Origin of the sequence: Moraxella sp. 179-F 1C4 NHS, assembly GCF_045370505.1 — a bacterium.
Classification (GTDB): domain Bacteria; phylum Pseudomonadota; class Gammaproteobacteria; order Pseudomonadales; family Moraxellaceae; genus Faucicola; species Faucicola tetraodonis.
On the sequence record NZ_JBIQEC010000002.1, the window covers coordinates 57,672 to 115,342 of the forward strand.

Here is a 57,671-nt window from a genome sequence, read left to right on the forward strand (position 1 = left end):
TGTTATTGATTTTCAAGCAAGTTTACTTAATTATCAAATTGTGAACGTGGTGGTAAACAAAAAGAATAAATCTTTAAATAGTGATATTTTTAGCCTTGCTTGGCAAACGCTTATTCAGCGTATCGAAAATACACTTTATCATCACAATTTTATTGGTTCAAACAATGCAACTGATTCAGCTTTGTTATTTGTTGATAAAACTGATGAGATAAAATTAAGAAATTTAACCCGACGAATGAGAAGATATAATCCTGTCCCAAATAGCTTTAACTTGGGCTCAGGCTATCGTATGATGCCCACACAATGGGTAATAGAAGATGCAATTCATCGTGATTCTGCACATTCTTATTTTATTCAATTAGCCGATGTTAATGCTTATTTCTTGGGGCAGAAATTTTTTACTAATCAATATGTTAAAAAGAAAGGTGGTAGAAATTATCTTGATAGACTAATGCCAGTTTTATTAAAACAAGCAAGTAAAAGTCATCCGTTAGGCATAGTTATACGTTAAAAAGAAAAGGGTTCAGCTTTCGCCGAACCCGATGAGTCCTACTGTAGGGTCTAGCCCTAGGTCAGACTACCTATTAATAATAGCATTTTTATGATTGATTTCAATTTAATTTTACCAAAATATACATAATTCTCGGAATAGTAAAGATGAATGATACTAACAACTGGCAGAAACTTGCCGAATACCCGACCAACTTATTGGCAGAAACCCACGCCATCTATTTACAAAACAACGGCATCAACGTACAGACCCAACTCGTTGATTTGATGGGATTGAACACAGGCGGTGTGCTATGGGTTGCCCCTGAAGATGTTGAGCAAGCCAAAGCTTTGCTCGATAATATCGATGACACCTCGCAACTAGCGGATGACGACTTGTTAGCCAATAACGACTGAGCAAAATTGCAGTAGAAAGGAACCCTAATCACCATGTGCCAACTTCTGGGTATGAATTGCAACACACCCACCGATATTCATTTTAGCTTTGCGGGGTTTCGCAAGCGGGGCGGGCAGACCGATATCCATACCGATGGATTTGGTATTGTGTTTTTTGAAAAAAATCCCGACCCATCACAGGGTAATCGTAAAGCTGGAGTACGTCAATTTCACGATGACAAGCCAAGTTTCTGCTCACCGGTGGCAGATTTAGTCAATAGTTATCCGATTAAGGCGATGAATGTGATTAGCCATATTCGCAAAGCCACGCAAGGCACAAATTGCTTGGCTAATACCCACCCATTTGTCCGCGAGGTATGGGGCGAGGAATGGGCGTTTGCGCATAATGGCCAATTACAGATGGATTTTATTGACCAGCTCAGCCCTGTGCCCACCCACTATCAGCCCGTAGGTACAACCGATTCGGAGATGGCATTTTGTTATCTGCTCAATCGACTCAAATCACAGTTTAGTGAGCCGCCCAGTGACAGCGTATTATTCCAGTTTTTGACCACGATTTGTCGTGAGTTATCGGCGTTGGGCTTGTTTAATTGTCTCATTAGCAATGGCGATTGGCAGTTGGCGTATGCAGGGAGCTTGCTATTTTTTATCACCCGTAAAGCGCCATTTGGTGAGGCAAAACTCGCTGACAGTGAGCTGGCGATTGATTTTAGTGAAGTGACCTCGCAGACCGATAAAGTGACCTTGATTACCACCATTCCTTTGACGTACAACGAACACTGGCAACAGCTGTATGTGGATGAATGTTTGATGTTTCGGGATGGCGATATTTTATTTAAAGATACGCCTGATAATCCGACCCGCTTAACCATTGAAGAAGGCATTGCCATCGCCCGCAAAGTGGGGGCGAGCTTATAATATGATAAAAGTCGCTTATTCTGATATTTTTAAATATGACGTCCCCGAGCGTCACCGTTTCCCTATGCAAAAATATCCGATGATTGCGGAGCGGTTATTGGCGGAGGGTACATTGACCCAAGCCAATTTTTTTGCCCCGCAGCGATTGAGCGAAGACGAAATTCTTACCACACATACACAAAGGTACTGGCAGTATCTAAAACAGCAAACATTGCCCGCCAAAGACGCGCGCGCCATCGGCTTTGAGATGACACCAAGGCTCGTTGAGCGGGAACGGGTGATTGCCCACGGCACTTATGAATGTGCGTTATTCGCCAAACAATTCGGTGTCGCGCTCAATATCGCAGGCGGGACCCACCATGCGTTTGCCGATCATGGCGAAGGGTTCTGCGTGTTTAACGATGTGGCGGTGGCGAGTAATTTATTGTTGGCACGTGGACAGGCGAGCCAAATTCTGACCGTGGATTTGGACGTGCATCAAGGCAACGGTACAGCGCATTTGATGGCAAATGAACCTCGGGTATTTACCTTCAGTATGCATGGCGCAAAAAACTATCCGTTTCGCAAGCAAGCATCCGATTTGGATATTGATTTGCCAAACGAGACAGGCGATGAGGCGTATTTAGCAATATTAATGGAGACGCTGCCAGCACTTATCACAAAAGTGAAACCCGATATGCTGTTTTACCAGTCCGCTGTGGATGTGCTCGCCACCGATAAGCTCGGTAAACTTGCGCTCACCCGTGACGGCTGTGCCAAGCGTGATGCGTTTGTATTTAGCCAAGCGAAAGCCCATGGAATTCCAGTGGCGGTGGTGATGGGTGGTGGCTACTCAGAAAACATCGACGATGTGGTGGAAGCCCATTGCAATACCTTTCGCATAGCAAAAAGGCTGTATGAGTGAGTGTTAAGAGATAAAAAAAGCCCTGTTAGACAGAGCTTTTAAAATAAACCGTGGTTATGCTAATAAATGCACTAACACGTACGCTGATAATTAGGCTAATACTTTCTCAAGCGCTTGCTTAAAACGGCTGACTGTACCGTCGACATCTGTTAATTTATCTAACCCAAATAGCCCCAAACGGAATGTTTTAAAGCTGTCAGGTTCGCCAACTTTCAGTGGGACGCCGCCTGCAATTTGTAAGCCTTGGGCTGCAAATGCTGCACCTTTGTGCATATCATCACGCTCAGTATAGACCACAATCACACCGGGCGCTTGGTAGCCTGCTGCTGCGACGCTGATAATATTATGTTGATTGAGGACAGAGAGCACTTTTTGACCCAATTCAAATTGGGCACTTTTGAGTTTATCAAGTCCAATCGCTTCGGCTTCTTTGACGGTATCGCGGAATTTGGTCAGCCCATCGGTTGGCATTGTCGCATGATACGCATGACCGCCATTTTCATAAGCGCGCATGATAGTGAGCCACTGTTTGAGATCCAGCCCAAAACTGGTTGATTCGGTGGCTTCCACTTTGGCAACCGCTTGTTCATTCATCATCACTAGCCCCGCACATGGCGTGCTTGACCAGCCTTTTTGTGGCGCAGAGATGAGTACGTCAATGCCCAACGCTTTCATATCAAGCCATGCACAGCCTGACGCGATACAGTCAATGACCAGTAAACCACCGACACTATGCACCGCATCGGCAAGTTGTTTGATGTAGTCATCAGGCAGCATCAAGCCTGCCGCGGTTTCGACATGCGGGGCAAATACCACCGCGGGTTTTTTGGATTGAATCTCAGCGACAGCCGTTTCGATTGCCACTGGCTCAAACTGCTGTTGTTGCCCAATTGAATCGCTGTTGTCACCGATGTGTGCGGTCAGGACGGTCACGTCATCCGTGATACGACCTTTCTCAAGGATTTGCGTCCAGCGAAAACTAAAAAAGCCGTTGCGGATGATGAGCACTGTTTGGTCAGTGGCAAGCTGGCGCGCAACCGCTTCCATACCGTAACTCCCTGTACCGGGTACGATTGCCACCGCATCGGCGTTGTACACATTTTTTAAACTTGTAGACAAATCATTCATCACGGTTTGGAATTTTTTGGACATGTGATTGAGCGAGCGGTCGGTGTAGACCACGGAGTATTCTAATAAACCGTCTGGATCAATATCTTGGCGTAGGGCTGGCATGGGACTCTCCTTTAATATCGTTGTCTTTATCGCAAAATCGCAAATAAAATTAGTCTAGCAAAAAAGCCCTTTTAAAAAACAAAAAAATTGTAGAGCGGTTGTTAAAGTTTTTGTTATCAATGGCGCAGCGATTAATGCAAAAACTGTCCGCAGCAGCGTTTGTATTTCTCACCACTACCACAGGGGCAAGGCTGCTTTTGGGTAACTTGCATGGTGACTGTTGGGTCTAGAAAATACCAACGGTTTATGCGACCGCTGGGGATATTGACGAAGGTAGAAAGTTCATGATGCGCATCCTTGCCAGTGATTGAGTGAAAGAATGCGTTAAATTCCACTTGAGCGTGGCGTTTGCCAAGTTTTGCTAGATGGTTGATGACTTCAAGTCCTGCCCAATCAGTCTGCTGCGCCCAGTCGCTAATCGCTTGAGTGTCGAGCAGCGGCTGCTGAAAAGGCGCGGTGGTGGCAACGATATATTCGACATGTTGAAGCACAAATGCTGCGTACCGAGCGCGCATTAGCTGTGCTGCGGTATCGGCGAATTTTTGCCCCATATGCAGGGGCGCACAGCAATCAGCATAAGACAGTGTAGAGCCACACGGGCAAGGTGACGTATGTCTCATGTTAATGAATGTTCGGTAGGTTGATGGCGGTAGGCAAGATATTTTTCTTTAAAATAAGCCAACTAATCGGGTCTTGTAGCGTCTGCCAAAATAATTTAAATGGCGGGGCAAACACAATCAGGGCAGCCAACACGGCATATAAACCCAAATACCAGCCTACTTGATCGAATTTAAACACTTTAAACGCGGTACCAAAAGATTTTTTGACACTCAGCCCTAACAGGTTGACGCTAAACATCTCATCTAATAGCAAATGAACAATGGCGCCAAACATCAAAAACAGCCCCAAAAACCAACTGATAACAGCGCCTTGCTTAAACCCATAAAAGCTAGCGTACACGAGGGTCATCGCCATAATCCCCAGATAGGGAATCGAGTGCACGATACCGCGGTGAACCGTCAATTTGCTATATAAATTAAACACACCGTAGCGCATCAGCAAATAAGATGCTAACCACAATCCTGCCAATGCAACCAACGAAAACTGCCCGACACACAAGATAACAATAAAAAATGCGCTCAACAGCGATACGACATTAAATCCTACGGTCGCGGGTACCGAGTGGTCCAAATCAATATCGGGCAGCAAGCCACCAATGGTACCAGCCACCACACACATCAAATATTCAGGCGCGGTCAGCATCCCTGCTTTATAAATCACCAAGCCAGTGACGCCACTTGCGACAAAAGCCACGCTTATGTGGGTGTTAAAATTTGCCATAGTCTTCGCCCAGTTTCCCAATAGCTTAAAATCAGCGAGTCAAAACTCAAGTGGTAAAATCCCGAGTAGTAAAATTTAGTGGCTTAAATCAAGTAGCTAGAATCAAGTAGCTAAAAGCAGATAGCCAAAAAATTATTTATCCCATACGCAATTGCGCGCTCAATTATATGCTAATTTTGATGACAAAGCGTCAACTGAGCGCAAGGAAAATTGATTTTGTGGGGTGGAGCATGCGGCATGGAGAAAAGCAAAACATTGTAAGCTATGCAACCTATTTAACCTAGGATGTGGCAAGGCAACACTACATACCACAAAAGCCTACAACAAACAGACAGCAAAAAAAAGCCATCGTCCGTCAGACAATGGCTTTTTTAAAATAAGTGGCGTCCCCACGGGGATTCGAACCCCGGTTACCGCCGTGAAAGGGCGATGTCCTAGGCCTCTAGACGATGGGGACGCAATCGCACGAGGTGCTCTAAGCAGACTTAATAGTGGTGGAGCTAAGCGGAGTCGAACCGCTGACCCCTTGCATGCCATGCAAGTGCTCTACCAACTGAGCTATAGCCCCATTTTTGGGAATTATTTAGACTGCTTTGCCTAAGAGTGCGCGTATTTTATTGAAAACTGATTTTGCTGTCAAGATGATTTTTGCCTAAAAACACAAAATTTTTATCCATTCTTGCTATAATGATGCCTGCTTAATGTTGCCTTCATATAACGACTGTAGATTAGTTATATTTTGTTATTTTGTCTAAAATTATAAGGATAGCCCATGTGGTTGGTAAATTTTATTTTGCATATCGGTGATCATTTACAAGAGCTGGTCAACAACTATGGTAATTGGATTTATGCGATTTTGTTTGCCATTGTGTTTTGCGAGACGGGTCTGGTGGTGTTGCCATTTTTGCCCGGGGATTCGATGTTGTTTGCCGCAGGCACCATTGCCGCAGTGGGCGATATGAATATCTTTGTGCTGATTGGTTTATTGATTGTAGCGGCAGTATTGGGCGATTTTGTTAATTTTGAGATTGGCAAACACTTTGGGCAAAAGTTATTTTCCAATCCCAATTCCAAGATTTTTAAGCAAAGCTATTTGCAAAAAACCCACGATTATTATGAAAGATACGGCGGACGCACCATTATTATTGCCCGTTTTATTCCCATTGTACGCACTTTCGCGCCGTTTGTAGGCGGGATGGGTAACATGAATTATGCCCAGTTTGCTCGCTATAACATCGTTGGCGCGGTATTATGGGTCGTATCTTTTACCACGCTAGGCTATTTTTTTGGTCAATTACCCTTTGTCAAAGAACATTTTTCGTGGATTATGATTGCCATTATTGTGTTTTCGGTGGTACCAATGATTGTCGAAATCATTCGCCATCGCAAGGATAAATAATCGAATGAGTCTTCAAAAATAACGCTAACTGCCAAAGTCAATCTAGCATTTAGCGTTGCCTTCCAAATTTATATTTTATCAGCCACCTATCATCGCTAGGATTCAATTTATAAAACTTTGATAGTCGGCTATAATAGCCGCTAATTTGAAATTTTTGTAAAATTGAGAAATCCATGTCAAAAGTCCGCACCCGTATTGCCCCAAGCCCCACAGGCTTTCCCCACGTTGGCACCGCCTATATCGCCCTATTTAACCTTGCCTTTGCCAAAGCGCATGGCGGCGACTTTATCCTACGCATTGAAGACACCGACCAAACGCGCTCCACCGCGCAATCTGAAAAAATGATTTTGGACGCCCTGCGCTGGGTCGGTCTTGACTGGGCAGAAGGTCCAGACGTCGGCGGTCCACATGCACCGTATCGCCAAAGCGAACGCAAAGACATCTACAAACAATACGCCGAAGAACTGTTGGACAAAGGTCATGCGTTCCGCTGTTTTGCCACAGCCGAAGAGTTAGATCAAATGCGAGCCGAACAAATGGCGCGGGGTGAAACCCCAAAATATGACGGTCGCTATGCGAACCTTTCCCGTGAACAATCGGACAAGCTCGCCGCCGCAGGCAAACCATTTGTCATTCGCATGCGTGTGCCAGACGAGGGTGTATGTAAATTTGACGATATGCTACGTGGAGAAGTCGAGATTCCTTGGTCACAAGTGGATATGCAAGTGCTACTTAAAACCGACGGTCTACCAACCTACCATTTGGCAAACGTGGTCGATGACCATTTGATGCAGATTACCCACGTCATCCGTGGCGAAGAGTGGATTAACTCTGCCCCAAAACATCAACTGTTGTATAAATATTTTGGTTGGGATATGCCCGTACTCTGTCATATGCCACTGCTTAGAAACCCCGACAAATCCAAACTATCCAAACGCAAAAACCCAACGTCTATCACTTATTACCGTGATGCAGGTGTATTGCCAGAAGCCTTGCTTAATTATTTGGGACGGATGGGCTATTCGATGCCAAATGAAGCCGAAAAATTCACGTTGGATGACATGATTGCCAGTTTTGACATCAAACGGGTGTCGCTTGGCGGTCCGATTTTTGACGTGGAAAAACTCACTTGGCTCAATGGCGAATGGTTGCGCTCACTGTCACCCGAAGCCTTAAAAACCAAAATCCTCGATTGGGCAAATGACAGTGAAAAACTCACCGCGATTGCCAAAGCCATTCAGCCACGCATTAACTTGTTGTCGGATGCGGTGAATTGGTCGGGCTTTTATTTCCAAAACTTGCCAACGATTAGTGAGGTGGACTTTGAGCATAAAGTGTTATCCACTGAGCAAACCGTGGAGATTCTACAACTTGCGCAATGGCAGTTAGAAACCCTGCCTGTATGGACGGAGGAGAATATCCAAGCGGTATTGTCTGGTTTGGCAGGCGAGATGGGCATTAAGTTGCGTGATTTTATGTCGCCATTTTTTATTGCCATCGCAGGTAGCAAGTCAAGCACGCCTGTGATGAATTCAATGTATTTGATTGGGGCAGATATGACATTGCAGCGCCTGCGTCATGCCATTGAGGTGTTGGGCGGTGTCAGCAAGAAAAAAGCGAAAGAATTGGAAAAACGTCATAAAGCATTACCAAGCTTTTTGACCCAATAAGCTTAATTATTTTGTATAAAAGTCCGTCGCTGTGGCGGGTTTTTTATTTTAACAAGAGTAACCTAGGTTCATGCTAAATAACATGAATAAACCTAACAAAAATGGTATCATACCTAGCAAAATTCAGATTCTAATTTTTACAATTTAAAGGTAATCATCATGGCAAATCTTCAAAACGAACTCGCCCAAGTACAGCATATCAGCGGTGAACTACACACCAATGCCCACGCCAAAATCGGTATGGTGGTAGGACGTTTTAACAGCTTTGTGGTAGAAAGTTTGGTCAGCGGCGCGATTGATACCTTACTGCGTCATGGTATCGCAGGTAGCAATATTACTGTCGTGCGTGTACCGGGTGCTTGGGAAATTCCACTGGCGGTTGCCCGTATGGCACAAACTGATAAATTTGACGCTATCATCGGTTTAGGCGCGGTGATTCGTGGTAGCACGCCGCACTTTGATTTTGTCGCTGGTGAATCTGCCAAAGGCTTAGGCGCGATTGGGTTGGATTATGACGTGCCTGTCATTAATGCAATTTTGACCACAGACAGCATCGAACAAGCCATTGAGCGCTCTGGCACCAAAGCAGGTAACAAAGGCTCAGAAGCAGCCATGGTCGCGCTTGAGATGATTAACGTGTTGGGTCAAATTGACGCACAAATGGCTGGTGAATAAGGTAGCGATATGACTGATAATTCAACCCAAACCACACCACAGCAGGCGAGTCAAGACAACGCCGTCAATTATAAAACCAGCCTGACCGCGATTCGTAAAGCACGCCGTTTTGTGGTGCAAGGGTTATATGAATGGCTGTTGACAGGTAACCCATCGCACGAAATCGAAGCCCATACCCGCAGTGAGAATGCCATGCACACGGTGCATTTGGGCTATTATCACGAGCTACTGAGCAAAATCATTGAGCAAAGCGATGACTTAATCGCCTATATCGACAGCCTACTTGATCGCCCTTGGACACGTTTAGATAAAGTTGAGCAAGCGGTACTGCTTGTCGGTGCGTATGAGATGAAGCAGCACTTAGAAGTGCCTTACAAAGTAGTGATTGATGAAGCGATTCAGCTCAATACCCATTTTGGCTCATCAGATGGCTATAAAATGATTCATGTGGTGATGGATAAAATTGCCAAAGACGCGCGGATGCCTGAAGTAGAGGCAGATGCCAAAAAAGCCAAAACAGAGGATGCGCCGCAGCCGCCATTGCAAGCGACCACCGAAGAAGAAAAATAATACCGTAAAGGGCGTAGCCAATACGCCCTTTTATGCTCGATACGGATGGCTAAGATGTCCGAATTTTCTTTGATTTATCAACATTTTCAACACTGTACACGCAACAATCCTTTGACCCAAGTGGGTATTGGGGATGATTGCGCGATAAGCAGTATGCCAAGTGATTGCGAACTGGTGAGCTGTATTGACACACTGGTTGCAGGTCGACATTTTCCCCTATCAACATCCGCTTATGCCATCGGCTATAAATCGGTCGCGGTCAATTTATCCGATTTGGCAGCGATGGGGGCGACGCCCTATGCGATATTGCTGGGTATTAGCTTGCCCGCTAAGCTTGCACAGGATGACTGGCTCAAACCATTCGCCCAAGGTATCGCGGACATTTGCAACCGATTTGATGTCGAGCTTATCGGTGGCGATACCACCCAATCAAACACCTTAACCATCTCTGTCACTGCACTGGGGTTTGTGCCAACTGGGCAAGCTATTACCAGAGGGGGCGCAAAAGTCGGTGATATCATCTGTGTGAGCGGTGAAATTGGCTCAGCAAGTTTTGCCTTACAGCAGATTTTAAACGCTGAAAAATCTGAGCAGCACGATATCGCTTTACAACCAATCGCTTTACAGCCGACACTCGATTTACCTGTTCCGCAAGTTGAGCTCGGACAAAAATTACGTGGGTTCGCCCATAGCATGATTGATATTTCAGACGGGCTAGGGCAGGATTTGGGTCATATTCTAACCGCATCACAGGTGGGCGCGGTGGTTGATTTGGCCAATATTCCAACGCATCCACGATTACAAGCCTTACCAAATGCTGATAAGTGGCAACATCAGCTCAATGGTGGCGATGATTATCAGCTGTGCTTTACTATGAGTGAGCAAAATTTTGTCAAATTTAATCAACAGTTTTCGGATAAAATTTTTGCCATTGGCAAAATTGTCACAGAAAACGGCTTGAGGCTGACTTATAATAACCAACCAATTGAATTTTCAATCACTGGCTATCAGCATTTTTAGCCAAAGAACGCCCTATGACTCAACTGCATAAACCCGACGTCCGTAAAGCCAATGTTTGCCCGCCTTGTCCGCCAACCGCGAGCGTTTGGGAAAAACTGATTTATTGGCTCGGTATCGGCTTAGGCTCAGGATTGCCAAAGCGCGCTGCTGGGACGTGGGGCACAGTGGGCGGACTGGTGGTTGCCATTCCGATGTTATGGCTGGGGTTTTGGGGGTTTTTGGCGGTTACGGTAGTGGGCGCTCTAGTCGGTAGTTATATCTGCGGTAAAACGTCTGATTTGATGGGTGTACACGATGACCCACATATCGTATGGGATGAATGGGTCGGCATGTGGGTGTCACTCTTGCCAATTTTATGGCTGCATTTTTACGATGATGCTTTATTGCAAGGTCATCAGTTAAGTTTACTGCTACTATACTTTGCTGCATTTGTCGCGTTTCGTTTTTTTGATATTTTAAAACCCTTTCCGATTAAATGGGTGGATAAAAATGTGAGCGGCGGTTTTGGTATTTTGATTGATGACATTTTGGCGGGGCTGATGGCAGGGGTTGTGCTAATAGTCTTTGTGAGTGTGCTCGTTACTTATGTTTAACCTGTTGTATCATTAAAATTAGTTTAAAAAAGAATAAGGAATTCCCATGACCAACTTAACCACCATCATCATGGCAGCGGGCAAAGGCACTCGCATGAAATCGAGCAAGCCAAAAGTCCTACAACCGCTGGCAGGCAAGCCTTTGCTACATCACGTACTCGCCACTGCCAAACAATTGGGTAGCCAAAAGAATATCATTATCTATGGTTTTGAAGGTCAGCAAGTCAAAGATGCCTTTGCCGATGAACAAATTGACTGGGTCGAGCAAGCTGAGCAATTGGGCACGGGTCACGCGGTGCAAATGACTTTGCCGGTGTTGCCTATGGATGGGAAAAGCTTGATTTTATCAGGGGATGTGCCACTTATTGGCGTCGATACCTTAGAGAAATTGGCAAATACAGACAGCCGTTTTGCCATGCTGACCCTAAACTTAGCCAACCCGTTTGGTTTGGGTCGTATTGTGCGTGACAACAACCAAGTAATCGCCATTGTCGAAGAAAAAGATGCCAACGATGAGCAAAGAAAAATCACTGAAATCAATAGCGGTGTGTACTGTGTCGCCAATGATATTTTGCATCAATATCTCAATAACTTGACCAATAACAATGCCCAAGGCGAATATTACCTGACCGATATCGTCAAAATGGCGGTGGACGATGGCATCGAAATCGCCACCGTATCACCGACCCATCAGTTTGAAATCGAAGGCGTGAATGACCGTCTGCAGTTGGCAAATCTAGAGCGTACTTGGCAAACGCATCAAGCCCAAGCGCTGATGCAACAAGGGGTACATTTGATTGACCCAAGCCGTTTTGATTTACGCGGTTCGCTCAAAGTTGGTAGAGACGTGCAAATTGATATTAATGTCATCATTGAAGGTGACTGTGAGCTAGGTGATAACGTCAAAATCGGCGCAGGTTGTATCATCAAAAACAGCAAAATCGCCAGTGGCACTGTGGTGCAACCTTACAGTCTATTTGACAATGCGGTAGTAGGCGCAGACAACCAAATCGGTCCATTTGCCCGTCTGCGCCCCAATGCGGTCACTGACAAAGAGGTGCATATCGGTAACTTTGTGGAGCTTAAAAACACCCAAATGGCAAGCGGCGCTAAAGCCAATCATTTGGCGTATTTGGGCGACGCCACCATTGGACAAAAGACCAATATCGGCGCGGGCACCATCACTGCCAATTATGATGGCGTCAATAAGTTTAAAACCGAAATCGGTGACGAGGTCAGAATTGGCTCAAATGCGGTGCTAATTGCCCCTGTAACCATTGGTGACCGTGCCACCATTGGCGCTGGTAGTGCAATCAGTAAAGCCTGCCCTGCCGAAAAACTGTCTATCGCCCGTGGTAAACAAGTCACGATTGAAGGTTGGCAACGTCCTGAAAAAAAATCTTGATATTTGAATTTTTGCCTAAATTTAACAAATTCTTGCTTAATACCATAAACTTGCTTTATACGATAAAGCCGTTTGGTTAAGCAACAATAAAACAATCTAACGACTGTGTAAACGGGGGGATTGTTTTTCACAGCAGTCAAATTTGATTGCTCACACCAAAAACTGGATACTAAGGAACAGTTATGTGCGGTATCGTTGGCGCCATTCGTGCGCAAGACAATGTGGTAGATTTTTTAACCGATGGCTTAAAACGCCTAGAATATCGGGGTTATGATTCATCGGGTATTGCGGTGCAAACCAATGAAGGACTCAAACGCGTGCGCCGAGTGGGGCGTGTTGCCTTGATGGAAGCCGCTGCCAAAGAGCGTGGCGTCTACGGTCACACCGGCATCGGTCACACTCGCTGGGCGACCCACGGCGGCGTCACTGAGCCAAACGCGCATCCGCATATCTCGGGGGATTTGATTTCGGTAGTACATAACGGCATCATCGAAAATTTTGAAGCCGAGCGCGCTCGCCTTCAGCAAAATGGCTATCGTTTTGAGTCACAAACCGACACTGAGGTCATCGCCCATGCAGTGCACCAGCACTACGTACAAAACGGCGGTGATTTATTCAATGCAGTAAAAGCGGCGACCCAGCAATTTCATGGTGCGTATGCGATTGCGGTGATTGCCAACGATATGCCACAAAACATGGTGGTGGCGCGTATGGGCTGTCCATTACTCATCGGCTTAGGTGAGCATGAAACCTTTATCGCATCGGATGTCTCAGCAGTTGTCGCCTTTACCCGTCAAATCATGTATCTGGAAGATGGTGATATTGCCCAGTTAACCGCAGATGGCGTGGCACAAATGATTGACAAACAAGGCAATCCAGCGACCCGCAAAGCCACCACGTCGCAAGTGTCCTTAGCGTCTCTTGAACTAGGGGCTTATAGCCACTTTATGCAAAAAGAAATCTATGAGCAGCCAAAAGCAGTGTCAGATACTGCCGAAATATTTTTGGATGCCGGGTTTATCGCCGAAAATTTTGGTGAAAATGCTGAAGCCGTTTTCAATGATATCGACAGTATTAAGATTCTTGCCTGTGGCACGTCGTATTATGCTGCCTCGACCGCCAAATATTGGTTGGAAAGTATTGCCAAAATTGCCACCGATGTCGAAATCGCTAGCGAATACCGTTATCGTGAGGTAATTGCCAATCCAAAACAATTGATTATCACCATCTCGCAATCAGGGGAAACGCTAGATACCATGGAGGCGCTAAAATACGCACAATCCATCGGTCATAAACATAGTCTATCCATCTGTAACGTGATGGAATCCGCCTTGCCTCGCGCCAGTGAGCTAGTAGTCTACACCCGAGCCGGTGCGGAGATTGGGGTCGCCTCAACCAAAGCCTTTACTACCCAGTTAGTGGCTTTATTTGGTTTGGCGGTGACACTCGGTCGTGTGCGTGGCTATGTGGATGAGACTAAACTGGTCGAATACACCAATGCGCTGCGCAGCTTGCCCAATGATATTCAATATGCGCTCAATCTTGAGCCACAGATTAGCAGCTGGTCAAGCAAATTTGCTGATAAGCCAAGCGCGCTGTTTTTGGGACGTGGTATTCATTACCCGATTGCATTAGAAGGCGCATTAAAGCTCAAAGAAATCACCTATATCCATGCAGAAGCCTATCCCGCTGGCGAGTTGAAACACGGTCCACTGGCATTGGTTGATGAAAACATGCCTGTGGTGGTGATAGCGCCAAATGACACCCTACTTGATAAAGTCAAAGCCAATATGCAAGAAGTATCGGCGCGTGGCGGTGAGTTATTTGTATTTACCGATCTTGACAGTGATTTTTCCGATAGTGAAGGCGTACACGTGATTCGTACCCCACGTCATATTGGCGTGTTATCGCCCATTGTACACACCATTCCCGTACAGTTGTTGTCTTACCATGTTGCGCTTGCCAAAGGTACAGATGTTGATAAACCCCGTAATTTGGCCAAGAGCGTCACGGTCGAATAAGCTAAGCTGACACAAAAAAACCGCTAATCATTAGCGGTTTTTTTGTGGACAAAGTATTAAGAAGGGTCATCATCGTAGGTATAATAGCTATTTGCGGTTTCATCGAAGCTGTCGATACGCTCAGGGTAATTGCCTTCATTAAAGCGCTTTTCGTTGTGGTCATGGGTGTGACGCACATCGTGATTGTAAGCAATTAACGCCTCGTTATTTGCCAAAAAGCTATCAGGATTTGCCATGACCCACATTTGGTTAAAAACATCTGAGCGCGCCGACAGATTCAGTAAAACGCCAGGTTCCGTAAAATAATAAAACTTGGATAATAGCTTAATCTGCCCATTTTCCAGGCGTCTGGCAATATGATACGCTTGTAAATCTTTTGGGTGGTGTAAACCCACTGCACCGACAATCGCTGCCAATGATTTAAGCGTATTTTTATGAAAATTATAGACCCGCTGTGCCTTGTCAGGAATATGTAATGCCCGCTGACGATAGGGGTCTTGGGTGGCAACCCCAGTTGGGCATTTGTTGGTGTGGCAGGCACGTGATTGGATACAGCCCACCGCAAACATAAAGCCACGCGCGGAGTTACACCAATCTGCACCCAGCGCTAGCATGCGAGCGATATCAAAGGCAGAGATGATTTTACCACTGACACCGATTTTGATTTTGTCACGCACCCCCGCACCCACCAGCGTATTGTGCACAAGCAAAAAACCATCGAGTAGCGGCATGCCAACATTATCCATAAACTCAACAGGCGCAGCCCCCGTGCCACCTTCTGCACCATCAACCACGATAAAATCAGGGTAATTATCTGTTTCAATCATGGCTTTGACAATCGCCATAAACTGCCAAGGCTGCCCGACACACAGCTTAAAACCAACCGGCTTGCCCCCTGATAATTCACGCAGTTGTTGCCAGAACTGCACCATCTCACGCGGGGTAGTAAAGGCTGAGTGGCTCGCTGGGGAAACGCAGTCTGCATCCATCGGCACATCACGGGTTTCGGCAATTTCGGGGGTGATTTTTTCCTTGGGCAATACTCCGCCTTTACCAGGTTTCGCCCCTTGCGACAGCTTGATTTCAATCATTTTGACTTGCTCAATGCGTGAGCGTTCAGCGAATTTTTCGGCGCTAAACGTGCCATCGTGATTACGGCATCCAAAATACCCGGTACCCAGCTCCCAAATCAAATCGCCGCCATGTTTTTTATGGTACGGACTAATCGCACCTTCACCGGTATCATGAGCAAATCCACCGAGTTTTGCACCCTGATTGAGCGCTTCGATTGCCGCGGCTGACAGGCTGCCAAAACTCATGGCAGAGATATTAAACACTGACATCGAGTAGGGCTGTAGACATCGTTCACCGCCCACCAGAATACGAAAATTGGTTTCTTTGAGGGGATAGCTAAGGGTGGATTGTAAAAACCATTCTTTGCCAGACTGGTATAGATTTTCTAACGTACCAAAGGCATTGGTATCACTGACGTTTTTGGCACGTTGATAGGCAAGCGCACGTTGCTGGCGCGAAAACGGCACGGCGGCTTGGTCATCTTCAATCAGATACTGGCGCAGTTCAGGTCGGAACTCCTCCAATAGATAACGAATATGTCCCGAAATTGGGTAGTTACGCAAGACGGCATGGTGTACTTGCATCAAATCATAAATGCCCACCACAAAGCCTACCAGACCAATCACTATCAGCCACCATTTGAGTAGCACAATCCCCAGGGCAAGGATAGCAAAGGCAATGGCAAACACGCTGTAGCGAAACACAACGCCTTGCAAATAGGGCTCTTTATGGGTAGGAGTTACCGTGATATCAGTGCGCTTGTCAACCATGACAATCTTCCTTATCAGATAGGATCGCAGACAAAATGATCATCGCAAATTTGTTGTTATTTTAAATGTCGGAGGGGTAATGCGATGGCAAAATGGTCAATCACTTGTCAGCAATGTGGTGTGACAAGTGATTGTGTGATTAAAATTGTGTGATTAAGCTTGAAGGGCAGCGGCGTGGTGAGCAAAATGGTCAGCGATAAAACTACTGATAAAATAGTAGCTATGGTCATAACCGTCCTGCATACGTAGCGTCATCGGATAATTAGCATCTTTGGCAGCTTGCGCAAAGAGCTCAGGTTTGAGCTGCTCAGCCAAAAACTCATCCCCGCTACCTTGGTCAATCAATAGCGGTAATTTTTTACCATGCGCCGACTGCTTCATCCACGCTAAGCTATCGTAGTTTGCCCAGGTGCTTTGGTCATCGCCTAAATAAGCGCTAAAGGCTTTTTGTCCCCAAGGCACTTGTGACGGTGCGACGATGGGGGAAAAAGCCGATACGCTAGCATAGCGCTGGGGATTGCGTAGGGCAATCATCAGCGCCCCATGTCCACCCATACTATGACCAAAAATACTGCGCTGGTCACTGGCAAGGAAGTGCTGTTCGATTAGGTTAGGCAATTCATCGACGATATAATCATACATCTGAAAATGCGTTGCCCAAGGCGCTTGGGTGGCATTGACATAAAAGCCTGCTCCTTGCCCCAAGTCATAAGCGCTGTCATCAGGCACATCGTTACCGCTTATATCGACACCCCTAGGACTGGTATCGGGTGCCACCACAATCACGTTGTGACGACTGGCATACCCAGCAAACCCAGATTTTTGAATAAAGTTTTGCTCAGTACAAGTCAGTCCTGATAGCCAATACAGCACCGCACATTTTTGAGCTGTGGTGTCAGTGGCTTCATGGGCGATAGCTTTGGGTGGCAAATAGATGGCAAATTTCATCTCCGTGTGTGTGGTCGCACTGGTATGCTGCCACACTTGTAGGTCACCACCGTGCAATTTATGCGATTCAACTTTTTTCATGGTGAATTTCCCATTCTTTTTAATGCTAAGTTCGGTAATGATTTAGTAATGCACCACTGAACGAATGGACTCACCTTTATGCATCAAATCAAATGCGGTATTGACATCTTCAAGGCCCATAGTATGGGTGACAAAAGGTGCCAGTTGGATATCGCCGTGCATGGCTTGCTCCACCATACCTGGCAGTTGTGAGCGACCTTTCACCCCACCGAATGCAGAGCCTAACCAGCGGCGACCTGTCACCAGTTGGAACGGACGAGTGGAAATCTCTTGACCTGCAGCTGCGACACCAATAATCACGCTTTGACCCCAGCCACGATGCGCGCATTCAAGTGCCGAGCGCATGACATTGACGTTACCGATACATTCAAAACTGTGATCCACACCCCAACCTGTCATCTCAACAATCACTTGTTGAATGGGTTGGTCATAATCTTTTGGATTAACAAAATCAGTCGCGCCAAACTCACGGGCTAACTCAAATTTGTCGGGATTGGTGTCAACCGCAATAATACGGCCTGCTTTGGCAAGTTTGGCACCTTGAATAACAGCAAGCCCAATACCACCAAGCCCAAACACCGCGACGCTATCGCCTTCTTGTACTTTAGCGGTGTTTTTTACCGCACCTAGTCCTGTGGTCACGCCGCAACCTAATAGACAGACCTGCTCAGGATTAGCTTCAGGATTGATTTTGGCAAGCGACACCTCAGCAACGACAGTATATTCACTAAATGTTGAACAGCCCATATAGTGATAAATTGGCTGACCTTGATAGCTAAAACGGGTAGTACCATCAGGCATCACCCCTTTACCTTGGGTAGCACGCACCGCGATGCATAGGTTGGTTTTGTCACTTTTACAAAATAGACATTCACCACATTCAGCCGTATATAGCGGAATGACGTGATCACCAGGTTGTACACTGGTTACCCCTTCACCGACTGCCATCACAATACCTGCGCCTTCATGACCCAAAACCGCTGGAAAAACCCCCTCAGGGTCATCGCCACTTAAGGTGAATGCGTCTGTGTGGCAAACGCCCGTATGGGTAATTTTGACGAGTACTTCACCTTTACGCGGTGGTTCAACGTCGATTTCGACGATTTGTAATGGTTCTCCCGCAGCGAAAGCTACCGCAGCACGCGATTTGATGGGTTTGCTAAAATCTAATGGCGCTGTGGCCGCAGTCATATCAGTCATCGGTTTATCCTTGTTATATTGGTTTTATTAAAAATGCCTTTGGTCGGCATTATGACATAACCAATTATCGCATGATTAAGCTTAAAATTGTAAGCAATTGGGTTTAATTAAATCATCATTAAAATTAAAAATTTGAATTGGATTTTTAAAAATATTTAACAATTGAAAAACCATGAAAAAACGCCTGTAACTACAGACGTTTTTTTAAATCTGGGCAGCGATTAAGCAGGTTGTTTATCCGCTTTAACCACATTGATGAGGTTATCAACCACCTCTGGTTCTGCCAAGGTTGAAGTATCACCCAAACCTTCAAATTCATGCGCGGCAAGTTTACGCAGGATACGGCGCATGATTTTACCGGAGCGCGTTTTTGGTAAGGCTTCGACCAGGTAGAGCGAGTCTAAGTTGGCGATTGGACCAATCTCACCACGGACATGACGGTTGATTTCACCTTTGAGCATCTCGCTTGGCTCTTCGCCTGATTTTAAGATGACGTAAGCAGCAACGCCTTGACCTTTAAGCTCATGCGGCATACCCACAATAGCTGCTTCAGCGACGGAAGGATGCGATACTAACGCACTTTCAATCTCTGCTGTCCCTAGGCGGTGACCAGAGACGTTTAAGACATCATCCACACGACCTGTGATCCAATAATGACCGTCTTCATCGCGCAGAGCACCATCACCTGTGAAGTAAGCGCCTGGATAGGTGCTAAAGTAAGTTTCTAAGAAGCGTTTATGGTCTCCCCAAATGGTACGCATTTGACCTGGCCAACTGTCTTTGATGATTAAGTTGCCTTCGGCAGCACCCGTTAATTCAGCACCTTCGGCATCGACAATCGCTGGCATGACGCCATACAGCGGATTCATCGCAGAGCCAGGTTTGAGATCAACCGTATTGGGGATTGGCGTCATCAAAATACCCCCGGTTTCAGTTTGCCACCAAGTATCGACAATCGGACAACGTCCTTCGCCCACCACGTTATAGTACCAGTTCCAGGCTTCAGGATTGATAGGTTCACCCACCGAGCCCAATAGACGTAAGCTAGAACGGTTTGATTTACGGACGTAATCATCGCCTTCTTTCATCATCGCGCGAATGGCGGTTGGCGCAGTATATAGGATGGTAACGTCATGCTTATCAACGATATGACCGATACGCGCCCAATCTGGGTACTGTGGCACCCCTTCAAACATCACGGTTGTTGTACCATTGGCAAGCGGTCCATATACCACATAGGTGTGACCAGTAACCCAGCCCACATCCGCGGTACACCAAAATACGTCATTGTCTTTGATATCAAACACGTCACGGAAGGTGGATAGCGCATAGGTCAAATAACCACCGGTGGTGTGTACCACGCCTTTAGGCTTGCCAGTTGAGCCTGAAGTGTAAAGCAAAAACAGCGGGTCTTCGGCATTCATTGGCTCTGGTGGACAGTCTTCAGAGGCATTGTCGATTAAGTTGTGATACCAAATATCGCGGCGTCCGCTCATTGGGATGGATTCACCGGTACGGTACACCACAATGACCTTTTCAACACATTCGGTACCGTCCTGGTCTAGCGCACGATCCACATTTTGTTTAAGCGGTGTATGTTTACCACCACGCACAGATTCATCAGCGGTGATGACAATTTTTGATTGGCTATCGATGATACGGCTGGCTAGACTGTCTGCTGAAAACCCGCCAAATACCAATGAGTGAACCGCGCCAATCCGCGCACAAGCCAGCATCGCAACCGCCGCTTCAGGAATCATCGGTAAATAAATGGTGACGCGGTCGCCTTTTTTGACGCCTTTACGACGCAGTGCGCTACCAAGGCGGCATACTTCTGAATGTAGCTCTTTGTATGAGATGATTTTGTGAAGTGATGGGTGATCGCCTTCCCAAATAATCGCAGGTTTGTAAGGGTTTTCAGCGACATGACGGTCAAGGCAGTTGACCGATAGATTAAGCTCACCATCTTCAAACCATTTAATGCTAAAATTGTTTAGGTCATAATTGACGTTTTTGATTTTGGTGGGTTTTTTTATCCAATCAATCAATTCAGCGCGTTTTGCCCAAAACGCTTCGTTATTTTCGACAGATTCTTGATAGGTCTCGGCGTATTTTTCGGGAGTGGTGTTGGCTTTAGCGGCAAATTCAGCGCTATGAGGGTAGCTCTTCATAAAACATTCCTTGTTATGACTCGTAGGTTGGTTGGGTAATAGTTTAAATGGCTACGGACTGACAAACGGCTCAAATAGGTAGCGGGCTTAACTTCAAAAACAACATTTTCACGTTGATAAGCTAACATTGACAAGCTGACAGTAACACGGGCTATCAACAGAGCGATGAAACGCGCCGTCAATAAACGTCTGCTCACTATGAAAATGCAATACAATCTAATCCTTGATTCTAGAGTGCCTTTTCCTTAGTTTGGCAAAAAATCACAAATTTTGCAATGTTACTCAGGATATTTTTAAGGATATTTTTTCCGATCTTGGACAAATATCTTTATTGTAAGCGGATTCTCATTTGGTCTTTTACTTGATAAATAGCGGTCATCATGCAGCAACAACATACTTCATCAAATACTTCACCAAAGATTGACACGGTTCGAAATCACACTGGGTCAACAAACGCACCGTCCACGTTTGCGTATGATGTCATCATCATCGGGGCAGGGGCATCAGGGCTCTTTTGTGCATTGACAGCGGGCAAGCGCGGACGGCGGGTACTAGTGGTAGATCATGCCAATAAAGCGGGCAAGAAAATCCTTATGAGTGGCGGTGGGCGCTGTAATTTTACCAACTATGAAATTGAGCCCAAGCATTATTTAAGTAGCAATCCGCACTTTTGCAAATCAGCATTGTCACGGTATCTAAATTGGGATTTTATTGGCATGGTTAGCCAGTATCAGATTCCCTATCATGAGCGTGAGCACGGGCAACTGTTTTGTGATACCTCTGCCAATGATATTTTGCAAATGCTACTGACTGAGTGCCGTGCCAACCAAGTGACTATTCAACTAAAAACCACCATCCAGCAAATCCAAGCGTTACCCGACAATACGGGGTTTGTTTTAACGGTCAATCAACAAGCCAATCAACCAGCGCATCAAAAAAATAGCGAGCAAACCTTAACTTGTCAATCCTTGGTAGTCGCCACAGGCGGGCTGTCAATTCCGACCATGGGTGCGACAGGATTTGGTTACCAAGTAGCGCAGCAATTTGGGCATACCATTGTGCCAACATCGGCAGGACTAGTACCCTTTACCTTTACCGATAAAATTGGCGATGCGATTAAATCGTTATCGGGGGTCAGTTTTGAGGTCATTGCGTTTAATGAGCGCATCAGTTTTAGGTTGCCCGTGCTATTTACCCATCGCGGTTTATCCGGGCCTGCGATGTTACAGCTATCGAATTATTGGCACGTGGGCGAGCCGATTTTTATCAATTTATTCCCAAACCTTGATATGGCAGCATTTTTAGCCGAGCAAAAAAAACAGCATCCAAAACAGCTGATTAGAACCGTGTTAAATGACCAGATAGGCGCGGCGGCGCTACCTAAAAAAGTGATGGCTACTTTGCAAAATTTATTGTGGCAAGACATGGCTGAGACTGAGCTTGCCAATATCAAAGACGAGAAGTTAGCGCAGCTTGGTGAGCAGCTCAATGCTTGGCGTTTGACGCCATCAGGCACTGAAGGCTATCGTACAGCTGAAGTCACACGCGGCGGCGTTGCCACCGATAAAGTCTCCTCAAAAACCATGCAAAGTCAGTTACAACCGAATTTGTATTTTATCGGCGAGGTGCTCGATGTTACGGGTTGGCTAGGTGGCTACAATTTCCAATGGGCTTGGGCAAGTGGGTTTGTGGCTGGCGAATTGGTTTAGCTATAAATATAAAATGAAAGAGGTTTAGCTATAAAATGGTTTAGGTTTGAAGTGGGTTAAGTATTGATAAACCTAAAAAAATGGTTAAAAAAGGCATCAGTGAAATGCCTTTTTTATTTTAACGCATTTATTTTAATCAAGTTTGGTGGGTGTTTAGTGTTGGCGCGCAATCGGTTGTTGCAGTGCTTGAGGTAACTCAAGAATGGTCAGGTTACTGGCGGCAATATCATCGGGACGTGCCACCACCAAGGCTTCAAAACCTGTCTCAGTAGCAATGCTATTGACCACATCCACGTTGCCAATTTTTTCACCTACGTTAGGTATATCACCGGTACCTGCGACTCGGTGGAGCCAAGCTTTTGGGCTGGCCTTAAAATATAACCGTGCAATGATTTCTTGACCTAAATAACAGCCTTTATCGTAGTCAACGCCGCCTTGTTGGTGTAGACGTAACTCTTGGGGTTGCCACAAGCCTGCGGTGGCTTTGACAATCCAGTAATTGCCTGTAGCAATACTCGCTTTTTGCCATGCTTTGCGGTCAACATCGGTGTCCGTGCCATTCTCTGATTCGCTAAAACTAGGTATCCCATTGTCAACAACCGCAAAAATATCACGTGGCGCTGATAGGGTGAGTTTTGAGAACGCCGCATATTTTTTGATATGGTTGGCAAACTCATCGGCACAGTCTTGGCTGATGACGATTTGGTAAGCGTCATCCGCTATTTTTCTAATCCAAATACCCAACGTAACACGCCCTTTGAGATTACTAATCGCGGTCGCTTGGTATTGGTCGCTGAGTTTGGTGACGTTGCAGGTTAATTGTCCTTGCAAGAATTTTTGGGCATCGGCACCGGTTATATCAAAGACGACGAAATCTGTCATGGTGGCTCTCTTTTTATTTGCTAAAAAAATTATCATCAAAGTTTTGCACAATTGGGCTCGGACTGCAATCATGCTTTACTAGGTTATGCTTGACTAAATGCTGGTTTAAGTCCTGCTTGACTAACTACTGTTACTAGGTTATTTGTCAGAGGATTTGTCTGTGCTGGCTGATTACTATTATTGGGGCGACTTATCGCGTACAATACATCACTTAACGACTGTTAAATTTTTTTTAAGATAATTGAGCGTGTGCTATGAGTTTACCTGCCTGCCCCCCATGCCCAAGTGTAAAGAAAATTATACATACCAAGATGGCGATTTACTGATTTGCCCGATGTGTGGCTTTGAAGCAGAGCAGCAGGCATGGCAGGCGGGCGAAACCGAAGCAGCCAGCGAACAAGTCATCAAAGACGCGGTTGGCAATGTGCTACAAGATGGGGATAGTGTGACGGTTATTAAAGACTTAAAAGTCAAAGGCGCAAGCACCCCCATTAAAGTTGGCACCAAAGTCAAATCCATTCGCCTGCTCCATGATGCGCCCGATGATCATGATATTGATTGTAAAATTGACGGTTTTGGCGCGATGAAACTCAAATCCACCGTCGTCAAAAAAGCCTAGTTTTGGGATGGTTTGGGCTTTGTTTGGGGCTGTGGGTTTGCAACAGATATTGACACCCAAAGCTTATCTTTTTTTATGACCTCCCAAAAGCTATCACAATAAATTCAGTAGGTGATTGTAGAAAAATACGTTACAATAAGGCTATTTTTCTACAAATTTAATCATATACTTTTTTGTTAGTAGGTAATTGTGACCGCCTTATCTCATATTCGTAATTTTTCTATTATTGCCCACATTGACCACGGTAAATCCACGCTTGCCGACCGCATTATCCAAATGTGTGGTGGTCTACAAGCACGTGAAATGCAGGCGCAAGTCCTTGACTCGATGGATATTGAGCGCGAGCGCGGTATTACCATTAAAGCCCAATCTGTCACGCTGTATTATAACCACCCAAACGGTGACAAATACCAATTTAACTTTATTGATACCCCAGGGCACGTCGATTTTTCGTATGAAGTATCGCGCTCACTGGCAGCTTGTGAAGGCGCTTTATTGGTGGTCGATGCCGCGCAAGGCGTAGAAGCGCAGTCGGTTGCCAACTGTTATACCGCGATTGAGCAGGGGCTTGAAGTATTACCGGTACTCAACAAGATTGACCTACCGCAAGTGGATCCTGAACGCGTGATTCAAGAAATCGAAGACATTATCGGGATTGAAGCGATGGATGCACCGCGCGTGTCTGCCAAGACAGGGGTGGGGGTGGATGATTTGCTACAAGCGATTGTTGAGCGTATTCCCGCGCCTGAAGGCGACCGTGATGCCCCTTTGCAAGCGTTAATTATTGACTCATGGTTTGACAATTATCTTGGGGTTGTGTCACTGGTACGTGTGCGTCAAGGCACGCTCAAAAAAGACGATAAAATCCATATCAAATCCACCAAAGGCACGCATATTGTGACATCGATTGGGGTATTTACCCCAAAATCGTTTGAGACCAATATCTTAGAAGCCGGCGAAGTGGGTTTTGTGATTGCCGGTATCAAAGACATTGGCGGCGCGCCTGTGGGCGATACTATTACCCTTGCCAAAACCCCAGATGTAGATAGCATACCAGGGTTTAAAAAGGTCAAGCCGCAAGTCTATGCCGGTATGTTCCCTGTTGATTCGAGTGATTTTGAGGCGTTTCGTGAAGCGCTACAAAAACTGCAAGTCAATGACGCTGCGTTGTTTTTTGAGCCTGATACCTCTGATGCACTTGGGTTTGGTTTTCGCTGTGGTTTCTTGGGGATGCTCCATATGGAAATCATCCAAGAACGTCTTGAGCGTGAATACGATTTAGATTTGATTACCACGGCACCGACCGTTATCTACGAAATCAAAAAACGCAGTGGTGAGATTATCCAAATCGATAACCCATCAAAAATGCCTGACCCTGGTCTGATTGATGAGTTTCGTGAGCCGATTGCGCGCTGTCACATTCTGGTGCCACCCGATTATTTGGGTAACGTGATGACATTATGTATCGAACGTCGTGGTATCCAAGTTGATATGAAGTTTATGGGACAGCAAGTGCAGTTGACCTTTGATATTCCGATGGGTGAAGTGGTTATGGACTTTTTTGACCGTCTAAAATCGGTGTCACGTGGCTTTGCGTCACTTGATTACGGTTTTGAGCGCTTTGAAACAGATAAACTGGTGCGGGTAGATGTGCTGATTAATGGCGAAAAAGTTGATGCACTGGCGATGATTTGCCATGCTGAGCAAGCGCGCTATCGCGGTAATCAGTTGGTTGAAAAAATGAAAGAATTGATTCCGCGTCAAATGTTTGACGTGGCAATTCAAGCGGCGATTGGTAGCCAAATCATTGCCCGTAGTACCGTCAAAGCCATGCGTAAAGACGTACTTGCCAAATGTTATGGCGGTGACGTCTCACGTAAGAAAAAACTACTGTCAAAGCAAAAAGAAGGTAAAAAACGCATGAAGCAAGTGGGACGGGTTGAGATTCCACAAGAAGCGTTCTTAGCCGTATTAAAAGTGGATAATCAGTCGTAGAGGCAAGTATGGATTTTGATTTTAATTTGATTCTTGTCCCTGCGACCTTGATTTTGGGCGCTATTTGGCTACTGGATAAATTGGTACTAAAGCAAAAGCAAAGCAAAGGATTGGAGAAATCGACTGCGCCGGTGCGATGGGCGTATGATTTTTTTCCGATTTTAGCCATCGTCTTGGTGGTGCGCTCGTTTTTGATTGAGCCGTTTAATATTCCATCATCGTCAATGGTGCCCACCTTATATACGGGTGACTTTATTGCGGTCAACAAATACGCGTATGGTATCCGTTTGCCACTGGTCAATACCAAGGTGCTTGATTTAGGCGCGCCACAGCATGGTGATGTCGTTGTGTTTCGATTTCCATTAAATCCAAAGCAATATTATATCAAGCGGGTGATTGGCGTGGGTGGTGATACGGTGAGCTTTAATAACGGGCAGTTAAGCGTCAATGGCAAAGCGATTGCAACCACGCCTGCCGACTTTACCCCAGACCCTAAGATGACAGCGCAGCTATATCCGCCAGGGAAAACCGAAACGGGTGAGCTTGTGACAGCTGAGCAAGCAGCGCAACTGGGCAATCAAGAAGAATTGTCTGCCAAATACGTGCAAGAATCACCCAGCAATAATCATCAACATTTGGTGCGCTATTTGGGTGACAAAAATTGGTTTCAATATGCCAGCTTTTTGCAGCAAGCCTCACCTCAATTGATGGCAAGCCAAGGTCAACAATGGCAACTAACAGTGCCTAAAGGACACTATTTTGTGATGGGCGATAACCGTGATCGCAGTGCTGATGGTCGTTTTTGGGGGTTTGTACCTGATGAGAACCTAGCGGGTAAAGCCGTGTATGTGTGGACGCACAAAGCCAGTGGATTAAGTTTACCCACTTTTAATCGCAATGGCGCAATACACTAACCGCTTACTTTAAAAAATTGGATATCAAAGCCCTTGTTGTTGAGAATATTAAATTAACTAAAGCTTACATTAACCTATCTTGAGCGATGATAACAGGAGAATACGGCATGAACCTACCAAGTCATCAGCGCGGCGCCAGCGTCACGGGTATCGTGATTATGATTGTACTCATCGTCGTGTGTGCCAAACTCGGTTTAGCTATTATCCCTGCCCAAGTCGGTCACTACCAACTCAAAAAATCGTTGGCTTTTGAACTCAAAAAGTCCAATGACAATAAAGAAAGTGTCAAAGATTTTTTAGGTAACGTCAATTCTCAATGGCATATCAACGGTCTCAGCCAAAAGGCAGAGGACGTCGTGGAAGTGGTGGATAATACGCCAGGTGCGATGTCAGTGAAACTAAAATACGATGAAGCAAACAACTTTTTTGGTAACGTCGATATCGTCAATCGCTTTGAAGATACTATTAGCGCAGAAGATGCCAAAGTCGCCAAGCAATAGTTACTGAGCTTGTAGCCCCAATCTTAAGTAAGTGATAGCCATGTGATGATTTAAATGGCTAATACGTTTTCTAACAATTTGAAGCAGATGAATTTACCAATCACTATCCCCACCTTTAATCTCAAAAAACTACCGCCACAAGTGCGTCAATTAACCGCACTGTTTTATCAAATGGGTTATCAGTTTGATAATGTAAATTTACCCATTATGGCACTCATGCATCGCTCATTTGATAGCGAACACAATTATGAGCGATTAGAGTTCTTGGGAGATGCATTGCTCGGTGTGATCATCGCAGAAGCCTTATTTTTGCGCTATCCCGACTATAATGAAGGTCGGCTCAGTCGCTTACGTGCGTCGCTTGTGCGCGAAGAAACCTTGGTGATTATTGCAAAGCAGCTCAATTTGTCAGATTATTTGATTTTAGGGGTGGGCGAGCGTAAAGGCGGTGGTCGTCAGCGCGCCTCAATCTTGGCAGATAGCGTTGAAGCCTTGATTGGCGCTATTTATCTTGATAGTCAAAATTTTGATACGGTTAAAGCTTGTGTACTGACATGGTTTGAAGATTTGTTCGAAAAAGTGAAAGAACAAAAAGTGCTAAAAGATGCCAAAAGCCGTTTACAAGAGCTGTTGCAAGCACACCAACTTGCGCTCCCACGCTATGAAGTGACCGAAACCATTGGCAATGCACCCAATCAAATTTTTGTGGTCAGCTGCCAAGTCGAAATTATTTTTGACAATAAAACCGCCAAACCCATAGCGCCAACCCAAGCGTCAGTCACAGCACAAGGGGAAAGTCGCCGTATTGCTGAGCAGCGCTGTGCCGAAGCCATGCTGACTAAAATCAGTGATTTGCTACCTCCGCTGCGCTAATTTGCCAACCTGCTATACTGTCAACACCCAAATTTGATGAAATGCTTACTGAAATTTGCTCAAAACTCTTCTACAATAATTTGTACCCTTTAAACCAATGTTGAGATCCCACTTTATGTCTAATCAAACAGACGCTACCCAACAAACAACCACTGACCCAGCTGTCGACAATCCATCAGCGGACAACAACCAGGATGTTATCAGTCAATTTTTCAGTGGGCAAAGTGATTCAGCGCCCGCGCGTGCGGTGGATTTTCGCACGGGGTATGTAGCCATTGTCGGACGTCCAAACGTGGGTAAATCAACGTTAATGAATCATGTGTTGGGTCAAAAATTGTCGATTACCTCGCGAAAACCTCAAACTACCCGCCATCGCATTATGGGAATTTTGACCAACGAGCAACTACAAGCGATTTTTGTTGATACCCCAGGTATTCATAGCCGCGAAGTGCGCGCCATCAACGAGCGTATGAATAAAGCCGCAACCTCGGCTTTAGCAGACGTTGATGCGGTATTATTTGTGATTGATAGCCTAAAATGGGTGGAAGATGATGAGCTGGTGTTTGCTAAAGTGCAAAATTTGGGTGTCCCTGTGATTGCAGTGGTGAATAAAAGCGACACCATTAAGGACGAAGCTCAGCTGTTCGCGCTACTACAAAAACTGCATGACACCCAAGTATTTAGCGATATCGTGCCCGTATCTGCATTACGTGCGCATAACTTAGATGAGCTAGTACGAGTCATCGGTAAGCATTTACCGATTGCAGCGCCAATCTATGATGCAGAGCAGGTCACTGACCGTTCGGAGCGCTTTTTAGCCAGTGAAATCATTCGTGAAAAAGTGATGCGGGCATCAGGCGATGAGATTCCTTATGATTTAACGGTACAAATTGATACCTTCAAGGATGAGCCCGCGCATCAAGACCCAAAAACAGGCAAATGGCGTAAAGCCGTGACCTTTATCGATGCCACGATTTTTGTCGAGCGTCAAGGTCAAAAAGTGATTGTCATCGGTGATAAAGGCGAAAAAATCAAACAAATCGGCATCGAAGCGCGCCAAGATATGGAAAAAATGTTTGATAAAAAAGTGATGCTAACGCTGTGGGTCAAAGTCAAAAAAGGCTGGTCAGATGATGAGCGTGCGCTAACGAGTTTGGGCTACTAGGCGATAGGCTACTATGCGCAATCAACTGCTAACAGGTTATATTTTGCACCAAAAACCGTATGGTGAAAGCCGTAGTTTGGTTTACCTGTTTAGTGAAGAATGGGGCGTAGTACATGGTATCGGTAAAAAAAACTTACCGCTATTTGTCCCCATACAATTTTTTGGCAATGGTAAAAACAGCCTAAAAACCTTTAGTCAAAGCCAGATTTTGCAAAATCACATTACCCTCACAGGACAAAGCCTCTATGCGGGCATGTATCTCAACGAGATTTTGCAAAAACTATTACCTGTTGAAGAGCCGTTTGCTGAGATATGGCAAGCATATCAGCAGTGCCTGGCAAACATGGCAACGCTGTTTGTCGACCCAGCGCAATCGCCACATGACATGACCCGTTTAAAGTGGTATTTAAGGCGCTTTGAAAATGTATTGTTTGAACAATTAGGCTATGGGTTCGATTTTGCTAAAGATGCGTTAGGGGATTTAATAGTCCCATCGCAGCGTTATCAATACCAGCTACAGCAGGGATTTATGCCAGTTTTACCCTTGGATAAAACCGACATAGCATTAACAGGTGAGCAGCTGCTAACTTGGTATCAATGTTTGCAAGATGAAACGATGTTTAACCAAATGATGCAACAAGATTTTGATTTAGCCAAACAATTGGTCAATAGCATCAGTGCGATGCACCGCCATTTGATGGATAATTTACTCAATTATCAAACCTTGCAAAGCCGAGAACTTTGGCAGCAGCTTACCCAATATCAATAAGCTTACTCAGTATCAATCATAGACAAAATAGGGAATGTCATGACCAGCAATCAACCCTTACTTGGTGTCAATATCGACCATATTGCAACCTTGCGTCAAGCGCGTGGCGTGGCGTATCCCGATCCTGTGGCAGGGGCGTTAATTTGTGAGCAGGCGGGGGCGGATGGTATTACGCTGCATTTGCGTGAAGATCGTCGTCACATTCAAGATGATGATGTTTATCGGCTCGCCAAAGTCATAACCACTCGTATGAACCTTGAAATGGCAGTCACTGACGAGATGGTAGCGATAGCCTGTGATGTTAAGCCAGCTTGGGTGTGCTTTGTCCCTGAAAAACGCCAAGAACTGACCACCGAAGGCGGGCTTGATGTGATTGGTAATCAGCACAAAATAGCCAGTGCGATTCAACAGTTACATCAAGTCGGCACTCAAGTATCACTATTTATTGATCCAGAGTTGGCACAAATTGATAAAAGCATTGCGCTCGGGGCAGATGCCATTGAACTACACACAGGCGCTTATGCTGACTATTGTTTGCAACATGACCAAGTTAAAATTAGCCATGAAATCACCCGTATCAAAACAGCCGTGACTCATGCCCACGAGGCAAAAGCAAGTTTACTGGTCAATGCAGGGCACGGTCTTACCCGTGACAACGTTGCACCCATTGCTGATATTGATGGCATCCATGAACTAAACATCGGTCATGCCATTATTGCAGACAGTGTGTTTATGGGACTTAGCGAAGCGGTGAGCGCAATGAGAAAAGCATTTACAGCAAAAGCCTAGCTATTAGGGGCAATTAAATTGTTCAACTGAGTAGGGCTTATATTTAATAATGCCTGTTTTACTAAAACTTACCTTTAGTCGATTATCGACCTTACCATCTAAAGGGCAGTATTGAATATTACCCATATAACCAATGGGTCTAGCGTTTTCTGGCTTAAAAATAATATAGTTGTTATTCAACGAGATATTTGCCGTCAGCACCCCCCAGGACAAATCTAACGTAAGCTGATGATTGAGTTTATCTACCGTTGCCTCATAGCTGTTATTGTTATTTTTATCGATAAAGCTAATCAGCTGATGACCGCCAGTTGTCACGCAAGCCAAGTTATCATTAGCGACACAGGCTATCACAGGGTTTTGATAAATCAACGCCTCTTGTTTTGCACTGCTTAAAAAATTCATTAAGCTTGAAGCGGTGCTTTTTGCTTCCATTTGCTTTAAGCTGTTGGTAATAGTAATCGAAGCCATCGCTACGATGATAGATAAAACAGCCACAACGACAACTGTTTCAATCAAAGTAAACCCCTGTCTTTTTATTGAGAACACGTTGGTTTTTGCATTATTCATTCTATTCATTCATTCTATTAAAGCTACCGTTAAGTGATGATGGGATAATACAATAAAAGACTTTAGTTCATTATTATATAGAGTTCAAAAGAATTAACAAACAAATATTAAACTATAAGGTAAGGCTGGTGGCTAGAAAGTGAATGAAAGCGACTAAACGACTGATGTTATCAGGGAATGGAATGTCTCTTCTACATAGTAAGGATTTCACAGGCTAAGATAGGTTTAAATGTTCAAATACCTATTGTTACTGGTTCTAAAACATTATTAAGAAAAAACTGTTGTGCCTGAAACGTAAATGTCTCCTTTATTTAGTAAGTGAATGTCACTAGAATGTATCATTTAGTGAAAGTATGAATTTAAGATATGGTAAATTTAAATAGACTGTATTAAAATCCTTGTCAAGATAAGTATATAGTTTTGATGTGTAATGTCGAATCATGATGGTTGTCGAATTTTTAGTATCGAGCGTAAGTGATTAGCTTAGCTACTAAAAAATAAAAATATAACATATTGTGATGTTCGTGTAATATTGTGTAGCAATGTAAAAAAAAGAGTTGTAAACACAATTTTTAGGCGTTAAGCTATATTTAACAAGTTCATAAATTGCATGTGTTTTAATGCGTCATTTTGTGAATTAATTGTCAGGTTATTTTAATTTAAAATGAGCCAATCCTTTGGAGGACTTCTATGAAGCTAAATAAAATCGCTCTAGCAGTTGTTGCTGCAGCTGTTATGCCAGTAGCCGCTAACGCAGGCGTTACTGTTACACCTTTGCTACTAGGTTACCATTATGTAGATGGTATTGGTGATACTGAAGATAAACAAGGCGAGCAATTCGCAGGTACTCACCAAGATAACGACTTGTACACTGGTGCAGGTATTGGTATCGAATTGACACCTACTATCGCACTTGAATTAGAGTACGGTGAAACTGATTCTGATGCATTGTATGCCAATGGCGATAAAGTTAACGGACATGAGTTTGAACAAAAATCATACTCAGGTAACTTTACTATCGGTACTGAAACCTTTAGTGGCTACACTAACAGCCCATTCAAGCCATATGTGTTAATCGGTGCAGGTCAATCAAAAACCTCAATGGCATTTGATGATGGCAGCAAAGCAACTTCTAAAGACACTATCGGTAACTTAGGTCTTGGTGCTTACTACCGAATCAATGACGCATTAAGCTTACGTGGTGAAGGTCGTGCGATCTATAACTTCGATAATGATTGGTGGGAAGGTCTAGCGTTAGCAGGTCTTAACGTGGTTCTAGGTGGTCACTTGGCACCAGCCGCCCCAGTAGTTGAGCCTACACCTGTTGAGCCAATCGTTGTGACTGATGGTGATGATGACCAAGATGGCGTACCAAATAGCGTTGACAAATGCCCAGGCACCCCATTAAACGTTGTTGTAGATGCTGATGGTTGCCCACGTGAAATATCAATGGATGACGCATTACGTATGGAATTACGTGTATTCTTTGACAATGACAAAACTGTCATCAAAGATCAGTACAAACCAGAAATCCAAAAAGTTGCTGAAAAAATGAATGAATATCCAAATTCAACAGCTTCAATTGAAGGTCATGCTTCAAAAACTGGTCCATCTGCGCGCTATAACCAACGTTTGTCTGAAGCACGTGCAAATGCGGTTAAATCAATGTTAGTTAACCAATTTGGTGTTGCACCACAACGTATTAGCACAGTGGGTTACGGTTATGACCGCCCAATCGCAGACAACAACACTGCTGAAGGCCGTGCAATGAACCGCCGTGTATATGCTATCATCACTGGTAACAAATCTGGCACAACCGTTCAAACTAAAGACATGAACGTACAATAATTAGTTATTAACTAAAAAAAGCTACCCTCGTTGGTAGCTTTTTTTATTTTTATTATCAGCTATAAACTCAACTTAGATAAATTTAATCTATTTTTAACGATAAGATGTTATACTACCGCGTGTTTTAATTTCCCTTCCTAGCCGAATTTTCAAGAGCTATTTTTTTATGTCAGATTCAATCAAAAATCTTCGCAATATTGCGATTATTGCCCACGTTGACCATGGTAAAACTACTCTAGTCGATAAACTGTTACAACAATCTGGTACTTTTGGTGAGCGTGCCGCAGAAGTTGAACGTGTCATGGACTCTAACGCATTAGAGCAAGAGCGTGGTATTACCATTTTAGCCAAAAACACGGCGATCAAATGGACCAATCCTAAAGACGGCGTTGAATACCGTATTAACATCGTCGACACCCCCGGTCACGCCGATTTTGGTGGTGAAGTTGAACGGGTAATGTCGATGGTTGACTGTGTGTTGTTGTTAGTTGATGCCGTTGATGGTCCTATGCCACAAACCCGTTTTGTGACCTCAAAAGCATTTGCCCGTGGCTTAAAGCCAATCGTGGTGATTAATAAAATTGACAAACCAAGCGCCCGTCCAGACTGGGTCATGGATCAGGTGTTTGATTTGTTTGATAATTTGGGTGCGACAGATGAGCAGCTAGATTTTCCCATCGTTTATACCTCTGCCATGAATGGTATTGCAGGGTTATCGCCTGACGAGCTTGCAGAAGATATGCAGCCATTGTTTGAGACCATCGTAAATGTCGTTGAGCCACCACAGGTGGATACGGACGGTCCATTCCGTATGCAGATTTCAAGCCTTGATTATGATAACTTCAAAGGTTTGATTGGTATCGGTCGTATTCAGCGTGGGTCAGTTAAAACCAATACACCTGTAACGATTGTTGATAAAGAAGGTAATAAACGTAACGGCCGTATCCTACAAATCATGGGTTACCATGGTCTTGACCGTATCGAAGTACCTATGGCACAGGCAGGTGATATCGTCTGTATCACGGGTATCGATGCGTTAAATATTTCTGATACAATCTGTGATCCACAAAATGTAGAAGCCTTACCACCGCTAAGTGTCGATGAGCCAACCGTATCGATGACTTTCCAAGTGAACAACTCACCATTCGCGGGTAAAGAAGGTAAATTCGTGACGTCACGCAATATTCGTGAGCGCCTAGAACGTGAGTTAATTCATAACGTGGCACTTCGCGTAGAAGATACCGACAGTCCTGATAAATTTAAAGTATCAGGTCGTGGGGAACTTCATTTATCTGTATTGATTGAGAATATGCGCCGTGAAGGTTTTGAGCTGGGTGTGTCACGTCCAGAAGTAATTGTTCGTGAAATCGAGGGTGAGAAACAAGAGCCGTTTGAAAATGTGATTTTTGACGTTGAAGAACAGCACCAAGGCGCGGTAATGGAGCAAATGGGCTACCGTAAAGGCGAATTGACCAATATGGAAGTTGACGGTAAAGGTCGTATCCGTATTGAAGCGGTAGTACCGTCACGTGGTTTGATTGGTTTTCGCTCTGAGTTCTTAACCATTACCTCAGGTACCGGTATCATGACCTCAAGTTTCTCACATTATGGTCCTGTGAAAACAGGCGATGTGGCAAAACGCCAAAATGGGGTGTTGATTTCTATGGTGAATGGTACTGTATTGGGCTATGCGCTATTTAACCTTCAAGAACGTGGTCGTATGTTTGTATCACCGCAAACTGAAGTCTATGAAGGTATGATTGTCGGTCAAAACTCACGTAGCGATGACATGGTAGTCAATCCAACCAAAGCAAAACAGTTGACGAACGTGCGTGCCAGTGGTACCGATGATGCGATTATTTTAACGCCGCCAATCATTTTCACCCTTGAACAAGCGCTTGAATTTATTGAAGATGATGAGCTGGTTGAAGTGACACCAAAATCAATTCGTCTACGCAAAAAATACTTGACTGAAAATGAGCGTAAACGTAACGGTCGTAAATAATAGCGAGTCTACGCGATAAAAATTTTGAAAAAGCCTAACACTTATTTACAAAAAGCTTGTACCTGTTACAAGCTTTTTTAATTTAATCTACACACTGGCAAAGCAAAGATTTAAAATTTTATACAATTCCTTATGATGATAAGGGTTTTTTAGTCAACGATTGTAGCGATTATTTTGAAATAGGAGAAGTTATATGAGTATGATGTCAGAATTTAAAGAGTTTGCCCTCAAAGGCAATGTGATGGATTTGGCAGTGGGTGTCATCATCGGCGGCGCATTTGGTAAAATCACCACGTCGTTGGTAGAAGATATTATTATGCCGATTATCTCTGCGATTATGGGCGGCAGAATCGACTTTACCAATATGTTTGTGGTGTTAGGTGATGTACCTGCAGGCACCGCTATGACGTATGATGCGCTCAAAAAAGCGGGTGTGCCTGTATTTGCATATGGTAATTTTGTCACCATCTTAATCAACTTTATTATTTTGGCATTTATCATTTTTATGTTGGTGAAAGCTATGAACCGCCTACGCCGTCAAAGCGAAGCACAAGAAGCGGCTGCACCAGAACCTTCAGAAGAAGTACTATTGCTACGTGAAATCAGCAGTAAATTAAGCAAATAACGGTTTGTACTCACGCTGATAGATTAAAATTTCAGTCCATGTTATTTATAAATGAAAAAAAGCCTCCATGATAACTGGGGGCTTTTTATTGATTGCTAGTCAATCTACATTTTTTATCTATAGATATTCATCAGCTAACGACAATAAGGCAAGTTATGACAAAGCAGGTAATCGTGCTGGGTGCAGGGGTGGTGGGTGTCACCACTGCTTGGCAGCTTCGACAAGCAGGGTTTGAGGTAACGGTAATCGAGCGCGAAAGTAGCGCGGCATTGTCAACATCGTTTGCCAATGGTGGGCAAATATCTGTGTCACATGCTACGCCTTGGGCAAATCCTGATACACCCTATAAAGCGCTAAAATGGTTATTTCGAGAAGATGCGCCATTGTTGTTTCGCTGGCGTCGGTTGTTGGGTTTGCCCGGCAGTACAGCGCAAGATGCAGCCCCTGATATGGCGCTGTGGCGATGGGGTTGGCAGTTTTTGCAGCAGTGCAATGCGAAAAGTGCCGATGCTAATCTGGTGCAGATGGTCAATTTAGGATTATACTCTCGGCAAGTACTCGGCGAAGTCAGGGCGCAAACGGGCATTGATTATGACTGTCTGACACGCGGTATTATGCATTTTTATACCGATCATGCTGAGTTTCAAGCAGCGATAGCACCCACTAAACGGATGCAGCAATTGGGTTGTGATCGGCAAGTCATTAGTGTGGATAAAGCGATAGAATTAGAGCCTGCGTTAACTGGTATTGGCAAAGAATTGGTGGGGGCGACTTATACCGCACTTGATGAATCAGGGGATGCCCAAAAATTCACCCATCGCTTGGCAGCACTTTGTCAGCAGCAAGGGGTAACATTTTTATTTAATACTGCCATCAAACGACTTGTTTATCATAACCAACACATTGACGGTGTGGAAGTAATATCTGTTAACAGCAAAGATAATGCTGCTTTGCCAGCGCAATCACAGATACTGTCCGCCGATGCGTATGTACTGGCGTTAGGGAGTTATAGTCCGGCCTTAGTCAAAGCATTGGGTATTAATCTACCCATCTATCCTGCTAAAGGTTATTCAGCCACGTACCCCGTGTTGCGACCCGATGAGACACCTTATGTAAGCTTGATTGATGATGAGTTTAAGCTGGTGTACTCGCGCTTAGGCGATCGTTTGCGAGTAGCAGGAACGGCTGAATTTAACGGTTTTAACCTTGAGCTCAATCCCGTTCGTTGCCAAGCGATTACGCGGCGGGTGAGAGAGGTGTTTGGGGATGCGGTAGATTTGACTCAGCCAAATTATTGGACAGGGCTGCGACCGATGACACCGTCAAATGTGCCGATTATCGGTCGCGCGGTCAATCGCCAAGGACGTATTGATAATTTGTATCTCAACACCGGACATGGCACTTTGGGCTGGACGCACTCGAACGGCTCAGCAAAAGCGATGGCTGATATCATGCAAGGGCGCCAGCCCCAAGTAAATTTTAACTTTGTGGGCTTGCAGGATTAAGGGCTTGAGTTGGGATACTGGCAGATTTTGGAAAGGTGACAGTGAAAGTCGAGCCTTTGCCAACTGTGGAGGTGATATCAAGGGTGGCATGGTGCTGATACAAGACATGCTTGACAATTGCTAGCCCCAAACCGGTACCCCCTGTCTCACGGCTTCGACCCGTGTCCACGCGGTAAAAACGCTCGGTTAAGCGCTGAATATGGCGCTGCTCGATACCAATGCCATTGTCGGTCACGCTAAAACATACCCCCGCGTCACACTCATGCCAGCTAATACTAATCTCACCACCTTTGGGGGTGTATTTCATGGCATTGGTAATCAAGTTACTGAGCGCACTTCGCAGATAATCTTCATAACCCAAAATATGTAACGTGCTGTCGATATGCAAATGAATCATATGGTCGTATGACTTGTTGTACATCTGCGCATCGTCAAACAATTGCATTAGCATTTTGGGAATATCAATGTCTTTGGGCTCAGCGGGCTTTTCATCATTTTCCAACCTAGATAATAATAGTAAGTCATTGATGATGTTATTCATGCGCTGACTTTGCTGCATCATCTGAGTAAACGCGCGAGCAATACGCGGATCTAACTCAGGCTGTTCACTCAAAGTCTCCACATACCCCATGATGACGGTAAGCGGCGTGCGAAGTTCATGCGAAACATTTGCCACAAAGTCTTTTCGCATCTGTTCTAAGTGCTGAAAACGGGTGACATCATAAATCAGCAGTAATTTTTCTTGCCCAAATTTGGTAATCTTGCACTGCACATAGCGCTCGATATTAGACGGGTTATGGATACGCACACCATCTGGATAGTCTTCAATGTGGTGATAATATTGATGAAAAAGCGGGTTGCGAATAATGGTCAACACATTGCGACCTTGGTCGGGCGCTTTAAATTGAAAAAGCCGCTCGGCAGAGTTGTTCCACCATTCGATACAGTCGTTTTTATCAATCAGAATAATCGAGTCTTGCAATGCGCTCAGCGAGTCACGCACTTTTTGCACCAGCGAAACGGTTTGCTGATGCGCCAATTTCTCTTGGCGATTGACTTGGTAGATATTGCTGGCAACGACACTAAGGTTGGACTCAAATGCAGGCGGCGGCTCATCGGGGTTTTTGTTGTACCATGCTTTAAAGCGTTGTATCGACCATAAAAAATATAGCTGATACAGGCAAAGCCCTATCGCCAGTCCCCAACCCCAAAACCCTAATAGCCCGCCAATCAACAGCCCCGCAACCCCAACTGTCACCACGGGTAAAATGCTCGACCACATATTAATTTTTCTAGCGTCCATTGAGAAAGCTTACTATAGCGAAGTTGGGATAAGTTGGCAAAAATTTCAATGCGATTAATCAGACTATTGTTAGTCGATTTTATTAGAAAAGCGATAGCCTGTGCCACGTACAGTTTGGATATAGTCCGCAAACCCAAATGGCTCAAGCACTTTACGCAGGCGGCGGATATGCACGTCAATGGTACGATCTTCAACGTACACATTGCCACCCCAAACTTGATCGAGTAGCTGGGTACGGGTATAAGCCCGCTCGGGATGACTCATAAAAAAAGCAAGTAGCCGATACTCTGTCGGTCCGATATCCACCGCTTTGTTATTGGCACTCACGCGCTGACTGGCAGGGTCTAGCGACAAGCCGCCTATGTCAATGGGTTTTTCGCCTGACAATGCGCTACTACGGCGCAATACCGCTTTGATACGGGAAACCAATTCACGGGTGGAAAACGGCTTGGTGATATAGTCATCTGCCCCAGCGTCAAGTCCTTGAACTTTGTTGTCCTCTTCGCCTTTGGCGGTGAGCATGATGATAGGAATTTCAGAGAGCATTTCATCTTTTTTCAGGCGGCGGCATAAATCAATGCCTGATAGCCCATTGGGCAACATCCAATCTAATAAGATGAGGTTGGGGCGATGATCGACCACCAAATGATGGGCTTGAGAGACTTCTGATGCTTGCAAACAATCAAATCCTGCCATCTCTAGTGTGGTCACGATCATCTCTCGAATGGCAGGCTCATCTTCCACTACCAAAATAGTTTCATTTTTCATAAATTTCTCAAGCGATAAAAATGGGCAACTGTTTGTCAAAATAATTTTATGACAACAATATTACAATGCCCATATTACAACTTCAGAATATGACAAAAAAATGACAATGATAAGCTTTTATGGCTTTTATTTGTGGTGTTATAAAAAATTCGGTGTTTCACTCAATTTTTGGTACTTAACACGGGTCGCATCACAGTTCAAAAATAAAATTTATCGGACCATCATTGCAACTGCTGACTTGCATATCTGCGCCAAATTCGCCTGTTTGCACAGCTGTATATTGCGTCTTGGCATACGCTACTATCTGGGCAAACAAAGCTTTGGCAGTGTCGGGCGCCATCGCGGGCTTAAAATCAGGACGTCTACCCGATTGGGTATTGGCAAGGAGGGTAAACTGTGACACTAATAGGACGCCGCCATTGACTTGTTGCACGTTTTTATCCATTTTGCCTAGCTCATTTTCAAATACGCGATAGGTGAGGATTTTATCAATCATTTTTTGCCCCATCGCGAGCGTATCATCATGCCCAAGGCCAAGGTAGACAAGTACGCCGTATGCAATCTCGCCGACGATTTGTTGTGGGTGAGGCGCTTGGTTAACTGCTACTTTGGCAAATTTCACCCGTTGTAATACTGCTTTCATGATTTTTCCTATCCATCAGTTTGAGCGTAAGCGGCTTTACTTAAGAGCTAGCTTGTCGCTTAACTTGTAGCCCAGTGTTTAATATACCGTGATTCTAAGGGGGATTTTGATTATAATAAGCCAACTTTAAAATGCCAATCTCGAGTAACTTATGACCTTGTTTACGACGTTACAATCGCTTGTCCCACAACAAAAAATCAGTGAAATCGCAGGTCGTCTTGCCCAAAGCCGTCATCCGATGGTGAAAAAAACCTTTATTCGTACCTTTGCTTCGGTGTATGGCATCAAGCTAGAGGAGTATGCGCGCGGTAGTTTTTCTCAGTATGACAGTTTTAATGATTTTTTTACCCGTGAGCTCAGAGATGGCGCGCGCAAGATTGATGATGACCCAGATGCGCTGATCTGTCCTGCAGATGGCATGATATCGCAATTGGGGCAAATCGATAAAGACCAAATCCTGCAAGCCAAAGGCAAATCGTATGAAGTCGGGCAATTGCTCGCGGATTATGAACTTGGCAAAGCCATGCAAGAGGGTAGTTTTGTCACCGTGTATTTGGCACCGACCAATTATCACCGCGTGCATATGCCGTTTGACGGCACTTTGGTAGAAACCATCTATGTGCCAGGACAGCTATTCTCGGTCAATAATGAGACCGCTGAAAACATTACTGATTTGTTTGCCCGTAACGAGCGCTGCGTGTGTGTGTTTGATACCGAATTTGGTAAAGCTTGCGTTGTGCTAGTCGGGGCGATGATTGTAGCAGGGATTGAAACAGTTGCCACAGGCAAAATCAAACGTAGCGATCGCGTGCAGCGTCAAACCCATCACATGACGCTGAAAAAAGGCGATGAACTTGGGCGGTTTTATTTGGGCTCAACGGCTATTGTGGTGTTACCAAAATCAGCGGGTATGGCTTGGGGCGCAGGTCTTTATAATTCAGTGCCGGTGACAATGGGTCAACGTTTGGGTACTTTTTTGCAGTAAGCTGTCAATGTATTTGCTAAATCAAGGTAGCAACGGCTGCCTTTTTTATTGGGTCTTTTATCCAATCTACATGGTTGATTGCTCACATAAACTAAACGATAACGAAAAATATTTTAGGAAAATTTGTTTATAATAGCCAACTCATAATTTTTGCCTACTTTTTTATTTAGACGCGCTTTTTATTTAAATTGATCACTATGAACCTACCGCCAACACCGCACCCTAAGCCAGCACACGACTTAGACTATCCGACAGTTTGGATTATGATTTTGGGGTTGATTATTGCTATCGGTCCGCTGTCGATTGATATGTATTTGCCGGCTTTGCCCAGTATGGCAAAAGATTTTGGCGTGGCAACGGCTTTTATGTCCAATTCGGTGCCTGCTTATTTTGTAGGATTGGTGGTCGGGCAGTTGTTTTATGGTCCGATTTCGGATCGGATTGGGCGCATCAAGCCTTTGTATGTGGGCATGGTGCTGTATGTGATTGCTTCAGTGATGTGCGCCACCACCACCAATGAATACGTGTTGTTTGTCTCACGAACGCTACAGGCGTTGGGCGCATGTGTGGGAACGGTGGTGTCACGGGCGATGATTCGTGACCGCTTGCATCCCAAGCAAATGGCAAAGGCGTTTTCGCTGATGGTGCTAGTGATGGGGATTGCGCCGATTTTGGCACCAAGCTTGGGGTCGTTGCTGTTAAAAGTCGCCAGTTGGCGGGTGATTTTTTGGTTTTTGGCAGGGTTTGGTATTTTAAATATCATGCTGACCCGGCTGTTTTTGCATGAAACCTTGACCGATGAGTTTCGCAACAACCGTCCGATGAATGACGTGCTCAGCCAATACTGGGATTTGCTTAAAGACACCCAGTTTAATTATCCTGCGATTGGCGCAGGGCTGCTGATGGGTTCGATGTTTGTGTATATCAGCGCGGCACCTGAGCTAATTATGGAAGGGTATGGGGTGACGCCGCAGCATTTTAGCTGGATTTTTGGCATGAACGCGGCAGGTTTTATTGGGTTGACACAGGTCAACCAATGGCTGGTGAACCGTTATCGTCTAGTCAGCTTGCTGCGATTTGGAGCGGTGATGCAAGTAATCGCGGCGGCGTGTTTGATGCTGCTAGGTTTGGTATTTGGCACGCAAGCTTGGTTGCCGTTGGTGCTAGCCAGTATTTTTTGCTGTATCGCAGGGCTAGGCCTCACTCAGCCCAATTCAGGTGCCATTGCTTTGGCATTTCAAAAACGCCGCGCGGGCATGGCGAGTGCCTTGCAAGGCTCACTCAACTTTGTCGTCGGTATTTTTGGCGGATTAGTATTAAATATCCTGCCCTTTAATCCCGTCGCCAAACTGGGTATTACCATGTTTATGCTAATGACTATTGGGGCATTTTTGGTATTTCAAATCGACAAAAATCTCGATGTGGCGGATGTGGACTAAGGATTAATCAAACCGATACACATCCATACCCAAACTAAAATGGGCAAAACTTTCATGCACGATACTCATCTTTGAGCCTGCGCCTGCCGCAAAAAATAACGGCAATAAATGTTCAGGGGTGGGGTGATTATGATGGGCAAATGGATGTGACCGCCAATCTAAAGCCGTTGGCATATGTTGTTTGAGTTGATGAATCAACCAATATTTAAATTCACGTGCCTCAGCATCCACCTCACCACTATCAAACTGTACCTGCGCCAAATTATGGGTGACGCTGCCAGAGCCGATGATTAATACTTGCTCTGCCCGTAGTGGCGCCAATAAAGCCCCCAGCTGAAAACACGCATAACTATCAAAATGCTGCGGTAGCGAAAGCTGCACAATCGGCACATCTGCCTGCGGATACAAATGCACCAGCGGCGACCACACCCCATGATCAAATGGACGCAGTCGATTGACCGACGTGCTAACGCCCAAAGCTTGCAACTGCTGTGCCAGCTGCTCAGCAATCAGGCTATCGCCTTTGACAGGATAATCGATTGTATACAGCGCTTTTTGAAAGCCGCTAAAATCATGCCAAGTAGCGGGAGCGGCATTGCCATTGATTTCTAGATGCTGGCTTTGCCAATGCGCAGAGATGATGATAATCAAGCGTGGTTTTGGCAGATTTTGCCCAAATTTATTCAGCGCTTGGGTAGTACGGTTGTTTTCGATGGCAATCGTCGGCGCCCCATGCGAGATAAACAAACTGGGCAAGGTATAAAGCGGGTACGGTGTGTTGGGTAAAAATGGCTGCAGGCTGATTGGTTGTTTTTCGGTTTTTTCCATCAATTTTCTTAAAGTTGCAGTGATAATATAGAAATGATAACGAATTAATAAGGATTAACTAAAAAGGATTAATAGGTTAAATAAGGGAAAAATTCGCAAAAACAAGCCATGTCAGCGATTTCATACATAATCAAACATAACAGGTTAACTGGAAAAACTTAAAAATAATCACCGCGGTGATACGGATGATGATAGATAATGGTCATAGCGCGGTACAGCTGTTCCATCAGTAGCACGCGCACGAGCGGATGCGGCAAGGTAAGATTGGACAGCGACCATTTGAATGTCGCATGGGATAATACCTCTTTTGAAATGCCATCAGCACCCCCAATCACAAACGCCATGTCATCACCCAGCTGCATGGCTTCGCCAACTTTAGCCGCTAAATCTTCGGTTGATAGATTCTTACCGCGGACGTCTAGGCAAATCAGCTGCTCGCGTTTGCCTGCTGAATTTTTGGCTTGATGCGCTTGCAAAATTAGCCCGCCTTCGGTGATGGCATATTTTTCAAGTTCGGCAGGCGAAGGGCTTTTGGCGCGTTTGCAGGCGGGGATTTCAACGATTTCGGTGCTGAGCATGGGCTGAATACGTTTATAATAGTCATCAAATCCCGTCTGCACCCAAGCAGGCATTTTTTGTCCAACGGCTAAAATTCTTGCTTTCATGGGTTCCCCTTTGTTATCTTTTGACCAATCTATATCGCTTTGGCGATTCACCGTTAGCTATTAAATACTCATTATCGAAGCCAACTATATTTTCGCTATCGAAGCCAGCTATATTAAGGCTTAATTAAAGCTTAATTAAAACTTAAAACGAACCATTTAAAAACCAACCATTTAAAAACGCTTGCAACGCACCCATATACAATGCGATAAAGCCTAAATCAACCTAAGCTGAGCCAAAGCCTGAACTAAAACTAAGCTTAGCAACAAAATTTTAACATGATTTTATCGCTATGATGGATAATACTTCCCCTAGCATTTAGCTAAGGTGATAAAATAATTTGCATGACAAATTTTAAATGATAAGAAAAGACGACAACAATATGAAAAATTGGCAAGACCCCAATGCCGCTGTTGAAGCAGCCAACTATGACAACCCGATTCCAAGCCGTGTACTGATTTTACAAACCTTACTTGAGCGCGGACAAGCCACCCAACACGAGCTTGCGACGATTTTTGATTTGGATGACGATGAGTACGATGCACTGGGTAACCGCTTAAAAGCCATGCTGCGTGATGGACAGTTAAGCCGTGATGCCGACGGTGGTAATCCTTATATTTATCGCCCATTGACTGAGAACGATGCCGTAACTGGCGTGGTCGCTGCTCATGCCAAAGGCTTTGGCTTTGTCGTACTTGAGGATATGCCCGATTTATTTTTGAATGAAACTGAAATGCGCTGGGTATTTCATGGCGATAAAGTAAAAGCCATCGCCACTAGCACCGACAACCGTGGTCGTATGATGGGTCGTGTGTTGTCAGTGGTATCCCATGCCCAGCTACAATATATTGGTAAACTTGCAAAAGATGACGATGGTTACTTTGTAGAACTGATTAGCCCAAACAATCATCAACCGATTACGGTGACGGAAGAAAACGTCGAAGCGCTACAACTCAAAATGGGTGACCCCGTCAAAGTCGATATCATCGACTATCCCACCCAGCATGAATACGCGACGGGGAAAATTACTGAAAGCTTGGTCGATGATAACGAGCGTGAATTGATTATCAAAACCACCCTGCTAAATTACGATATTCCCCATGAGTTTAGCCCAAAAGTCATGCAGCAAGTCGATGCGTATAAAGAGCCGACACAAAAAGACTATCAAGACCGTATCGACTTACGGGCGTTGCCACTAGTCACCATTGATGGCGAAGACTCGCGCGACTTTGATGATGCTGTCTATGCCGAAAAACGTCGCGGCGGTGGCTATCGCTTGGTGGTCGCGATTGCCGATGTCAGTCATTATGTGACTGCCAACTCAGTACTTGACCAAGAAGCCTATGAACGTGGTACATCGGTGTATTTCCCGCATTTTGTGGTGCCGATGCTCCCTGAAAAACTCTCCAACGGGCTTTGCTCTTTAAACCCAGGTGTTGACCGCTTGTGTATGGTAGCCGACATCATACTATCGCGTAGCGGCAACGTGACCAGCCATGAGTTTTATCCAAGCGTGATGCATTCTCAAGCGCGATTGACTTATAACCAAGTCAATGATTATTTTGCCCAAGCGCAAGGGGAAACGCCCAAAGCCGAAGTGCCTGTCACTATCACGGGTAATAAAGCGGTCAAAAAATCGATTGATGTGCTGTATGATTTGTACAAAGTGCTATTGGTCAAACGCGAACAGCGCCATGCGATGGAATTTGAAACCCAAGAGACTTATATCAAGTTTGATGAAGCAGGCAAAATCAGTGCCATTGTGGCACGGACGCGTGGTGACTCGCATAAGCTCATCGAAGAGATGATGCTATTGGCAAATACCTGCGCGGCTGAATTTTCGCTCAAGCATGAATTGCCGGTTTTGTATCGCAATCATGATACCCCAGAGGCAGAAAAAGCCGCTCGCGTCAGTGACTTTGTAAAGCATTTTGGTTTGTCATTCCCTGAAGAAAACCCGACACAGGCAGATTATCAGCGTATCATTGAAGCGACACGCGAGCGTCCTGATGCGATTAGTATTCATAGTGTGCTACTGCGCTCCATGCAGCAAGCCAACTATGCACCGACCAATATCGGACACTTTGGGCTGGCGTATGAGAAATACAGCCACTTTACCTCACCGATTCGCCGTTACCCCGACTTGATGCTACACCGTGCCATCAAAGCGAAAGTGACGGGCAAAAAGGCGCCCCTACCAGATTGGTCACTAGAAGATGCGGGTGAACAGACCTCAATGACAGAGCGCCGTGCCGATGAAGCCAGCCGTTTTGTTGAGCAGTGGCTCAAAGCGCATTATATGAAAGACCATATCGGTGAAGAATTTGATGCCGTGGTTACCACAGTGACCAATTTTGGCTTGTTTGTGACTCTCACCGATTTATTCATTGATGGCTTGATTCATATCTCGCATTTGGGCGAAGATTACTTTGTATATGATGACAAGGCGCAGCAGTTATTTGGTGAAAAATCAGGACTGGTGTTCGGACTCGGTGATAAAATCCGTGTCAAAGTCGCTGCCGTCAATATGGAGACCCAGCAGATTGATTTTGATTTGGTGGCACAGCTGGAAAAATCGTCATTTAATAATCGCGGTAAAGGCAAAAGTCGCGGTCAATCACAAGCGGTCTCTAATTCTGTTCAATCTAATCCCAACGCCCCATCTAATCCTAACGCTCAATCTAAGCCAAATGAGAGCGCTAGGAAAGCAAAAAGCGCTAAAAATAAAAGTAACGCGCGCAACAAATCTCGTTAATGAAAAAAGGGCAATACAATTTGCCCTTTTTTTATCGTTGAGAAAAATACCTGCCAAAACACAAAACGCCTTTGTCCACTTAATCTTAGTCACTTGATGTTAGCGACTTCACATTAGCCACTTGATGCCCTTTAACTAGTCTTGCTTGGTTAGCGGTGCTACAATCAATTACGCCAAGTTATTATTGCGTGGTTTTCTCTGCGCTCGCCAAGTTGTTGGATGAGGTCTGAGCGGTTTGATTCAAATCTGTTGTTGCCTTATCAAGCACTTGTTTAGGCTGCTCGCCAATCGATGACGTATCGTTTGATGCTATGGCTAAGGGCGCCGAGGCGGCACTACTATTGGCTTGATTGGATGCAATGACTTGCTGGGTACGATGTGATGATATTAGGTTAAAAATGGCGAGTGCGGTGATGCCTAATATCGCAAAAATAATGAGTAATTTTGGCTGCATGAGGATTTCCAGTGTAGCGTCAATTTGGCTAACCGACGTGTAAAGCCTGACGTCTAAAGTCTGTGGCTTAAAACGTCAAATCGGGTTTCGCTAGGACAAAAATTGACAGTCATGTCTATAAAAATTGCTAGGCTACCTTGCTGCAAAAATCATGCAAGTTTAATCTGTTAATCTTTTAATGTCTAATCTGGCAGCAGACTGACTTCGGCACTAACCGGCAAATGGTCAGAGAGATTTGACCAAGGTTGTCCCTTATGCACCCAAGCACGGTGTACTTGTAGGTTACGGACATAGATACGGTCAAGGCTTAATACCGGAAGCTTGGCAGGGAAGGTGGGCAGTAATTTGCCATGGTGGGTCAGCACGGCTTCTTGTAAATTAAGGTCACAGCCAAGCTTTTGACAGGATAACTTTTTCCAGTCATTGAAATCGCCTGCCAATATCAGCGGCGTGGATTGGTCGATTTCGTTATTGATATACTGGCTTATCACCTCATACTGTTTTTCACGGTCATTTTCCCTTAAGTTTAGATGCGCGCAAAGCACGATAATGGGCGTATGCCAGCCTTTGGGCTGGATTTCGCAGTGCAATACACCACGCTGCTCAAGGCGGCTCACTGTGATATTGACATTGTGTTTGGGGTCGAGCGGATGGCGACTTAGCACCGCATTGCCATGATGACCGTGGTTATATTCGACGTTTTTGCCATAGCTATTTTCAAGCTGTAAATACTCGCCAAACCATTCATGTTGGGACTGGTCGGGAAATTCATTGTATTTCACCACCCGTTTGAGATTTTGACCTTGGACTTCCTGTAAACAGATAATATCAGATTGCACTTGGTTAAGGGCAGCGGCGATGCCTTCCATTTTGACAAAACGATTGAAGGGTGACATGCCTTTATGGATGTTATAACTGGTGATGATTAGGCTGTTTTTTGGCTGTTTGGCGCCTGCTACTTGGTTAGATGCTACTGGGTTAGGTATTATTTTTTTAGGTGTTAGTGAGCGCATAATAAAATCACAGTGATAAACATGGCATTATTTTAACGTGAAATTGTACCGCTGGCTTGTTTTGACAAAAAATTGTCACAATATAATGATTGTCGACATGTCGCAAACGTATGTAGTAAACCTATTTAGCAAAATGGGGTAGCTTTGCCAAGCGTTGCGGTTTTTATGCTAAAATTTTGGGCAATGACGACTTTTACTCTCAATCATCAACGAGCGATAAAAAATTGGAAAACAGTATGACCAACGATGTAGAAAATCCGACAGAAAATTTGCACCTTGTTGAATTTAATCAATTAGCGCTTGAGCGACTCAAGACGGCAATCGATGAGGCGTTGGCGAATGGACATGCGTTTTTAACTATGCTCGATGATGAAGCTGGGCTCGATGACCTGGATAATAAAGCTGGGCAAGCTAATAGCCAAGTTGACGATGGACACCTCAGCAGCCAACAAGCGCTCAATGATATTATCGCTTTTGACCATGTGAATTTAGCACTGGACCGCAGTTGGGGCTTGCTATCGCACTTAAATAGCGTGGTCAGTGATGAGCCAATCCGTGAACTGCATCATGCATTACTGCCTGCGCTTTCTGCCTACGGCACGGCGGTTGGTCAACATCTCCCGCTATATCAACGCTATCAGCGTGTGGTGAGCGATCAGTCATTTTTTGAGCGTTTAGAGCCGGCGAGACAACGCTCGTTGACCTTGGCGCTACAAAGTTTTGAATTATCCGGTGTGGGTTTAGCGGAGGCGCAAAAACAGCAATTTGCCACCCTTGCCAGCGAGTTATCTACGCTATCGGCTAAGTTCTCCGATAATGTGCTCGATGCCACCCAAAGCTATTTTTTACCGTTAAGCGAATCGCAACTGGCAGGACTGCCTGAATCTGCGCTTGCCATGCTGGCAGATGCGGGCAGGCGATACACAGAAAAATTCCCTGAGCAAGTATTGGCAACGCCTTATGTCGCGACACTTGATATCCCAGTCTATCTTGCGGTGATGACCTATGCCGATGACCGCGAGTTACGCGAAACCTTGTATCGTGCGTATGTCACTCGCGCCTCTGAATTGTCAGCGCAGCCAGAATTTAACAATGCCGATATCATGGCGGATATCTTGGCAAAACGCGCACAAAAAGCCCAGTTATTGGGCTACGACAATTTTGCTGAATTATCGCTTGCCACTAAAATGGCGGACAATGTCGACACTGTAGAGCAATTTTTACGGGATTTGGCAGACAAAGCACGACCCTTTGCCATGCAGGATTTAAAACAACTGCAAATTGAAGGTTTAGCGTTTGGCATCGGTGATGAGGGCGATGAGGTGCGACCTTGGGACACCGCATATCTGGCAGAAAAAGTCAAACAACGTCAATTTAATCTATCGCAAGAACAAGTTCGTCCGTACTTCCCAGTGCCAACAGTTATCGCAGGCTTATTTGTGATTGTGCAAAAACTGTATGGCATCAAGATTGAAGATAAAACTGCAAGCACACAGCGCTGGCATGATGACGTGCGTTTTTATCAAGTTTTTGATGAAAACCAGCAGCTTATCGGTGGTTTTTATTTTGATTTATATGCCCGTCCTGGCAAACGCGGTGGCGCATGGATGAGTGGTTTTCAAGCGCGTTATCAACACGATGATAGCGGTTATCAGCAGTTACCTGTTTGTTTTATGGTGGCAAATTTTAGCCCTGCGCCAACAGGTGCACAGCGCGGCAAACCCAGCTTATTAACCCATGATGAAGTGTTAACCCTCTTTCATGAGTTTGGACATGGGCTGCATCATCTGCTTACTGAAGTGAATGTTGGCGATGTGGCAGGCGTGAATGGGGTCGAGTGGGATGCAGTTGAGCTACCCAGTCAGTTTATGGAAAACTGGGCATGGCACCCTGAAGGGATTGCATTAATCAGCCGCCATGTCGATACGGGCGAAACGTTGCCAGAGAGCATGCTACAAAGTATGCTCGCTGCCAAAAATTTCCAAAGCGGCATGCAAACGCTGCGCCAGCTAGAGTTTGCGCTATTTGATTTGTTACTGCATGCCAAAACCCCAGCACCCGATTATCCACAGTTATTGGCGTTACTCGACAGCGTGCGTGCCGATGTGTCGATTATGCCGACCGCCAGTTATAACCGTTTTGCCAATGGCTTTAGTCATATTTTTGCAGGGGGCTATGCGGCAGGGTATTATTCTTACAAATGGGCAGAACTGTTGTCAGCCGATGCGTTTAGCAAGTTTGAAGAGACCAGTATTTTTGATAAAAACGCTGGCAAATCTTTCCGTGATAACATTTTAGCCAAAGGCGGTAGCCAATCTGCAAAAGCCAACTTTGAGGCATTTCGCGGTCGTGAGGCCCGCATTGATGCGCTGTTACGTCACTCGGGATTTTTAACCAGCAGCTATGATGAACTGCTGAGCGATGACACCGATAACGCCAATACCCAAGCTTGGTAACACGGTTGTCAAAATACAGGCTAGTAAAAAGAAGAAACTATGAGATATCAATCCAATCGCTCCAAACGTCAATTTTTGGCAGGGGTGGCTTGTCCAAGCTGTAAAGCACTGGATAAAGTTGTTCAGATTCAGCTATATCAGCCCGAGTATGATGAGTATATCGAGTGTACGGCATGTGGCTATACCGAGCGTCGCCCAACACCCGATGATATCATTGAAATTCAGCAATCTAATCATCAGGAAACTGTTCATTATGGCGACGATAGCGCGGGTATTGTCAGGTTTAAATAAGCCAAGTTTAAGCGGTTTGGGTAAATTTTGACAAGGTTAACTATTTAAGTGCCCGTCATACAATTAGGGTGGTCAACGTATGGCGTTCAAAGTAGGTTTTTGTCTCAAAAGTTGTTATTTTTGATTGCGGTTTGTTATAGTAACAAGCAAACGAATGTACACCATCATTTTCATGCCAGCTTGGCATATACATCGCTAGCATGAAATCGTACAGACATCTGACCCGCCCGACATGGATAGGGATAGTGATCCAACATGAAATTATTTAGCCTAAAAAAAGACAATGACTCTACAGCCCCGACTAGCAAAGATGCCAATCCATCATCACAGCTGGCTGAAAATCCAATGATAGGCGTGTCAGATAATCCGTTGCAGCTTGATACAATTCAGGCGCCGATGCAAGCGACTAAATCCCCAGACACATCTCCAAACACATCCCCAGAAACGACAGCAATCAAAAATGCGTTTTCGCTAGATACCATTGATTTAAACCAGTTGGAAGATGAATTACTTCATGGTAAAACGGACTATACGGCAGATAACACAAAAGCGGCTGATACCCTCGCGCCCAAAAAGCTGAGTTTTGATGATTTTGATTTGGATGAGCTACCCAGTGATGTTGAACCCAACACCACTGTGACTATCGAAGACACTGCCAATACAGCGACAGTATCACAGCCGGTACCGTCACAGACAACCGATAACACGCCGATATTTGATATTGATAACCTACCGCTAGCAGCTAAGCCAGACCCAGACCTAAAACTAAGCCTAGAATCAGACCCCCATAGCGCGCAAGCACAGCCCATCGCACCACAAATTAGTGATGAAAGTAGTGATAAAAAAATTATCGAGGCTATTGAGACTATCGAAACTATCGAAACTATCGAGACGACGCCACCCGTTCTATTAACCAAAACAAAACCCGAAATTAAACCGATTATCGCCCAGACGCCAAACCCATTTTTAAGGCCGGCAGGTAAAACACTAGCGAAACGGACGTTAAAAAAACGCAATCAACTTGGGTTGCTAGTGGGTGCAGGGTTGGTACTGGCTACCTTGGCATGGTTTTTTATGGGGCAGTCAAGCGAGCCCAACAACTCTACCGCGCAATCACAGACGCAGACCCAAGCACACGCAACACCCAAAACTGCAGCGCCTATAGTAAAACCACAAGCTAGCGCTAGCTTACCTGCCGCGTCAACCGTCGCAGCGGAGGCAACCACTAGCTTAGCCCATGCGACCGCAGCGCTACCGGCAATCACGCCAGAAGAAATTCTTGCGCCGACCCTACCTGAAGATCCGGCGATTGCCAAAGAAGAGCTGAGTCGATTGTCAGAGCAGAGCGCGCAGCTAAAAGAGCAAGAAGCCATGATGCAAGACCAGCTGCGTATGATGAATGAGCTGAGTAGTAAAAAAGAAGAGCGTATCCAGCTGCTAGAACAGCAAGTTGCACAGCTTGAACAGCAAAAAGCCGCTAACAAATAACCACCCACAAATAATAATCAATAAATAACTGGCAGGTTAAGTAGTGCTGACCCAAGTCGATAAAAAAACCTTGTTTCAAGACCGCTATCAAGCGCTCATCATGCCCGTCCCGGTGTCAGGTATTTTTCGTCATCGTGCCTTACTTAAGTACCAATCGCTTTATCCTGAGCATTACACCGTTTACAAGCAAGCCTGTGAGCGTTCGCAGCTGTTACTCGGTGATGTGTTACAGTTTACGCCGCAGCGTGATTTGGCGGGTATGGCAGTCGGTGGGGCGTTGTCAAAGCCACAGTTCATCGTGGATATGGCAATCACAGAATTTGCCGAAAATCCGCCGCATGTTGAGTATATCGTGTCAGCGTTACAAAAGTTAGAGAAAATTGTGTTTGATTGGGGACGGTATCAAGGTATTCGCCGTGTGGCGATATTGGCAAGTGATGAGCTCATTTTGCCAAAGGATAAAAGTTTTGATGAAGATATTTTGCCATTAATGGAAAAATACCTTCAGCCCGTGAGTAATTTGAATGTGATGGTTTATCGCTAACGCTATTAGTTTAAATAGTTTTCAATGGTTGAGGTTTTATCGAGGGCTACTCAGCGATTCATTGTCGCCATCGGCGTATTGCAAGTAGTAAATTGCCAACGCGGTCAAAACCTTCTTATTATCGGGCATTTTTTCTAATTACTGTAATGATGGTTTCATAGCATTTGCCAAAATTTATCCCAAAAAAACCGCTTTACCTTACGATAAAGCGGTTTTTAATTTTTGATAGCTAAATTTTAATAAAACTATTCAGCCGCTGGCGTTTCAGTATCAGCAGGTGTAGTTGGCGCGATGGTTTGATCCACGCCTTTCATGGTAAGTTTAATGCGACCACGGTTGTCGATGTCTTGTACCAGTACATTCACCATTTGACCTTCTTTTAGCACATCATTCACGTTCTCGATACGTGCATCAGAGATTTGTGAGATATGCACCAGACCGTCAGTGTTAGGTAATACATTAACAAACGCACCAAACTCAACAATACGAGCCACTTTACCTGTATAAGTCTTACCGACTTCTACTTCTGCCGTAATCGCCTCGATTTTAGCAATCGCGGCTTTGGTCGCGGCTTTGTTTTCACCAAAGATACGAATGGTACCGTTGTCATCAATATCAATCACTGCGCCTGTTTCTTCAGTTAATTGGCGAATGGTTGCACCACCTTTACCAATCACGTCACGAATTTTTTCAGGGTCGATATCAATCACCGCAAAGTTTGGTGCATGGGCGTTGATTTCTTTACGGCTGGTTGAAATGACTTCATTCATCGCATTTAAAATATGGATACGACCCGCATGCGCTTGGTGCAGGGCTTTTTCCATAATCTCTGGGGTGATACCTTCGATTTTGATATCCATTTGTAGTGCAGTTACGCCATTGGCAGAACCCGCGACTTTAAAGTCCATATCACCTAGGTGGTCTTCATCACCCAAGATGTCAGACAGCACGGCAAAACGCTCGCCTTCTTTAACCAGACCCATTGCGATACCAGCAACAGGCGCTTTTAGTGGTACGCCGGCATCCATTAACGCCAGTGATGCGCCACAGACAGATGCCATTGATGATGAACCATTGGATTCGGTGATGTCAGATACGATACGAATCACGTATGGGAAACGGTCACTATCTGGCAGCATGGCTTGTACACCGCGACGTGCTAGGCGACCATGACCGATTTCACGGCGTTTTGGACCGCTGTCACGACCCGTTTCGCCCACTGAGTAACTTGGGAAGTTATAATGCAGCATGAAGTGGTCTTGTTTGGTGCCTGCAAGGGTGTCAATCATGTTCACATCACGGCTGTTGCCAAGCGTGGTGGTAACGAGCGCTTGTGTTTCACCGCGGGTAAATAGCGCTGAACCATGCGTGTAAGGCAGTACGCCAACTTGGATGTCTAAGGCACGGACAGTTTGCAAGTCACGACCATCGATACGGGGTTTGCCAGACAAAATATTGTCACGGACCGTACGGTATTTTAGAGTCTCAAATAGCTCTTTGATTTGTGCCACGTTGTCGGCATAGTCTTCAGCTTCTGCGTCACCGGCTAACGCTTCAATCGCTTGGTTTTTGATTTCATCAAGGCGAGTATAACGGCTGGCTTTTTCGCTGATGGTATACGCTTCTGAAATCGCTGCAGCAAATTGATTATGTAGGGTAGTTTGCAAGGCTTCATTGACGGCAGGAGCAACGAATTGGGTTTTTTGTACGCCAACTTCTTTGGCAAATTCATTGATGGCATCAATCACGACTTGCTGCTGTGCGTGTCCGTATAGTACCGCGCCAAGCATTTGGTCTTCTGACAATTCTTTGGCTTCAGATTCGACCATCAATACCGCAGACGACGTACCCGCGACCACCAAATCGAGCGAACTTTGTTTTAGCGCTTCATGGTTTGGGTTTAGCACATATTCATCGTTGATAAAACCGACACGTGCCGCACCAATCGGACCATTAAATGGCGCTGATGAAATTGCCAATGCCGCTGAAGTACCAATCATCGCTGCGATATCAGCATCTTGTTTTTTGTCTGACGAAATCACCGTGGCGGTCACTTGGATTTCGTTGAAGTAGCTTTCTGGGAACAATGGACGAATCGGGCGGTCAATGAGGCGTGAGGTCAAGGTTTCCATCTCAGATGGGCGACCTTCACGTTTGCCATAGCCACCTGGGATTTTACCAGCAGCGTACATTTTTTCTTGGTAGTTGACGGTCAATGGGAAAAAGTTTTGACCCGCTTGCGCCTCGTCTTTTACCACAACAGCCACTAGCACAGAGACGCCGCCCATGTGGACGACCACTGAATTAGCTTGGCGTGCAATGCGACCTGTTTCTAACGTAACTTGTTGATTACCATATTGGAATTCTTTAGTAATGATATTAAACATAATGCGGTTTTATCCTTTGTGTGATGAATAGGGCGATTTAAGTTTTAGTAATAGCCCCTAACGTTTGTGTTCTTTTCAAAAAATACAAACGTTAGAAGCAATCTACCAATTCGCCTGATAGCAGCCTTAAATCAGCCTAAATTAAAAAATACTTTAAAAAAAGTAAGTGTAAACTGCGATTGTGCAGGCACAATGCGTTGTCTATTTTACCTAGTTTTGCGGTGAATCACCACCTTTTAACTGCGCTTTAACCACTAATAGCAAACGATGGGGAATGACTAAGCTAACAGCGAGGGTAAAAGTGAAAACAAAATTGGCTAAAAATATTGAACCCATAAAAAAGCGGCTACCCAAAAGCAGCCGCTGATTGAATAAAGCGAATAACGTGCTGATAAATTAGCGACGTAAGCCTAATTCATTGATCAATGCAGTATAACGGTCTGCATCTTTACGTTTTAAGTAATCAAGTAAGGTACGGCGTGAGTTAACCATACGAATCAAACCACGACGGCTGTGATGGTCAGCTTTGTGTGCTTTAAAGTGTGGTTGTAAGTCATTGATACGCGCTGTTAATAATGCCACTTGAACTTCTGCAGAACCTGTGTCATTTTCAGCGCGTTGGAATTTTGCGATTACGTCTGCGCGGTCTTGGTTAGTCAACATAATGTTTTCCTAGCTTTTTTAGCATAAAATGAGAAGCCTAATCGGCTATCAGTCGAGACGATTAGTGTAAAAAAATCAGGATAACCACGCTTCTCAGTAGTTAACCTTCAAAAAGGAGCATTATTTTAGCAAATATTGATCAATAAAAAAACCCTAATTTGCATTAGGGTGTTGAATTTATTAAGGCTTTCAATAGATTCAAGCTTTCAACTTACTGGTTGCCCGTAGGCTGTTTAGGTGTTTCGCTATGCAGACGGTCAAGCTGCTCTTGTGGCGCGGTGGTGAGCTTATCAGAAGTCACTTCGTCCGCATCATTAGGCGTTGTGTCAGCAACAAACGTTGCTTCGGGCGCTTTCTTGTCCATTTTTTCAAAATCTGTTATGGTAGTTGGTTGCATGGCAATCTCCTTTTCTTATGGTTCTTATAGTTATTCACGCTTATTTAGTCAATGCTTGGTCAATCGCTTCAGCAAAATCTGGAATATCTTCAGGTTGACGACTGGTAATCAAATTACCATCTATCACCACCGATTTGTCTTCAAATTGCGCACCGGCATTTTTTAGGTCCGTGGCAATGGTTTTATAAGCGGTTAATTTTTTACCACGGGCAATTTCGGTATCTGCAAAAATCCACGGTGCATGACAAATCGCTGCAACAGGTTTACCGGCATTCATGAATGCTTTTACCATCGCTTGTGCATCGGTATTTGCCCGCAACACATCGGCATTGGCACCGCCACCTGGTAACACAATGGCATCATAATCGGCTGCGTTGGCTTCACCAATTAATAAATCAGCGGTAAAGGTGTCAGCAGGGTCAGTATGATTGAGCCCGCGTACTTGTTTTTTTGGTTGTGTGGTAATTAAAGTAGTTTGGTGACCTTTAGCTTTAAGGAGGTCATTGGTTTGGGTATATTCGACTTGTTCAAAGTCGGTATCAAGTAAAATAGCAATCTTAGCCATGGTAATTATCCTATTATTTCATTATTTAAGTTAAAGATAGTTAAAGAAAAAAATTATTGTTGTTATCGATTCATCTGTAAGGTGCGCGCTTTATTTTGAGATTATTATTTGATTTTTATTTTATTAATCATATTTTTATTAATTATATAAAGGTATCTAAATAAACCGCTATTTGTTCTTTATTAGCAAAGCTTGCTAAGCAAAGAAGCAAATGAATCAATATCACTAAGAATAAAGAAATCGCTGGGTAAAAACTGCTAGCAAAGCGTCACGTTTTGTATCAATGCATAAAAAACGTACTCGCTTTGTGACATCGCATCGCTCATTGAGTAAATTATGTGAATACAGCAAAAAATTAGCAAGAT

General features: G+C 44.9%; 52 protein-coding genes and 2 tRNA genes (1 of these 54 only partly in view). 32 read left to right on the top strand and 22 right to left on the bottom strand.

Annotated elements, in window-relative coordinates:
- From ACH0AB_RS01285 to ACH0AB_RS01300, 4 genes are all read left to right on the top strand, one after another.
- Window positions 1-511, top strand: the 3' portion of a protein-coding gene (locus tag ACH0AB_RS01285) for a DUF3800 domain-containing protein (RefSeq protein ID WP_062333511.1). It extends 257 nt beyond the left edge of the window; the window shows 511 of its 768 coding nt (coding positions 258-768); the start codon falls outside the window, past its left edge; its stop codon occupies window positions 509-511.
- A gap of 146 nt (window positions 512-657) precedes the next feature.
- The gene (locus tag ACH0AB_RS01290) at window positions 658-906 is read left to right on the top strand and encodes a hypothetical protein (RefSeq protein WP_309596952.1); all 249 of its coding nucleotides are present in this window, start codon (window positions 658-660) and stop codon (window positions 904-906) included.
- A 33-nt stretch (window positions 907-939) separates the two neighbouring features.
- Entirely contained in the window at window positions 940-1,824 is an 885-nt protein-coding gene (locus ACH0AB_RS01295) for a class II glutamine amidotransferase (RefSeq protein WP_406876860.1), read from the top strand.
- Between the two features lies 1 nt (window position 1,825).
- Window positions 1,826-2,728, top strand: a complete 903-nt coding sequence (locus tag ACH0AB_RS01300) for a histone deacetylase family protein (protein ID WP_406876862.1) — start codon at window positions 1,826-1,828, stop codon at window positions 2,726-2,728.
- A 90-nt stretch (window positions 2,729-2,818) separates the two neighbouring features.
- On the opposite strand, the gene ACH0AB_RS01305 is transcribed toward ACH0AB_RS01300, so the two are convergent.
- The 5 genes from ACH0AB_RS01305 to ACH0AB_RS01325 all read right to left on the bottom strand — a co-directional run bounded on the left by ACH0AB_RS01305 (window position 2,819) and on the right by ACH0AB_RS01325 (window position 5,870).
- Window positions 2,819-3,961 (bottom strand): aminotransferase class V-fold PLP-dependent enzyme, encoded by a 1,143-nt coding sequence (locus ACH0AB_RS01305; RefSeq protein ID WP_406876863.1) that lies wholly within the window; start codon window positions 3,959-3,961, stop codon window positions 2,819-2,821.
- A 131-nt stretch (window positions 3,962-4,092) separates the two neighbouring features.
- Window positions 4,093-4,581 carry a YchJ family protein gene (locus ACH0AB_RS01310; RefSeq protein WP_159676771.1) on the bottom strand — a complete coding sequence of 163 codons (489 nt, stop codon included), beginning with the start codon at window positions 4,579-4,581 and terminating at the stop codon, window positions 4,093-4,095.
- Window position 4,582: 1 nt separating this feature from the next.
- On the bottom strand, window positions 4,583-5,302 hold the full coding sequence (locus ACH0AB_RS01315) for a metal-dependent hydrolase (protein WP_128681523.1): 720 nt from the start codon (window positions 5,300-5,302) through the stop codon (window positions 4,583-4,585).
- A 381-nt stretch (window positions 5,303-5,683) separates the two neighbouring features.
- Window positions 5,684-5,759: transfer RNA gene (locus ACH0AB_RS01320), tRNA-Glu, on the bottom strand.
- A 35-nt stretch (window positions 5,760-5,794) separates the two neighbouring features.
- A tRNA-Ala gene (locus tag ACH0AB_RS01325) sits at window positions 5,795-5,870 on the bottom strand.
- A 204-nt stretch (window positions 5,871-6,074) separates the two neighbouring features.
- Between ACH0AB_RS01325 and ACH0AB_RS01330 the strand changes: the two genes are divergently transcribed.
- The 8 genes from ACH0AB_RS01330 to glmS all read left to right on the top strand — a co-directional run bounded on the left by ACH0AB_RS01330 (window position 6,075) and on the right by glmS (window position 14,655).
- Window positions 6,075-6,701, top strand: coding sequence for a DedA family protein (locus ACH0AB_RS01330; RefSeq protein WP_060994646.1), 627 nt, complete (start codon window positions 6,075-6,077; stop codon window positions 6,699-6,701).
- Window positions 6,702-6,874: 173 nt separating this feature from the next.
- Window positions 6,875-8,371: a glutamate--tRNA ligase gene (gene gltX / locus ACH0AB_RS01335; protein WP_406876865.1), complete on the top strand. Its 1,497-nt coding sequence runs from the start codon at window positions 6,875-6,877 to the stop codon at window positions 8,369-8,371.
- A gap of 159 nt (window positions 8,372-8,530) precedes the next feature.
- Window positions 8,531-9,046, top strand: coding sequence for a 6,7-dimethyl-8-ribityllumazine synthase (gene ribH / locus ACH0AB_RS01340; RefSeq protein WP_007115135.1), 516 nt, complete (start codon window positions 8,531-8,533; stop codon window positions 9,044-9,046).
- Window positions 9,047-9,055: 9 nt separating this feature from the next.
- Complete coding sequence (gene nusB, locus ACH0AB_RS01345; protein ID WP_406876866.1) at window positions 9,056-9,616, top strand: transcription antitermination factor NusB; 561 nt, start codon at window positions 9,056-9,058, stop codon at window positions 9,614-9,616.
- 54 nt (window positions 9,617-9,670) lie between these two features.
- A complete protein-coding gene (gene thiL, locus ACH0AB_RS01350; protein ID WP_406876867.1) occupies window positions 9,671-10,636 on the top strand; it encodes a thiamine-phosphate kinase in 966 nt (321 codons plus the stop codon).
- Window positions 10,637-10,650: 14 nt separating this feature from the next.
- Entirely contained in the window at window positions 10,651-11,229 is a 579-nt protein-coding gene (locus ACH0AB_RS01355; RefSeq protein WP_062333543.1) for a phosphatidylglycerophosphatase A family protein, read from the top strand.
- Between the two features lie 46 nt (window positions 11,230-11,275).
- Window positions 11,276-12,634: a bifunctional UDP-N-acetylglucosamine diphosphorylase/glucosamine-1-phosphate N-acetyltransferase GlmU gene (gene glmU, locus ACH0AB_RS01360; RefSeq protein ID WP_406876868.1), complete on the top strand. Its 1,359-nt coding sequence runs from the start codon at window positions 11,276-11,278 to the stop codon at window positions 12,632-12,634.
- A gap of 182 nt (window positions 12,635-12,816) precedes the next feature.
- Window positions 12,817-14,655 (top strand): glutamine--fructose-6-phosphate transaminase (isomerizing), encoded by a 1,839-nt coding sequence (gene glmS / locus ACH0AB_RS01365; protein ID WP_406876869.1) that lies wholly within the window; start codon window positions 12,817-12,819, stop codon window positions 14,653-14,655.
- Between the two features lie 56 nt (window positions 14,656-14,711).
- Here the strand turns inward: glmS and ACH0AB_RS01370 are convergent, their stop codons facing one another.
- The 4 genes from ACH0AB_RS01370 to acs form a co-directional block, all read right to left on the bottom strand.
- Window positions 14,712-16,499 carry an FMN-binding glutamate synthase family protein gene (locus ACH0AB_RS01370; protein WP_406876870.1) on the bottom strand — a complete coding sequence of 596 codons (1,788 nt, stop codon included), beginning with the start codon at window positions 16,497-16,499 and terminating at the stop codon, window positions 14,712-14,714.
- 153 nt (window positions 16,500-16,652) lie between these two features.
- A complete protein-coding gene (fghA, locus tag ACH0AB_RS01375; protein WP_406876871.1) occupies window positions 16,653-17,528 on the bottom strand; it encodes an S-formylglutathione hydrolase in 876 nt (291 codons plus the stop codon).
- A gap of 42 nt (window positions 17,529-17,570) precedes the next feature.
- Complete coding sequence (locus ACH0AB_RS01380) at window positions 17,571-18,680, bottom strand: S-(hydroxymethyl)glutathione dehydrogenase/class III alcohol dehydrogenase (protein WP_406876940.1); 1,110 nt, start codon at window positions 18,678-18,680, stop codon at window positions 17,571-17,573.
- A gap of 269 nt (window positions 18,681-18,949) precedes the next feature.
- Window positions 18,950-20,899 carry an acetate--CoA ligase gene (gene acs, locus ACH0AB_RS01385; RefSeq protein ID WP_406876872.1) on the bottom strand — a complete coding sequence of 650 codons (1,950 nt, stop codon included), beginning with the start codon at window positions 20,897-20,899 and terminating at the stop codon, window positions 18,950-18,952.
- A 380-nt stretch (window positions 20,900-21,279) separates the two neighbouring features.
- Between acs and ACH0AB_RS01390 the strand changes: the two genes are divergently transcribed.
- Window positions 21,280-22,608: a BaiN/RdsA family NAD(P)/FAD-dependent oxidoreductase gene (locus tag ACH0AB_RS01390; RefSeq protein WP_406876873.1), complete on the top strand. Its 1,329-nt coding sequence runs from the start codon at window positions 21,280-21,282 to the stop codon at window positions 22,606-22,608.
- Between the two features lie 153 nt (window positions 22,609-22,761).
- Here the strand turns inward: ACH0AB_RS01390 and ygfZ are convergent, their stop codons facing one another.
- A complete protein-coding gene (ygfZ, locus tag ACH0AB_RS01395; protein WP_406876874.1) occupies window positions 22,762-23,490 on the bottom strand; it encodes a CAF17-like 4Fe-4S cluster assembly/insertion protein YgfZ in 729 nt (242 codons plus the stop codon).
- Between the two features lie 277 nt (window positions 23,491-23,767).
- Here ygfZ and ACH0AB_RS01400 point away from each other — a divergent pair, with 277 nt between their 5' ends.
- From ACH0AB_RS01400 to pdxJ, 8 genes are all read left to right on the top strand, one after another.
- Window positions 23,768-24,109, top strand: a complete 342-nt coding sequence (locus ACH0AB_RS01400) for a zinc ribbon domain-containing protein YjdM (RefSeq protein ID WP_406876875.1) — start codon at window positions 23,768-23,770, stop codon at window positions 24,107-24,109.
- 189 nt (window positions 24,110-24,298) lie between these two features.
- Window positions 24,299-26,104, top strand: a complete 1,806-nt coding sequence (lepA, locus tag ACH0AB_RS01405) for a translation elongation factor 4 (RefSeq protein WP_076774812.1) — start codon at window positions 24,299-24,301, stop codon at window positions 26,102-26,104.
- 8 nt (window positions 26,105-26,112) lie between these two features.
- Window positions 26,113-27,018, top strand: a complete 906-nt coding sequence (lepB, locus tag ACH0AB_RS01410) for a signal peptidase I (RefSeq protein ID WP_406876876.1) — start codon at window positions 26,113-26,115, stop codon at window positions 27,016-27,018.
- Window positions 27,019-27,125: 107 nt separating this feature from the next.
- Complete coding sequence (locus tag ACH0AB_RS01415; protein WP_219299580.1) at window positions 27,126-27,518, top strand: DUF4845 domain-containing protein; 393 nt, start codon at window positions 27,126-27,128, stop codon at window positions 27,516-27,518.
- Between the two features lie 87 nt (window positions 27,519-27,605).
- Complete coding sequence (rnc, locus tag ACH0AB_RS01420; protein WP_284035066.1) at window positions 27,606-28,391, top strand: ribonuclease III; 786 nt, start codon at window positions 27,606-27,608, stop codon at window positions 28,389-28,391.
- Window positions 28,392-28,506: 115 nt separating this feature from the next.
- Window positions 28,507-29,556, top strand: coding sequence for a GTPase Era (gene era, locus ACH0AB_RS01425; RefSeq protein ID WP_286171041.1), 1,050 nt, complete (start codon window positions 28,507-28,509; stop codon window positions 29,554-29,556).
- 13 nt (window positions 29,557-29,569) lie between these two features.
- Window positions 29,570-30,325 carry a DNA repair protein RecO gene (locus tag ACH0AB_RS01430; RefSeq protein ID WP_406876877.1) on the top strand — a complete coding sequence of 252 codons (756 nt, stop codon included), beginning with the start codon at window positions 29,570-29,572 and terminating at the stop codon, window positions 30,323-30,325.
- Between the two features lie 39 nt (window positions 30,326-30,364).
- A complete protein-coding gene (gene pdxJ / locus ACH0AB_RS01435; RefSeq protein WP_096489452.1) occupies window positions 30,365-31,114 on the top strand; it encodes a pyridoxine 5'-phosphate synthase in 750 nt (249 codons plus the stop codon).
- A 3-nt stretch (window positions 31,115-31,117) separates the two neighbouring features.
- Here the strand turns inward: pdxJ and ACH0AB_RS01440 are convergent, their stop codons facing one another.
- Window positions 31,118-31,681 carry a GspH/FimT family pseudopilin gene (locus tag ACH0AB_RS01440; protein ID WP_188875405.1) on the bottom strand — a complete coding sequence of 188 codons (564 nt, stop codon included), beginning with the start codon at window positions 31,679-31,681 and terminating at the stop codon, window positions 31,118-31,120.
- A gap of 690 nt (window positions 31,682-32,371) precedes the next feature.
- Between ACH0AB_RS01440 and ACH0AB_RS01445 the strand changes: the two genes are divergently transcribed.
- The 4 genes from ACH0AB_RS01445 to ACH0AB_RS01460 all read left to right on the top strand — a co-directional run bounded on the left by ACH0AB_RS01445 (window position 32,372) and on the right by ACH0AB_RS01460 (window position 37,664).
- A complete protein-coding gene (locus tag ACH0AB_RS01445) occupies window positions 32,372-33,529 on the top strand; it encodes an OmpA family protein (protein WP_406876878.1) in 1,158 nt (385 codons plus the stop codon).
- A gap of 166 nt (window positions 33,530-33,695) precedes the next feature.
- On the top strand, window positions 33,696-35,534 hold the full coding sequence (gene typA, locus ACH0AB_RS01450) for a translational GTPase TypA (protein WP_036595294.1): 1,839 nt from the start codon (window positions 33,696-33,698) through the stop codon (window positions 35,532-35,534).
- A gap of 193 nt (window positions 35,535-35,727) precedes the next feature.
- Window positions 35,728-36,159: a large conductance mechanosensitive channel protein MscL gene (gene mscL / locus ACH0AB_RS01455; protein WP_036595296.1), complete on the top strand. Its 432-nt coding sequence runs from the start codon at window positions 35,728-35,730 to the stop codon at window positions 36,157-36,159.
- A gap of 155 nt (window positions 36,160-36,314) precedes the next feature.
- The gene (locus ACH0AB_RS01460; protein ID WP_406876879.1) at window positions 36,315-37,664 is read left to right on the top strand and encodes a D-amino acid dehydrogenase; all 1,350 of its coding nucleotides are present in this window, start codon (window positions 36,315-36,317) and stop codon (window positions 37,662-37,664) included.
- Here the strand turns inward: ACH0AB_RS01460 and phoR are convergent.
- The 3 genes from phoR to dtd form a co-directional block, all read right to left on the bottom strand.
- Window positions 37,639-38,946 carry a phosphate regulon sensor histidine kinase PhoR gene (phoR, locus tag ACH0AB_RS01465; protein WP_406876880.1) on the bottom strand — a complete coding sequence of 436 codons (1,308 nt, stop codon included), beginning with the start codon at window positions 38,944-38,946 and terminating at the stop codon, window positions 37,639-37,641. The genes ACH0AB_RS01460 and phoR overlap by 26 nt on opposite strands.
- Before the next feature lie 90 nt (window positions 38,947-39,036).
- Window positions 39,037-39,735, bottom strand: coding sequence for a phosphate regulon transcriptional regulator PhoB (gene phoB / locus ACH0AB_RS01470; protein WP_065253820.1), 699 nt, complete (start codon window positions 39,733-39,735; stop codon window positions 39,037-39,039).
- A gap of 190 nt (window positions 39,736-39,925) precedes the next feature.
- A complete protein-coding gene (gene dtd, locus ACH0AB_RS01475; protein ID WP_406876881.1) occupies window positions 39,926-40,378 on the bottom strand; it encodes a D-aminoacyl-tRNA deacylase in 453 nt (150 codons plus the stop codon).
- 151 nt (window positions 40,379-40,529) lie between these two features.
- Here dtd and asd point away from each other — a divergent pair, with 151 nt between their 5' ends.
- A complete protein-coding gene (gene asd / locus ACH0AB_RS01480; RefSeq protein ID WP_406876883.1) occupies window positions 40,530-41,363 on the top strand; it encodes an archaetidylserine decarboxylase in 834 nt (277 codons plus the stop codon).
- A gap of 197 nt (window positions 41,364-41,560) precedes the next feature.
- A complete protein-coding gene (locus ACH0AB_RS01485; protein WP_406876884.1) occupies window positions 41,561-42,802 on the top strand; it encodes a multidrug effflux MFS transporter in 1,242 nt (413 codons plus the stop codon).
- Between the two features lie 3 nt (window positions 42,803-42,805).
- Here ACH0AB_RS01485 and ACH0AB_RS01490 read toward each other — a convergent pair whose 3' ends face one another.
- Together ACH0AB_RS01490 and rlmH are read right to left on the bottom strand one after the other, a co-directional pair.
- The gene (locus ACH0AB_RS01490) at window positions 42,806-43,630 is read right to left on the bottom strand and encodes a DODA-type extradiol aromatic ring-opening family dioxygenase (protein WP_406876885.1); all 825 of its coding nucleotides are present in this window, start codon (window positions 43,628-43,630) and stop codon (window positions 42,806-42,808) included.
- A 158-nt stretch (window positions 43,631-43,788) separates the two neighbouring features.
- Complete coding sequence (gene rlmH, locus ACH0AB_RS01495) at window positions 43,789-44,295, bottom strand: 23S rRNA (pseudouridine(1915)-N(3))-methyltransferase RlmH (RefSeq protein WP_406876887.1); 507 nt, start codon at window positions 44,293-44,295, stop codon at window positions 43,789-43,791.
- 380 nt (window positions 44,296-44,675) lie between these two features.
- Here rlmH and rnr point away from each other — a divergent pair, with 380 nt between their 5' ends.
- Window positions 44,676-47,048 carry a ribonuclease R gene (rnr, locus tag ACH0AB_RS01500; RefSeq protein ID WP_406876888.1) on the top strand — a complete coding sequence of 791 codons (2,373 nt, stop codon included), beginning with the start codon at window positions 44,676-44,678 and terminating at the stop codon, window positions 47,046-47,048.
- A 181-nt stretch (window positions 47,049-47,229) separates the two neighbouring features.
- On the opposite strand, the gene ACH0AB_RS01505 is transcribed toward rnr, so the two are convergent.
- Both ACH0AB_RS01505 and ACH0AB_RS01510 read right to left on the bottom strand, forming a co-directional pair.
- A complete protein-coding gene (locus ACH0AB_RS01505) occupies window positions 47,230-47,502 on the bottom strand; it encodes a hypothetical protein (RefSeq protein ID WP_203172435.1) in 273 nt (90 codons plus the stop codon).
- 182 nt (window positions 47,503-47,684) lie between these two features.
- A complete protein-coding gene (locus ACH0AB_RS01510; RefSeq protein ID WP_406876889.1) occupies window positions 47,685-48,515 on the bottom strand; it encodes an endonuclease/exonuclease/phosphatase family protein in 831 nt (276 codons plus the stop codon).
- 236 nt (window positions 48,516-48,751) lie between these two features.
- On the opposite strand from ACH0AB_RS01510, the gene ACH0AB_RS01515 reads away from it, so the two are divergent.
- From ACH0AB_RS01515 to ACH0AB_RS01530, 4 genes are all read left to right on the top strand, one after another.
- Window positions 48,752-50,971 (top strand): M3 family metallopeptidase, encoded by a 2,220-nt coding sequence (locus ACH0AB_RS01515; RefSeq protein WP_406876890.1) that lies wholly within the window; start codon window positions 48,752-48,754, stop codon window positions 50,969-50,971.
- 39 nt (window positions 50,972-51,010) lie between these two features.
- Entirely contained in the window at window positions 51,011-51,262 is a 252-nt protein-coding gene (locus tag ACH0AB_RS01520; protein WP_406876892.1) for a YheV family putative metal-binding protein, read from the top strand.
- Window positions 51,263-51,517: 255 nt separating this feature from the next.
- Window positions 51,518-52,750, top strand: coding sequence for a flagellar basal body-associated FliL family protein (locus ACH0AB_RS01525; RefSeq protein WP_406876893.1), 1,233 nt, complete (start codon window positions 51,518-51,520; stop codon window positions 52,748-52,750).
- A gap of 43 nt (window positions 52,751-52,793) precedes the next feature.
- Window positions 52,794-53,294: a hypothetical protein gene (locus ACH0AB_RS01530; protein ID WP_065253811.1), complete on the top strand. Its 501-nt coding sequence runs from the start codon at window positions 52,794-52,796 to the stop codon at window positions 53,292-53,294.
- A 245-nt stretch (window positions 53,295-53,539) separates the two neighbouring features.
- Here ACH0AB_RS01530 and pnp read toward each other — a convergent pair whose 3' ends face one another.
- From pnp to ACH0AB_RS01550, 4 genes are all read right to left on the bottom strand, one after another.
- Window positions 53,540-55,681 (bottom strand): polyribonucleotide nucleotidyltransferase, encoded by a 2,142-nt coding sequence (pnp, locus tag ACH0AB_RS01535; protein WP_406876894.1) that lies wholly within the window; start codon window positions 55,679-55,681, stop codon window positions 53,540-53,542.
- A 396-nt stretch (window positions 55,682-56,077) separates the two neighbouring features.
- Window positions 56,078-56,347 (bottom strand): 30S ribosomal protein S15, encoded by a 270-nt coding sequence (gene rpsO / locus ACH0AB_RS01540; protein WP_224054801.1) that lies wholly within the window; start codon window positions 56,345-56,347, stop codon window positions 56,078-56,080.
- A gap of 208 nt (window positions 56,348-56,555) precedes the next feature.
- Complete coding sequence (locus ACH0AB_RS01545) at window positions 56,556-56,741, bottom strand: hypothetical protein (RefSeq protein ID WP_406876895.1); 186 nt, start codon at window positions 56,739-56,741, stop codon at window positions 56,556-56,558.
- A gap of 40 nt (window positions 56,742-56,781) precedes the next feature.
- Complete coding sequence (locus ACH0AB_RS01550; RefSeq protein ID WP_284035085.1) at window positions 56,782-57,306, bottom strand: type 1 glutamine amidotransferase domain-containing protein; 525 nt, start codon at window positions 57,304-57,306, stop codon at window positions 56,782-56,784.
- Window positions 57,307-57,671 lie beyond the last annotated feature (365 nt).

Coding starts and splice junctions, on each gene's coding strand:
- ACH0AB_RS01290 (WP_309596952.1), top strand. CDS start 658: ATGAATGATACTAACAACTGGCAGAAACTTGCCGAATACCCGACCAAC.
- ACH0AB_RS01295 (WP_406876860.1), top strand. CDS start 940: ATGTGCCAACTTCTGGGTATGAATTGCAACACACCCACCGATATTCAT.
- ACH0AB_RS01300 (WP_406876862.1), top strand. CDS start 1,826: ATGATAAAAGTCGCTTATTCTGATATTTTTAAATATGACGTCCCCGAG.
- ACH0AB_RS01305 (WP_406876863.1), bottom strand. CDS start 3,961: ATGCCAGCCCTACGCCAAGATATTGATCCAGACGGTTTATTAGAATAC.
- ACH0AB_RS01310 (WP_159676771.1), bottom strand. CDS start 4,581: ATGAGACATACGTCACCTTGCCCGTGTGGCTCTACACTGTCTTATGCT.
- ACH0AB_RS01315 (WP_128681523.1), bottom strand. CDS start 5,302: ATGGCAAATTTTAACACCCACATAAGCGTGGCTTTTGTCGCAAGTGGC.
- ACH0AB_RS01330 (WP_060994646.1), top strand. CDS start 6,075: ATGTGGTTGGTAAATTTTATTTTGCATATCGGTGATCATTTACAAGAG.
- gltX (WP_406876865.1), top strand. CDS start 6,875: ATGTCAAAAGTCCGCACCCGTATTGCCCCAAGCCCCACAGGCTTTCCC.
- ribH (WP_007115135.1), top strand. CDS start 8,531: ATGGCAAATCTTCAAAACGAACTCGCCCAAGTACAGCATATCAGCGGT.
- nusB (WP_406876866.1), top strand. CDS start 9,056: ATGACTGATAATTCAACCCAAACCACACCACAGCAGGCGAGTCAAGAC.
- thiL (WP_406876867.1), top strand. CDS start 9,671: ATGTCCGAATTTTCTTTGATTTATCAACATTTTCAACACTGTACACGC.
- ACH0AB_RS01355 (WP_062333543.1), top strand. CDS start 10,651: ATGACTCAACTGCATAAACCCGACGTCCGTAAAGCCAATGTTTGCCCG.
- glmU (WP_406876868.1), top strand. CDS start 11,276: ATGACCAACTTAACCACCATCATCATGGCAGCGGGCAAAGGCACTCGC.
- glmS (WP_406876869.1), top strand. CDS start 12,817: ATGTGCGGTATCGTTGGCGCCATTCGTGCGCAAGACAATGTGGTAGAT.
- ACH0AB_RS01370 (WP_406876870.1), bottom strand. CDS start 16,499: ATGGTTGACAAGCGCACTGATATCACGGTAACTCCTACCCATAAAGAG.
- fghA (WP_406876871.1), bottom strand. CDS start 17,528: ATGAAAAAAGTTGAATCGCATAAATTGCACGGTGGTGACCTACAAGTG.
- acs (WP_406876872.1), bottom strand. CDS start 20,899: ATGAAGAGCTACCCTCATAGCGCTGAATTTGCCGCTAAAGCCAACACC.
- ACH0AB_RS01390 (WP_406876873.1), top strand. CDS start 21,280: ATGCAGCAACAACATACTTCATCAAATACTTCACCAAAGATTGACACG.
- ygfZ (WP_406876874.1), bottom strand. CDS start 23,490: ATGACAGATTTCGTCGTCTTTGATATAACCGGTGCCGATGCCCAAAAA.
- ACH0AB_RS01400 (WP_406876875.1), top strand. CDS start 23,768: ATGCCCAAGTGTAAAGAAAATTATACATACCAAGATGGCGATTTACTG.
- lepB (WP_406876876.1), top strand. CDS start 26,113: ATGGATTTTGATTTTAATTTGATTCTTGTCCCTGCGACCTTGATTTTG.
- ACH0AB_RS01415 (WP_219299580.1), top strand. CDS start 27,126: ATGAACCTACCAAGTCATCAGCGCGGCGCCAGCGTCACGGGTATCGTG.
- rnc (WP_284035066.1), top strand. CDS start 27,606: ATGAATTTACCAATCACTATCCCCACCTTTAATCTCAAAAAACTACCG.
- era (WP_286171041.1), top strand. CDS start 28,507: ATGTCTAATCAAACAGACGCTACCCAACAAACAACCACTGACCCAGCT.
- ACH0AB_RS01430 (WP_406876877.1), top strand. CDS start 29,570: ATGCGCAATCAACTGCTAACAGGTTATATTTTGCACCAAAAACCGTAT.
- pdxJ (WP_096489452.1), top strand. CDS start 30,365: ATGACCAGCAATCAACCCTTACTTGGTGTCAATATCGACCATATTGCA.
- ACH0AB_RS01440 (WP_188875405.1), bottom strand. CDS start 31,681: ATGAATAATGCAAAAACCAACGTGTTCTCAATAAAAAGACAGGGGTTT.
- ACH0AB_RS01445 (WP_406876878.1), top strand. CDS start 32,372: ATGAAGCTAAATAAAATCGCTCTAGCAGTTGTTGCTGCAGCTGTTATG.
- typA (WP_036595294.1), top strand. CDS start 33,696: ATGTCAGATTCAATCAAAAATCTTCGCAATATTGCGATTATTGCCCAC.
- mscL (WP_036595296.1), top strand. CDS start 35,728: ATGAGTATGATGTCAGAATTTAAAGAGTTTGCCCTCAAAGGCAATGTG.
- ACH0AB_RS01460 (WP_406876879.1), top strand. CDS start 36,315: ATGACAAAGCAGGTAATCGTGCTGGGTGCAGGGGTGGTGGGTGTCACC.
- phoR (WP_406876880.1), bottom strand. CDS start 38,946: ATGTGGTCGAGCATTTTACCCGTGGTGACAGTTGGGGTTGCGGGGCTG.
- phoB (WP_065253820.1), bottom strand. CDS start 39,735: ATGAAAAATGAAACTATTTTGGTAGTGGAAGATGAGCCTGCCATTCGA.
- dtd (WP_406876881.1), bottom strand. CDS start 40,378: ATGAAAGCAGTATTACAACGGGTGAAATTTGCCAAAGTAGCAGTTAAC.
- asd (WP_406876883.1), top strand. CDS start 40,530: ATGACCTTGTTTACGACGTTACAATCGCTTGTCCCACAACAAAAAATC.
- ACH0AB_RS01485 (WP_406876884.1), top strand. CDS start 41,561: ATGAACCTACCGCCAACACCGCACCCTAAGCCAGCACACGACTTAGAC.
- ACH0AB_RS01490 (WP_406876885.1), bottom strand. CDS start 43,630: ATGGAAAAAACCGAAAAACAACCAATCAGCCTGCAGCCATTTTTACCC.
- rlmH (WP_406876887.1), bottom strand. CDS start 44,295: ATGAAAGCAAGAATTTTAGCCGTTGGACAAAAAATGCCTGCTTGGGTG.
- rnr (WP_406876888.1), top strand. CDS start 44,676: ATGAAAAATTGGCAAGACCCCAATGCCGCTGTTGAAGCAGCCAACTAT.
- ACH0AB_RS01505 (WP_203172435.1), bottom strand. CDS start 47,502: ATGCAGCCAAAATTACTCATTATTTTTGCGATATTAGGCATCACCGCA.
- ACH0AB_RS01510 (WP_406876889.1), bottom strand. CDS start 48,515: ATGCGCTCACTAACACCTAAAAAAATAATACCTAACCCAGTAGCATCT.
- ACH0AB_RS01515 (WP_406876890.1), top strand. CDS start 48,752: ATGACCAACGATGTAGAAAATCCGACAGAAAATTTGCACCTTGTTGAA.
- ACH0AB_RS01520 (WP_406876892.1), top strand. CDS start 51,011: ATGAGATATCAATCCAATCGCTCCAAACGTCAATTTTTGGCAGGGGTG.
- ACH0AB_RS01525 (WP_406876893.1), top strand. CDS start 51,518: ATGAAATTATTTAGCCTAAAAAAAGACAATGACTCTACAGCCCCGACT.
- pnp (WP_406876894.1), bottom strand. CDS start 55,681: ATGTTTAATATCATTACTAAAGAATTCCAATATGGTAATCAACAAGTT.
- ACH0AB_RS01545 (WP_406876895.1), bottom strand. CDS start 56,741: ATGCAACCAACTACCATAACAGATTTTGAAAAAATGGACAAGAAAGCG.
- ACH0AB_RS01550 (WP_284035085.1), bottom strand. CDS start 57,306: ATGGCTAAGATTGCTATTTTACTTGATACCGACTTTGAACAAGTCGAA.